A 57,150-nucleotide genomic window follows, 5' to 3' on the forward strand; every position below is an offset into this window, starting at 1 on the left:
CTCAAACGCTACATCGCCCGCGAGATCTTCAAACTCCTCGAACACGGCCCCACACACGCAATCAGCGGCACCCACGACCACCAGCTCCCCGCTGCCGCTTGACAACGAACATAGAAGCGTCGAAACGATCCCCCTGACCAGGGATGACTCGCGAATGCGGTCAGTTCGGGGCGAGCTTGGTGATCTCGGTGCCCTCGACCAGCACCAGGTAGCCGTCCACCACGCTCGCCTGGCCGTTGATGTCGCGCTGCCAGGCGACCCGGCCGGTGGCGGCGTCGTACGCGGTGAGGGCGTCCGGGGCGGCGAACACCGCGGTGGCGCGGTCGGCGCCCACGCACGACAGGTAGTCGAGGTTGCGGGACGGATCCAGGTAGTCCGGCGGCGGCACGACGCCCAGGGCGTCGCCGTCGGCGAGCGTGTAGAAGACCCGCGAGTGATCCTTCTTGCGCATGGCGACCAGCGGTCCGCACGGCTGGGTGGTCTTGGACAACTCCGGGTCGGCGATATGCCAGCCCGTGCCGGTGTGCGGGTCGATCACCTCGTAGTAGCCCGACGAGGCGAGCACCTGGCTCGACCCGGCCCCGGCGAGCACCGGCAGCGTCGACGGTCCGGGCACCACCCGCATGCCTTGCGCCGTGCGCACCGGCTTGCGGGCCGGCCCGTTCTCGTCGCGCGGATACACCGAGACCGATTCGCGGCCGGGAGCGGTGACCTCGGCGAGCACGCCCCGCGGGTAGACGTCGAACGAGCAGTCGGCGCAGTCGAGTTCGACGGCGCCGGTCGTGGCGTCGAGCACGGCCGATCGGCCGTCGGTGGTGTCCACCACCAGCAGGCCGTCGGCCATCCGCGGCTTGGGCGTGCCGCTGAAGTCGCGGCGCCAGCGGAGGGTGCCGTTGGCGGTGCGCAGGCTCGCGCGGTAGCCGAGCTGGTCGACGCGGAGGAAGTCGTCGCCGACGGCGGTGACCGTCGCGGTCCCGTCGAGGGGGCCGGTCCGGCGCGGGTGGCCGTCGTCGTCGACCAGATAGAAGCCGTCGGGAACCCCGCCGAGGCGGACGGCGCAGCCGACCTGCTGCGCGTCGTTGACGGCGCAGTCGCCGAGACCGGCGTTCACCGGGCCGGGCCAGCGCGGCTTCCCGGTGGTGGCGTCGACCAGCAGGAACGACCGGCCGAGATCGGACGGATAGGAGATCAGCCAGTCGTCCCCGGCGGTTCCGGCGACGGCGACCTGGCCGGTGCCGCCGTACCCGGGCATCCCGGAGTCGTCGATGGTCCACGCCGCGGCCGGGGCGTGCGGGTAACCGCGGAGCACGCCGTCGCCACCGGAGTATCCGGGGGCCGGAGAACCGGACATGACCACCCCGGCGGCGGCCACCAGCAGGAACGCGCCGACGACGCCGAGCGTCGCCATCCCGCCGAACCGGCCTCGGTTGAGTTCCGCGCGTGACATGGCGAACAGTCTGTCACGGCGTTCGCTTGTGGCGTACCCGCCCGGGAACATCGCTCCGACACGAGGCGTTGAGTCCAGCAGACACTACAGTGGAAGCAAGGGCTCGCTGCCGTGCTTTCTCATCCGGGGCATGCAACACCGGAGCCAGCAATACATAGGGAGAACAATGTTCGAACGGTTCACCGACCGCGCACGCCGGGTTGTCGTCCTGGCGCAGGAAGAAGCGCGGATGCTCAACCACAACTACATCGGCACCGAGCACATCCTCCTGGGTCTGATCCACGAGGGTGAGGGTGTCGCCGCCAAGGCGCTGGAATCGCTCGGCATCTCGCTGGAGGCCGTCCGCAGCCAGGTCGAGGAGATCATCGGCCAGGGACAGCAAGCGCCGTCCGGGCACATCCCCTTCACCCCGCGCGCCAAGAAGGTGCTCGAGCTGAGCCTCCGCGAGGCGCTGCAGCTCGGCCACAACTACATCGGCACCGAGCACATCCTGCTCGGCCTGATCCGCGAGGGCGAGGGCGTCGCCGCCCAGGTCCTGGTGAAGCTGGGCGCCGACCTCAACAGCGTGCGCCAGCAGGTGATCCAGCTGCTGTCCGGCTACCAGGGCAAGGAGCCGGAGGCCGCGGGCACCGGCGGGCGGTCGTCCGATTCGGGCACCCCGTCGACCTCGCTCGTCCTCGACCAGTTCGGCCGCAACCTGACCGCGGCCGCCGGTGAGGGCAAACTCGACCCGGTCATCGGGCGCGAGAAAGAGATCGAGCGGGTCATGCAGGTGCTGAGCCGCCGCACCAAGAACAACCCCGTGCTGATCGGCGAGCCCGGCGTCGGCAAGACCGCCGTCGTCGAGGGCCTGGCGCAGGCGATCGTCTCCGGCAACGTCCCGGAGACGCTCAAGGACAAGCAGCTGTACACCCTGGACCTCGGTTCGCTGGTGGCCGGCAGCCGCTACCGCGGTGACTTCGAGGAGCGCCTGAAGAAGGTGCTCAAGGAGATCAACACCCGCGGCGACATCATCCTGTTCATCGACGAGCTGCACCAGCTGGTCGGGGCCGGTGCCGCCGAGGGTGCGATCGACGCCGCGTCGATCCTGAAGCCGAAGCTGGCCCGCGGTGAGCTGCAGACCATCGGCGCCACCACGCTCGACGAGTACCGCAAGTACATCGAGAAGGACGCCGCACTGGAGCGTCGTTTCCAGCCGGTCCAGGTGGGCGAGCCCTCGGTGGAGCACACCATCGAGATCCTCAAGGGCCTGCGCGATCGTTACGAGCAGCACCACAAGGTGTCGATCAGCGACGCGGCCCTGGTCGCCGCGGCCACCCTGGCCGACCGCTACATCAACGACCGCTTCCTGCCGGACAAGGCGATCGACCTCATCGACGAGGCGGGCGCGCGCATGCGCATCCGCCGGATGACCGCGCCGCCGGACCTGCGCGAGTTCGACGACCGGATCGCCGACGCCCGCAAGGAGAAGGAGTCCGCGATCGACGCGCAGGACTTCGAGAAGGCCGCCAGCCTCCGTGACAAGGAGAAGCAGCTCATCTCCGAGCGCTCCGAGCGCGAGAAGCAGTGGCGCGCCGGTGACCTCGACGTCGTCGCCGAGGTGGACGACGAGGAGATCGCCGAGGTGCTGGGTAACTGGACCGGCATCCCGGTGTTCAAGCTCACCGAGGAGGAGACCACCCGTCTGCTCCGCATGGAGGACGAGCTGCACAAGCGGATCATCGGCCAGGAGGACGCCGTCAAGGCGGTCTCGCGGGCGATCCGTCGTACCCGCGCCGGTCTGAAGGACCCCAAGCGCCCGTCCGGCTCGTTCATCTTCGCCGGCCCGTCCGGTGTGGGTAAGACCGAGCTGTCCAAGGCCCTGGCGAACTTCCTGTTCGGCGAGGACGACGCGCTCATCCAGATCGACATGGGCGAGTTCCACGACCGCTTCACCGCGTCGCGGCTGTTCGGTGCCCCTCCCGGGTACGTCGGCTACGACGAGGGCGGTCAGCTCACCGAGAAGGTGCGCCGCAAGCCGTTCTCGGTGGTCCTGTTCGACGAGATCGAGAAGGCCCACCCGGAGATCTACAACACCCTGTTGCAGGTGCTCGAGGACGGCCGTCTCACCGACGGCCAGGGTCGCACGGTCGACTTCAAGAACACCGTGCTGATCTTCACCTCGAACCTCGGCACCAGGGACATCTCCAAGGCCGTGGGCATGGGCTTCAGCAAGGACGACGGCAGCGGCTCCAACTACGAGCGGATGAAGCTGAAGGTCAACGACGAGCTGAAGAAGCACTTCCGCCCGGAGTTCCTGAACCGCATCGACGACGTCATCGTCTTCCACCAGCTGACGCAGGACGAGATCATCGCGATGGTCGACCTGATGATCGGCCGCGTGGAGCAGCAGCTGCGGACCAAGGACATGGAGCTGGAGCTGACCGAGAAGGCCAAGAACCTCCTCGCCAAGCGCGGTTTCGATCCGGTGCTCGGTGCGCGCCCGCTGCGTCGCACCATCCAGCGGGAGATCGAGGACCAGCTGTCCGAGAAGATCCTGTTCAACGAGATCGGCGCCGGTCAGATCATCCTGGTCGACGTCGAAGGCTGGGACGGCGAGGACGACGGCGAAGACGCCAAGTTCACCTTCACCGGAACCGAGCGTCCGCGCGAGGTGCCGGACAACCCGGTCGAGCTGGCCAAGGCCGTGGAGGGCGAAGCCGGCTGATCCCGTCCCGACGACGGCTGAGATCGTCCCACGACGGCTGAGCCGTCCTGACGACGGCTGAGCCCGTCGAAGCCCCAGTGCGAGGCCCCGGCAGCATGTCTGTCGGGGCCTCGCTCCTGTTACGCTTGTGATTGTTGTTACTAGTGTGACAGGAGTCTTCTATGCGCGCGGCAACCCGAACGGCGTTGGCGATAGCGGCGGCGGCGATGCTCGCGGCCCCGGGTGTCGCGTCGGCGGATCCGCAGCCCGCGCCGTCCCCGGCCGCCCCGGCTCCGAGCGTCCCGCCGCAGGATTCCGCGGCGTCGTCGCACATCGTCGCGGTGAGCCCGGCCGGCCCGCAGCAGGAGGCGATCGTCGTCTACTCGGCGGCGATGGACCGGAACATCCCGCTGACCGTCCTGCGGCCGCGCGGCGCCGGGAGCGGAGCGAGCGGGCCGGATGTCGCAGACGCGTCGAAGCCGGCGCCGATCCTGTATCTGCTGAACGGTGCCGGCGGCGGCGAGGACGACGCGACCTGGCAGGTCAAGACCGACTACGTCAAGTTCTTCGCCGACAAGCACGTCAACGTGGTGACCCCGATCGGCGGCGCGTTCAGCTACTACACCGACTGGGTCAAGGACGATCCGGTGCTCGGCCGTAACAAGTGGCAGACCTTCCTGACCAAGGAGTTGCCGCCGCTGCTCGACAAGCAGCTGGGCAGCACCGGGACCAACGCGATCGCCGGCATCTCGATGGCGGGCACCTCGGTGCTGAACCTCGCGATCGCCGCGCCGAAGCTGTACCGCGCGGCGGCGTCGTACAGCGGCTGCGGCCGCACCAGCGACGGGCTGGGGCAGGCGTACATCCGGACGGTCGTCGAGGATCGCGGGCGCGGCGATGTCACCAACATGTGGGGTCCGCTCGACGGCCCCGGCTGGAAGGCCAACGACCCGTACCTGAACGCGGCGAAGCTCCGCGGCACCAAGGTGTATCTGACCAGCGGAACCGGTCTGCCCGGCGAGTTCGACACCCTCGGTGCGCGGCTCATCAACGGCGACGCGGCGGTGCTGGCCGATCAGATCGTGACCGGCGGCGCCATCGAGGCGAGCGTGCACAGCTGCACGGTCCAGATGGCGGACGCGCTGGCGCGCGCCAAGGTCGACGACACGGTGATCCTCCGGCCGACGGGCACGCACTCGTGGCAGTACTGGGAGCAGGATCTGTACACCACGTGGCCGTCCATCGAGCGGGACCTGAATCGGCGCTGACGCGCGTTTGTCCTATCCTGTACACCATGTCTGAACGCCGATTCGCTGCCGCCGTGACCGTGCTCGCGGGTGCGGGAATGGTGGTCTTCACCTTCTTGCCGTGGCTGCGGTTCCTGCCGCCGTCGACCTCCCCGGGCCTGGCGCAGGTGGTCGAGAGCGGCTGGGGCCTGCGCGACAGCGGTGTCGATCTCTCGGTGTGGACGATCGTGCTCGGCGGAGTGCTGGTCGTGAGCGGTCTGGCCCTGTTCTTCGGTGTGATGGAGCAGCCGTTCGCCGGGATCAGCGCGGCCGCGGCGGTGATCGCGCTGGCCGGCGTCTGCTTCTTCCTGTCCAACCCGAGGATCGCCTTCGATCCGGCGCCGGACTTCCCGTATCCGCACGCCTTCGAGATGGCGGCCTGGGGGCTCTGGTGCATCTTCGGCTTCGCGCTGCTGGGCGTCATCGCGACGCTGACCGCGGTCGTCGCGTCGCGGCGTGTGGACCTGCCCACAGCGGCGGAGCACGCCAGCGTCTGAAACGGTGATTCTCAGGTTGAGTGTGGAAAACTAGATCCCATGCGTGCAATCCCCTCGGGCCGCCTGGCGGCCGCCCTGATCGCTGCTCTGGCAGTGGTCGCGGTGGTGATCGCCGGGGTGATGCTGGCCGAATCCAATTCCGGGTCCGCCGAGGCCGGTCCGGTGGTGCCGAAGGCCAAGCACGTCAAGGCCAAATACGTGGCGCTCGGCAGTTCGTTCGCCGCCGGCCCCGGTGAAGGGCACCCGGTCGGGCGCTGCGGGCAGACCTCCGACAACTACCCGCGGCAGGTGGCGCGCGCACTGAACATGAAGCTGGTCGACGCGACCTGCTCGGGCGCGGTGACCGAGGACATTCTTCGGCCGTCGCCCAAACATCACGATCGGGCCCCACAGATCGACGCGGTGACCCCGGACACCTCGCTGGTGACGGTCACCGTCGGCGGGAACGACGTCGCCTACATCGGGCGGATCGCGAACATGGTGTGCGCCAACCTCGCGGTCGGCCTGTACCTCCCGCCGCTCGGCAAGTACTGCAACTCGATCAACTGGCCGTCGGCCTTCCCGATGCCCGACCGGTACCAGTCGGTGGAGCGGTCGCTGATCGACGTGGTGCGCGCGGTTCACACCCGCGCCCCCGAGGCCCGCGTGGTGCTGGTCGACTACCTGCCGGTGGTCTCGGTGAACGAGGGCTGGTGCGACCGGCTGCCGATGGAGCCGTGGCAGGTGGCCGAGACCGCTGACGTCGGCACCCGGCTGGCCGACGCGACCGCCCGGGCCGCGCAGGCCTCCGGCGCCCAGGTGGTCCGCACCGAGGCCGACGGGGCCAAGCACACGATCTGCTCCGCGGACCCGTGGGTCCGCGGCTACGGCCAGCCCATGCCGTTCCACCCGAACGCCGCGGGCAAGCGGGCGATGGCCGACGAAGTGATCCGCGCCCTGCGCTGAACGCGCTGGTGTTCTTCCCTCCCGCTGGCGGATCTGGACGCCGCTGGTCAGGTATGGCCAGCTGAGTCCAGATCCGGCGGGGCGATGGAGAACCGCCAGCGATGCGACACGCCCGGCCGGGCGGTGACGGATCCGGGAACCGGTCTCGCGCGTCTAACAATCATGACGATCGCACCGACGTATCCGACCGACCGCTACGGATTGATTCACCGCGAGGCGGCCCTGTCGCTGGGATTCACCGACAACTTTCTCGCCGCCGAGGTGAAGGCGGGGCGCCTGGTGCGCCTGATCCGCGGGGTGTTCACGCTGCCGCGGCCGGCGGGCGAGAAGGCGTGGCTGTCGGAGGAGACGCTGTTCCGGCTGCGGAGCACCGCTGCGGTGGTCGGCAGCCGGCATTCCGGTGCGACGATCCTCAGTCACGAGTCCGCCGCCTCGGTCCATCGTCTCGGGCTGCTGAAACCGCGCCACGACCACGTCCACCTGACCGGGACCGCGGGGGCCGGCGGCCAGATCCGGGGGCCTCGGCACGTCTATCCGGGGCCGGTCGCGGAGGCCGACATCGCGGTGGTCGACGGTCTGCGGATCACCGGCCTGGCGAAGACGGCCGCGGACATCGCGCGCGCTTCCACGTTCGCCCAGGCCCTGACCGTCTTCGATTCGGCGCTCCGGCGAGGTGCGGCGAAGAAGGAGATCGCCGAGCATCTGAAGGGGCGGCGTCCGGGCGGTCCCGCGGCGCGGGCAGCACTCCGCTTCGCCGACAAGGACTCGGAGTCCGTGGGGGAGTCGTGGAGTCGTGCGCAGATGATCGCCGCGCTGTTGCCGGGCGCGCGACTTCAACGCGAGTACCGGGTGTCCGGCAAGACCTACCGGGTCGACTTCGACTGGGCGGGCCGGCTGATCGGTGAATGCGACGGCATGGTCAAGTACGACGAGCTGCTGCGGCCCGGCGAGTCGGCCGAGACGACGATGGCCGCCGAAAAGCGCCGGGAACTGGCGCTGCGGCGCCTGGGCCTCGCGGTGGTGCGCTGGAACTGGGGCATGCTCGAACGGGGCGAAGTGGTGCCGCTGCTGATCGGCTGGCTCGACGCGCTCGGCCTCCGCGGTGCGTCGCCCCTCCCGGTCGCGGCCGGATGACGCGGGCGTTCCTCCATCCGGCTGGCGGACCTGGACCGTGCTGGTCAGGTATCGCCCGCGGCGTCCAGTTCCGGCGTGAGGGTGGAGAGACGCCGGCGTGGTCGGGTCAGGCGGCGTCGACCATGCCCGAGGTGCGCTGCTTGTAGAGCACCGCGGAAGCGCCGATCAGCAGCAGGATGCCGGTCCCGGCGAGGTAGGTGCCGATGCCGTAACCGAGGGTCTGCTGAATCACGACGCCGATGATGATCGACGCGCAGGCCACGACCAGCTGCTTGCCCGGATTCTGCTTGCGCCAGTCGAGCCGGTTGCGGCCGGTGGTGATGAGGCTGATCGGGCTCAGGCGCAGCACCTCGACGAGGAAGAGCGTCAGGGCACAGACCACCAGGTACATCGGCACGATCATCCAGCCGATCCCCACCTTGGCGCTCAGGAACTGCGGGGTGACCGCGAAGATCGCCACCACGTGGGCCAGGTAGATCGCGAACGAACGGTCGGCGGCCTTGGCCATCAGGCTGTCGGCGGTGGAACCGGGACGACGGCGCGTCTGCCAGATCACGCCGCCGGTCCACAGGAGCACGATGATGCCGATGAAGGCGAAGGCGTTGTGCACCATGAACACGTTGGTGGCGCGGAAGACGTCCTCGGCGGTCAGCTTCCCGCCGAGGCCCATCACCTGATCGGCGTAGTAGGCCAGGGTCGCGGCGATGGTGATCAGCGCGATCACCGAGAGCGGCCAGCGCCAGCGCTTCATGAAGGCGCTGAACGCCTCGAAGTGGAAGGCCGCGAGACAGCCGGCCAGGACGAAGAACTGGTACGGCAGCAGGGTGATGCCGAGGTAGCGCCACAGCAGGCCCAGGGGACCGTGGGTGAAGATGTCCAGCGCCGGCCGGACCATGTGGTACAGCAGCCAGAGGTGGAAGGTGCCCGAGACGGCGAGCAGATAGCGGTGGTAGCCGTTGGTGCGGCGGAGCACCCAGAGCACGGCCGGGAAGACCACGTAGATCTGCATGCTCACCGACAGGAAGTACAGGTGGTAGGCGGCGTGCCCGGTGATCAGGTCGTAGGCGATCGACTTGCCCGCGGTGAGCGCCGCGTGCGGGCCGTCGAACGCGGCCCACACGTCGCCCCAGCCGCCGCGGCGCCAGCGGTTGTACACCCAGTAGAAGAGCGACCACGTGACGAAGGGGAGCCCGATCAGCTTGAACCGCCGCCGCCAGAACGTCGGCGCGTGTAGCTCACGGTGCCGGTACTGGTAGGTCAGGACGAAGCCGGTGAGGGCGAAGAAGCAGTAGCGCGTGTAGCGCAGCAGCAGGCCGACGCCCTGGGCGATGAGCTCGGTGTAGGGCGCGATCGCGAGAATGACGTGATCGAGAACGACGCCGGCGAAGGTGACCAGCCGGACGAAGTCGATCTGATAGAGGTGTTTGTCCTTCTTGCGCGGCTTGTCCTGCGGGGTCGCGGCCGGTGCCTCGGGCCGCGTGTCAGCAGACGAATCCATGTGGCAACACGTTACCGGGGGAGGCCCCAGAACCCGTATTCGTGCGTCAGTGATCGAGCAGCAGACGCACCGTCTGTGCCATGCGATTGGTCACATCGGTCGCCGAGGCGCGGCGGGTGAGCCACTGCACGAGGTTCGACATCCACACGTCCGAGATCACCCGGGCGATCGCGAGTTCGTTCTCGGTCGGCTCCACGGTGGGATCGGCGGGGTCGAGCATCGCGCCGGCCAGCAGCCGGTCGATGGTGGTCGCCACCCGGTCCACCTCGCCGGCGGCCGACGCGTCGGCGAACATGAAGGCGCGGGTCATGGCCTCGGTGAGCAGCGGGTCGCGCTGCATGGCGTAGGTGATCATGTCGAGGACGTTGCCGAGTCGCTCGATCGGGGTGTCGCCGGGCAGCTGGGTGCGGTCCACCCGGCCCTCGACGCGTTCCAGTTCGCGCGCCAGTGCGGTGACCAGCAGGTGCACTTTGGACGGGAAGTAGCGGTACAGGGTGCCGACGGCCACCTCGGCCTTGTCGGCGACGGTGCGCATCTGCACGGCGTCGTAGCCGCCCTTGGAGGCCAGCGCGAGTGTCGCGTCCAGGATGCGGCGGCGTCGTTCGCGCTGGGCGGCGGAGCCGACCTCGGCACCCGACGTCGGCGTTCCGGCCGGCGGAGCCGGGGCGGTGGTGTCGGCGTTGCTGGGTCCGGAAGCGGCCATGGGTAGCGTCCTTTGCTTTCCTCGGGTATTCGTTGTAACCCTAACCTGATTAGAACAGGTTCTAATTGCCGGGAACAAGCGTAAACGCGAAGGAGAGCCGTGATGATCGCCACCTCGGCCGAGCAGACGGCCGTGACCCAGGCGTTGGCGGCGTGGGCGCAATCGCGCGGCACCGCCGCGGCGGTGCGGTCCGATCTCGACACCGGCGAGGCATCGTGGCGCGCGTGGTGGACCGAGATCGGCGACCTCGGCGTGTTCGGGGCGGCGGTCCCCGACGAGTGCGGGGGAGCGGGCGGCGGCCTCGGTGACGTCGCGGTGATGCTCGAGGCGTGTGGGGCCGCGCTGGTGCCGGGACCCCTGGCGCCGACCGTCGCCGCGGCCTTCGTCGCCGCCCGGCAGGGCTCCCCGATCGCCGCGGAACTGATCGCCGGGACCCGGCCGGTCGTGGTCCCGGCGACGGCGGTCGCGGCGGGCCTGCCGCTGCGGGTGACGGGTGGCGGCGTTGACCTCGGGCCGGTGCCGGGCTGGACCGGCGACGCGCTGATCGCCGCGCCGCTGGACTTCGGCGACGACCGGCCGCGCTGGTGGCTGATCGACGCGCCGGCGACGTCCGTGGCGGTCACCGAGATGCCGGGGCCGCTCGACGGCACCGCCGTACCACGGCGCATCTGGATCGACGGCGTCGACGACGCGCGGCTGACCGAACTGGCGGACGGTGAACTGTTCTTCGCGGTGCTGACTCTCGGGGTCGTCGCCTATCAGGCGGGCGTCGCGCGACATGTGCTGGATACGGCGGTCGACTACGCCAAGGTCCGCACTCAGTTCGGTGCGCCGATCGGCTCGTTCCAGGCGGTGAAGCACCTCGCGGCCGACATGCTGTGCCGCAGCGAGCAGCTCGGTGCCGCGGCGTGGGATCTCGCGGCCGCACTCGACGACCTGGTGCGCCCGGGCGCCGACGCGGCCCGGCGCCAGCAGGTCCGGTTCAGCCGGCTGGCCGCCGCGGTCCTGACCGCCGACCTGGCCCCGGCGACCGCGAAAGACGCGATCCAGATCCTCGGCGGCATCGGTTTCACCTTCGAGCACGACGCTCACCTGTCGCTGCGCTCGGCCCTGGCCGCGCGGATGCTGCTCGGACAGGGGTCGGTGCAGCGCGCCGAGCTGGCCGCTCTCGCCCGGGACGGCCTCCGCCGGGAGTTCACGCTCGATCTGGCGGCGGCGGAGGCGCGACGGCCGGAGATCGCGGCGACGGCCGAGGCGATCGCCGCCGCGCCCGAGGATCGCCGGCGCGTGGAACTCGCGCGCACCGGGTTCCTGGTGCCGCACTGGCGGCCGCCGTACGGGCTGGGTGCCGATCCCGCGCTGCAACTGCTGATCGACGCCGAACTGGATCGCGTCGGGGTGACCCGGCCCGATCTGGTGATCGCGGGCTGGGCGCTGCCGACGATCCTGGAACACGGCACCGACGAGCAGCGTGAGCGCTTCGTCGGACCGACGCTGGCCGGTGAGATCCGGTGGTGTCAGCTGTTCTCCGAGCCCGAGGCCGGTTCGGACCTGGCGTCGCTGCGCACCCGCGCCGAGCGGGTCGACGGCGGCTGGCTGCTGTCCGGCCAGAAGGTGTGGACCTCGGAAGCGCATTTCTCCCAGTGGGCGGTGTGCCTGGCGCGTACCGATCACGACGTCCCGAAGCACAAGGGCATCAGCTATTTCCTGGTCGATATGAGCAGTCCGGGCATCGAGATCCGGCCGCTGCGCGAATTGACCGGCCGGGCGATGTTCAACGAGGTCTTCCTGGACGGGGTGTTCGTGCCCGACACGCTGGTGGTCGGCGCGCCCGGCGAGGGCTGGCGGCTGGCGCGCACGACGCTCGCCAACGAGCGCGTCGCGATGGGCGGGGCCGGTCTCGGCAAGGAGGTCGACGCGTTGCTGCGGCAGATCGACGGGTGCGAGCTGCCGCCGGACGTGCTGGGCGAGTTGGGGCGGATCGTCGCCGATGCGCATATCGGGCGGGCGCTCGACGCCCGCGCCGTGGTGCAACGACTCTCCGGTACCGATCCGGGGGCGATCTCCAGCGTCCGGAAGCTGATCGGTGTGGTCCATCGCCAGTCGGTGCCGGAATTCGCCACCGACCTGCTCGGGGTCGACGCCCTCGCCGCCACCCGGGCCACCGAGTTGCTGCTCCTCAACCGCTGTCTGTCGATCGCGGGCGGCACCACGCAGATCCTCAAGAACGCCGCGGCCGAGCGGATCCTCGGGTTGCCACGATGAGGGGCCGCCTTGAAGTAGAACGTGTTCTAAGATAGAACGTGTTCTAACTTCTTCGCGGCGAGCACTTGGGAGGATCGGGTGGACTTCACCCTCGATGAGGCGGGAGCGGCGGTCGCCGAGGCGGCCGACGAGGTGGTGAGCAGACTGAGTCCGGACTGGACGGCTGCCTTCGCCGCCGACGGCTTCGACCGGGCCGCCTGGGCGGCGCTGACCGGCGCCGGGCTCACCGTGCTCGGCCTGCCCGCGACCGCCGGTGGTGACGGGCTCGCTCTCGATGCGCTGGCACCGCTCGCGGTGCGGGCCGGCCGCGGGGCCGTCGTCACCCCGTTGATCGCCACGCTCACCGGCACCGCCGCGCTGGTGCACGACGACGAGGCCGCGCGTCGCTGGGCGCCGGTCGTGACCGGCGGCGGCTGGTTCGCGGTGGCACTCGGTGAGCGCAACCCGGCTCCCGGTGCGCCGTCGCGCCTCGCGCTCGACGCCGCCGGACGGCTGTCCGGGACCGCGGTGGGCGTCCAATTCGCCGAGGGCGCCGGTGCGCTGCTGGTCCAGATCGCCGGTGGCGCCGCCGTCGTCGATCCGTCCGCGCCGGGCGTGCTCCTGACGCGCACGCCGTCGTCCACCGGGGCCGCGGAGTTCGCGGTCACCTTCGACGGAGCGCAGCCGGCCGCCGTGCTCGACGGTGCGCCGCTCGGCGACGTGTATCGCGCGCTGTGCGCGGCCTACGCCGACGGACTGCTGGCCGGGGCGATGGAGCGCACCGCCGCGCACGTGAGCGAGCGGCAGCAGTTCGGGAAGCCGATCGCGGCGTTCCAGGCGGTCGGGCAGCAACTCGCCGACGTCTACGTCGTCTCGCGGACGCTGCACCTGATCGCCACCTCGGCGGCCTGGCGGCTGGCCGCCGGGCGCGATGCCGACGAGGATCTGGCCACCGCGTCGTACTGGATGGCCGCCGAACTGCCCGCGGCGCTGCGCACCATGACGCACCTGCACGGCGGGATCGGCGTCGACCGCAGCTACCCGCTGCACCGGTACTTCTCGCTGGCCAAGGACCTGGCACGACTCGCCGGCGGCCCGACGGCCGCGCTCGATGCGCTCGCCGACGTCACCGTGAAGGAGGCGGCATGTTCCCCGAACTGACCCCGGAACAGCGGCACCTGCGCGCCGAGCTGCGGGACTACTTTGCCGGCCTCATCTCGCCGGAGGACGAGGCCGAACTGCGGACGCAGCGGCACGGTGCCGCCTACCGCGGCATCGTCAAGCAACTCGGCGCGGACGGCCGTCTCGGCGTCGGCTGGCCGGAGGCATACGGCGGCAAGGGATTCGGCGAGATCGAGCAGCAGATATTCACCGACGAAGCGGTGCGCGCGGACGTCCCGCTGCCGTCGGTGACCCTGCAGACGGTGGGTCCGACGCTGCAACGGTTCGGGACACCCGAGCAGAAGGAACGTTTTCTGCCCGGCATCCTGGCCGGTGACGTGCACTTCGCGATCGGCTACACCGAGCCGGCGGCCGGCACCGATCTGGCCTCGCTCACCACCCGCGCCGTGCTCGACGCCGACCGCGGCGAGTACGTGGTGAACGGCCAGAAGGTCTTCACCACCGGCGGGCACGACGCGGACTTCATCTGGCTCGCGGTCCGGACCGATCCCGACGCCCCGAAGCACCGGGGTATCTCGATCCTGATCGTCGACACCACCGATCCGGGGTTCTCGTGGACCCCGATCATCACCGCCGACGGCGCCCACCACGTCAACGCCACCTACTACCAGGATGTGCGGGTACCGGTCGCGATGCGGGTCGGCGCGGAGGGCGACGGCTGGAAGCTCATCACCACCCAGCTCAACCACGAGCGCGTGATGCTCGGTCCGGCCGGTCGTATCGGCGGCCTCGCCGACCGCCTGCGGGCCTGGGCCACCGGCGCCACCTACGACGGACGGCCGGTGATCTGCGAGCAGGAGGTGCGCCGGACGGTCGCCCGGATCGGCGCTTACCAGCGGCTCAACGAACTGCTCAACTGGCAGGTCGCGAGCTCGGGGGAGATCTCGATGGCCGACGCCGCGGCCACCAAGGTGTTCGCCACCGAGCGGCTGCAAGCGATCTACCGAATGATCGACGACGTCCTCGCCGGTTACGGCGACCTGACCGATCCGGCCACCGCCGCGTTCGCCGAATGGCTCGACATCCAGGCGAAACGGAACGTGGTGATCACCTTCGGCGGCGGCGTCAACGAGGTGATGCGCGACATGATCGCGACGGCCGGACTCGGGCTGCCGAGGAGCAAGCGATGACCGGCTTCGACGGTGTGGTTCCTGAGCGGAGTCGAAGGGCTCAGCCGGCGGAGATCGAAGCTGCCGCCCGCGAGATCATGGCGGCCGGGCCGAGCGCGCCGATCGGCGGCCGCGATCCGATCAACCGGCCGATGATCCACAACTGGGTCGAAGCGATGGGCGACGCCAATCCGATCTACGTCGACGACGACGCGGCCCGCGCCGCCGGGCACCCCGGCGTCGTCGCCCCGCCCGCCATGGCGCAGGTGTGGACCATGCGCGGTCTGCACGGCGTGCGCGCCGACGACGATCCGCTCGGCCGCGCGACGGAACTGTTCGACGCGGCCGGGTACACGTCGGTGGTCGCCACCAACTGCGACACCGTCTACCACCGCTACACGCGCCCCGGCGAGGAGGTGACGCTCTCCGCGGAGCTCATCGACGTCGCCGGCCCCAAGCAGACCGCGCTCGGCGAGGGCTGGTTCTTCACCACCCGCAACACCTGGCGGGTCGGCGACGAGACGGTGGCCGAGATGAACTTCCGCATCCTCAAATTCCGGCCCGCCGCGCGGCCTACGCCGGTCGAGCCCCTCGACTCCGCTCAGGAACCACCCTTCGACTCCGCTCAGGAACCACCCTTCGACTCCGCTCAGGAACCACCTCGTCGAGACCCTGCGCCGGAACAGCTTCGGGACCGCACCGACCTGGACCCGTCGGCGATGATCCGCCCCACCGTCTCCCGCGACACCGCCTTCTTCTGGGACGGCGTCGCCGCCCACGAGCTGCGCATCCAGCGGCAGGGCGACGGCACCCTCCGCCATCCACCGATTCCGGCCACCTGGAAGCCCCGCGGCGACGACGGCGAGTTCCCGCCCACCGACTACGTGGTGGCCTCCGGGCGGGGGACGGTGTACAGCTTCGTCGTGCATCACGCGCCGAAGGTGCCCGGCAGGTCGCTGCCGTTCGTGGTCGCGCTGGTGGAACTCGAGGAAGGGGTGCGGATGCTCGGCGAACTGCGCGGCGTGGATCCCGCCGATGTCCAGATCGGCATGGACGTCGAGGTGGAATTCCTCGACTTCGACGACGACCATGCTGATCGAGCCCTTCGACTCCGCTCAGGAACCACCCTTCGACTCCGCTCAGGAACCACCTCGTCGAGATCCTGGACCCTCTACGCCTGGCGGGCACGATGATCCGCGTCGGCGACACCCTGCCGCCCCTGACGATCGAGGCGACCCCGACCTTCGTGGTCGCGACGGCGCTGGCCACCCGCGACTTCCAGGACGTCCATCACGACCGGGACCTCGCGCAGGCGAAGGGCTCCAAGGACATCTTCGTCAACATCCTCACCGACACCGGGCTGGTGGAGCGGTTCGTCACCGACTGGGCCGGTCCCCGCGCCCGCATCGCGTCGATCACGCTGAAACTCGGCGTGCCCTGGTACGCGCACGACACGCTCACCTTCACCGGTGAGGTGGTGGCCCTTCGACAAGCTCAGGGGGCGGGTGCGGAGGCGGAGTGCGGAGACACCGTCGAGGTCGCGGTGACCGGCACCAACCCGCTCGGCAAGCACGTGATCTCCACGGTCACCTTCACCCTGGAGGAACAGTGACCCGCACCCTGTCCGGGCAGGCCGCCATCGCCGGGATCGGCGCCACCGACTTCTCCAAGGAGTCCGGGCGCAGTGAACTCCGGCTGGCCGCCGAGGCCGTCGAGGCGGCACTGTCCGACGCCGGCCTGACCGCCGCGGAGGTGGACGGCCTGGTGACCTTCACCATGGACACCAACATGGAAGTGGCCGTCGCGCGGGCCGTCGGCATCGGCGAACTGACCTATTTCTCCCGCATCCACTACGGCGGCGGTGCGGCGTGTTCGACGGTGCAGCAGGCGGCGATGGCCGTCGCGACCGGAGTGTGCGACGTCGTCGTCGCCTACCGGGCCTTCAACGAGCGGTCGGGGAACCGGTTCGGCCAGGTCAACGCGGCCGTCGCGAACCAGGAGAACTCGTCGGGCACCGACAACGCGTTCTCCTATCCGCACGGTCTGTCGACCCCGGCGGCTTTCGTGGCGATGGTCGCGCGGCGCTACATGCACGAGTACGGGGCCACGAGCGAGGACTTCGGGCGCATCGCCGTCGTCGACCGCAAGCACGCCGCGGTGAATCCGAAGGCCTTCTTCTACGGCAAGCCGATCACCTTGGCGGACCATCAGGCGAGTCGGTACATCGCCGAGCCGCTGCACCTGCTGGACTGCTGCCAGGAGTCCGACGGCGGCGTCGCGATCGTCGTCGTCTCGCCGGAACGGGCCGCCGACCTGCGGCAACGTCCGGTCTCGATCGCGGCGGCGGCCTCGGGCAGCGGACGCGATCAGTTCATCATGACCAGCTACTACCGCGACGAACTCGCCGGGCTGGCGGAGATGGGCCTGGTCGGGCGTCAGCTGTGGGCCCAGGCCGGACTCGCACCCGACGACGTCGACGTCGCCATCCTGTACGACCACTTCACCCCGTACACGCTGATGCAGCTCGAGGAACTCGGCTTCTGCGGCCGCGGGGAGGCGAAGGACTTCGTCGCCGAGCCGGGTGCGCTCGAGGTCGGCGGTCGGCTCCCGCTGAACACCCACGGGGGACAACTCGGCGAGGCCTACATCCACGGCATGAACGGCATCGCCGAGGCCGTCCGCCAGCTGCGTGGCGACTCGGTGAACCAGGTCGACGGAGCACGCTCCGCCCTGGTCACCGCCGGCACCGGCGTCCCCACCTCCGGCCTCATCCTGACCACCGACTGACCGATCCAGCCCTCGCAAGGAGAACCACGATGAAGTTCAACCTCGCTTCCGTCTTCGAGACCGTCGCCGATGCGGTGCCGGACCGGGTGATGCTGACCTACGAGGGGACGGGCTACACCTACGCCGAGATGGACCCGCGAATCAACCAGGTCGCGCACCTGCTGGCCGGTAACGGGATCGGCCGCGACGACAAGGTGGCGCTGTACCTGAAGAACAGCGTCGAGCACGTCCTCGCACTGCTCGGCATGCTGAAGATCGGGGCGGTGCCGGTCAACGTCAACTACCGCTACACCGCGCCCGAGCTGGAGTACATCTTCACCAACTCCGACGCGGCCGCCGTCTTCGTCGAGCTGCCCGAGCACCAGGACATGCTGGCCGGACTGCTGCCGAGCCTGCCCGACCTGCGGGTCGTCGTCGTGATCGGGGAGGTGACCGACGCGCTGCGCTCGGCCGTCGACGCCGACGAGTCGGTCACGCTGGTGGACTTCGGCGACGTCGCCGAGCAGTCGACCGAGCGCGACTTCCCGCAGCGCAACGGTGAGGAGCTGTACCTGATCTACACCGGCGGCACCACCGGCTACCCGAAGGGCGTGGTCTGGCAGCACGACGACTTCTTCCGCAAGCCGATCTCCGGCGGCAACCCGTACGGTCCGGCGCGGGAGAGCTACGAGGAACTGGGCCGCGAGGTGGCGAACTTCCCGTCGCTGGCGTTCCTGATCGCGGCGCCGCTGATGCACGGGGCCGCGTCGTACTCGCTGTTCACCTTCCTGAGCCTGGGCGGGCGGCTGATCCTGGAACGCGACTTCGATCCGGAGTCCATCGTGGCGAACATCCCGCGCGACCAGACGCAGATGATCCTGATCGTCGGCGACGCGATGGGTATGCCGCTGGTCGAGGAGATGGAGAAGCGGGCCGGCGACGTCGACTACTCGTCGCTGTTCATGATCGCCTCCGGCGGTGCCATCTGGAGCAAGAGCGTGCGCGACCGGTTCGCCGCGGTGAAGCCGGAACTCGTGCTGCGCGACAACTTCGGCGCGTCCGAGTCCGGGAACGACGGCGAGATCATGATCGACGAGAACGGCAATCTCAAGGTGCCGCCGACGGACCGGATGATGGTGGTCGACGAGCACTTCGAGCGGATCACCACGCCGAACGAGGTCGGCTACATCGCGCGGGTCGGCAACATTCCGCTCGGCTACTACAAGGACCCGGAGAAGACGGCGCGCACGTTCCCGACGATGGCCGACGGCACCCGGATCTCCGTGCTCGGCGACATGGGCTATCTCGACGACGAGGCCAACATCGTGTTCCTCGGCCGCGGCAGCCAGTGCATCAACACCGGCGGCGAGAAGGTCTACGCCGAGGAGGTGGAGGCCGCGCTGCACGGGCATCCGGCGGTGGCCGACGCTCTCGTCGTCCCGGCCCCCGACCCGAAGTACGGGCAGCGCGTCGCGGCCGTCGTGCAGGTGGCCGAGGGTGCAGCCGAACCGACCCTGGCGGAGTTGCAGGAGTTCTGCCGGACGTCGCTGGCCGGATACAAGGTGCCGCGCACGGTCGTGTTCGTGGAGGAGGTGCGCCGCACCCCGGCGGGCAAGGCGGACTACCGGTGGGCCAAGGCCGCCGCCGAGGCGGCGCCGGTATCGGTGTAGCTCCGCGGTTCCGGTACTTCCTCGACGACCTGACCGCTGTCGACGCGGCGGGGCTGCTCAACCGCTCGCCCCGCCGGTCGAGCCGCCAGGCGAGATCGAGTCGAAACGCACCTGGACTGCGGAGAGTCGTTTCGACTCGGTCGGGCCCCCGGGGGCCCCGGCTCAACGGTCTTTTCGAGACGGGGTTCGGCTGTCGGGGCTTGGGGCGGTTCAATGGGCGGCGGGGTTGCCCCCGGCCGCCCGTTGAGCCGGTCGAGCCGCCAGGCAAGACCGTGTCGAAACGCGCCGCTGGACTGCGGAAGGTCGTTTCGACTCGGTCGGGCCCCGGGGGGCCCGACCGGCTCAACGGTCTATTCGAGACGGCGTTCGGCTGTCGGGCTTGGGGCGGCTCAACAGGTGGCGGGGTTGCGGACCGGGTCCGGGGGCGCAGTGCCCTCGGACCCGGTCTCTCTCCGCAGTCTCAGTCGATCACGACCGGCTCACCAGAGGTCGTAGCCGACGTTGGTGTGCGGGTAGCCGCTGCTGAGGTTCGCGTTGATGAAGTAGTGGCCGCCGGTGGTGCCGGTGGCATTGGTGTTGGCGCCGGCCGGGGTGTTGACGAGCTGGTAGATCGCGTGGGGTCCGGCGGCACCGATCCGGTAGTCGACGGTCACGGTCTGGGCGTGCGGGGCGGCGGCGGTGACGATCTCGCTGGCTCCGGGCGCCAGCGTGCGGCGGGGCGCGTTGATCCAGTGGCCGCTGCCCGGGTTGGCGCCGGCGAGGTACTCGGTGCGATCGGTGTGGTTGGTCAGCGTCATCGCGACGGTGGACTGGCCGGCCGGCAGGGTACCGGCGTGGGCGGCTCCGGCCGCAGCACCGGTGGCGACGGCGGCGAGGGCGCCGAATCCGGCGATCACGGCGGTGGTGCGGGTCTTGATGGTGGTGTTCCGGGTGGTCATGGTGTGTCTCCCTGTCTGGTGGCCGGTGCCCTTGTGGGGTGGTGGCCGTCGTTGTTTCTGACACCTATGACTCTGCCGGGCGTAGGGGCTTCGCGGAGTCCCCCGACGGGTGGATCGCCCGGTTGATCGCGCCCTCCCCCGATCGGGGGAGGGCGGGGTGGCCCGGCGAGTAGGGTGACCGGGCATGGCGCCCAGGTCGATCTCCGTCGTCGTGGTCGATGACCACCCGTTCTTCCGGGACGGAGTCTCCCGCGGTCTGGCGAGCAGCGGCCGGATGACGGTGGTCGGGGAGGCCGCCGATGTGCGCACCGGCCTGGGCCTGATCGCCGAACTGCGGCCCGAGGTCGCCGTCGTGGACTATCAGATGCCCGGGATGACCGGCGTCGACCTGGTGCACGCCGTGGTGCGCGACGGGCTGCCCACCAAGGTGCTGCTGTTGTCGGCGGTCACCGATTCGGCGGTGGTCTTCGAGGCACTGCGCGAGGGCGCGTCCGGGTACCTGTCCAAGGAGACCGATCGCGACGCCATAGTCGGTGCCGTCGAACGGGTGGCGCGCGGTGAGACGGTGCTGCCGCCCGAGCTGGCGGACGGGCTCGTCGTGCAGATCCGGCAGCAGGCCGGCCCCGAGGCGCCGGCGCTGAGCGAACGGGAGCGGCAGGTGCTCGACGGCTTCGCCCGGGGACTGTCGATCCCGCAGATCGCCGGCGAACTCTACATCGGCGCGTCGACGGTCAAGACGCACGCCGCGAACCTGTACCAGAAGCTGGGTGTCTCCGATCGGGCGGCGGCCGTCGCCGAGGGCATGCGGCGGCGCCTGATCGAATGAGCGCGTCACCGGAGATCGATCGCATTCACGCCGATCACGCCCTCCTGGGGATGCGCGTGCAGGTGGTCCTGCGGCTGTTCCTCGCGGTGTTCCTGGTGCTCGCCGTCCTCTTCGACCCGCCGGCGAGCTGGGCGGTGCTGATCTGGACCGTCGTCGGCTGCTACCTCGTCTGGGCGGTGGCGACCGTCTTCCCGGCCCGGCATCCGGGGCCGCGGACCCTGCGCTGGGCCTGGTCGGCGCTGTTCGTCGACCTCGCCGCGGTCACCGCGGTCGCGGTGCTGGCCGCCTACTCGGACACCATCAGCTGGACGTCCGACGTGCTGCTGACCGGCTTCGCGCTGATCCCGATGGCAGCGGCCACCCAGCTGCGGCCGGCGATCTGTGCGGCCGTCGCGATCCCGGCGACCGTGGTGTTCTTCGGGGCGAGCGTCGCCGCCCGCCCGGCGAACGGTGAGCCGTGGTCGCTGGTCCTGCTGCACACGCTGGTGATCGGCGGGCTGGCCGTCGGGGCGATCGGCATCTCCCGGTTGCAGCGGTCGCGCGTCGAGACGATCGCCGGGCTGGCCGCCGACCGCGCACGACTGCTCGACGACGTCCTCAGCGTCGACCGGCGCGCCCGCCGCGACCTGGCCGAGGCCCTGCATGACGGCGTGCTGCAGTACGTCCTGGCCGCGCGCGGCGAACTCGGTGCCGTCCGGCGCGGGGACTCCGCGGCGGCCGACCGCGTCGACGAGGCGCTGCGGGAGTCGTCCGGGTTGCTGCGCTCGACGCTGACCTCGCTGCATCCGGCGGTGCTGGAACAGCACGGACTCGCGGTGGCGCTCGGGGATCTGGCGACGTCGACCGCGGCGCCGGGCCTGGTCGTGATCGTCGACACCGCCGCCTGGCCGCCGGGGCCGTCGCCGATCGACGAGGTGCTGTACGCGACCGCCCGGGAACTGCTGACCAACGTCGTCAAGCACGCCCGGGCGCGGCGAGTGGAGATGACTCTCGAAGTCGACGACGACGGCGGTGCACGGCTGGTCGTCGTCGACGACGGTGTCGGGATGCCCGCGGAACAGGTGCGGCCGGAGCGGCTCGCGGCCCGGCTCGCCGAGGGGCATCTGGGGCTGTCGTCGCGCCGGGTACGACTCGCCGCGGTCGGCGGCACGCTGAGTTTCGCCGAGCGCACCGGCGGCGGGACCGTCGCGATCGCCGCGGTGCCGCTGCCGGACTGACCGTCGTGCCCGGCCCGATCGGGCCGCGCCGGTCGCCGGGGTGCGGGATGATCGCTCCATGAATCGCGGGGGAACGCGGAGTGTCCGGTACCTGGCGCGTGGGCTGCCGGCGCTGGCGACCGTCCGGGCCTACCGGCTCGGCTGGCTGCGTGGTGACCTGGTCGCGGGCGTCGCGGTCGCCGCGCTGATGATCCCCGCCGGGCTCGGTTACGCGGAGGTCTCCGGGCTGCCGCCGGTCACCGGTCTGTACGCGACCATCATCCCGATCCTGGTGTACGCGGTGATCGGACCGTCGCGCATCCTGGTCCTCGGCCCCGACTCGGCGCTGGCGCCGATCATCGCGGCCGCGATCGTGCCGCTCGCCGTCGCCGGCTCGCCGCGGCGCGTCGAACTGGCCGGGGTGCTGGCGATCGAGGTCGGCATCATCCTGGTGCTGGCCGGGCTGTTCCGGCTCGGTTTCCTCACCACGCTGCTCGCCAAACCGATCCGCATCGGCTACCTCAACGGGATCGCGCTGGTGGTGGTGCTGGGCCAGGTGCCCAAGCTGCTGGGCTTCTCCGGGGACGGGGCGTCGATCGTCGAGGTGATCGTCGAGGACTGGAAGGGGATCGTGGGCGGCGAGGTGCAGCCGAAGGCGGCGGCGATCGGGGTGGTCGCCCTGACGGTGATCCTGCTGCTCAAATGGTGGCGCCGGGCGATTCCCGGGGTCCTGATCGCGGTGGTCGGCGCCATGATCTTCCTGGCCGCGGCGGCGTGGCAGCACGACGTGCCGGTGGTCGGGGCGATGCCGCCGGGGCTGCCGACACCGGAGTTGCCGTCGCGCATCTGGCACGACTGGGTGGAGCTGATGGTTCCGGCCGCCGGTATCGCGCTGATCGCGTTCGCCGACACCAGCGTGCTGTCGCGGACCTTCGCCGCGCGGGCCGGATACACCGTGAACGGCAATCAGGAGGTCGGGGCCGTCGGTCTCGCGAACGTCGCGGCCGGCTTCTTCGGGGGGTTCCCGGCGATCGGCTCCAGCTCGCGGACCGCGGTCGCCGAATCGTCCGGGGCGCGGAGTCAGCTGTCGTCGGTCACCGGGGCGCTGCTGGTGCTGCTCGCGCTGCTGCTGGTCCCGGGCATCACCCGGTATCTGCCGTCGTCGGCGCTGGCCGCGGTGGTGATCACCGCCGCGCTCGCGCTGGTCGACGTGAGCTCGGTGATCGAGCTGTTCCGGATCGACCGGGTCGAGGGCCTGATCAGTGTCGTCGCGTTCGGTGGTGTCGCGGTGCTCGGCGTGCTGCAGGGCATCCTGGTGGCGATCGGCCTGGCCGTCCTCGCGTTCGTCTACTCGGTGTCGAGACCGTACCGGACCGAGCTGGGCGACGTCCCCGGCCTGCGCGGCTATCACGACCTCGCCAGCTACCCGAACGCGCGCCGCGTCCCGGCGACCCTCATCCTGCGGTTCGACGCCCCGCTGTTCTTCGCGAACGGCGCGATGTTCGACGATTGGGTGCGCGGCGAGGTGAAGGCGGCGCGGTCGGCGGGCCGCGAGATCGCGACCGTCGTGCTGGCCTGCGAGCCGATCACCGACATCGATTCCTCCGCGATCGACGAGCTGGTGGAACTCGACGACTACCTCTCCAAACACGGCATCGACCTGGTCTTCGCCGAGATGAAGGATCCGGTGCGCCGTCAGCTGGAGCGGTATCGGCTCAAGGTGAACGGCGAACCGCGCTTCGGGCCCGGCCACTTCGCTCCGACGGTCGGCTCGATGGTCGACGAGATCCTCGACGAGGACGACTGATCCGCGGGACCGCTCAGCCGGTCCAGGCCGCGTTCCGGGCCTCGTACTCGAAGGCGGCGGTGAGCACCGACGTCGGTTCGGTGTCGGCCCGGACCAGGGCGACCCGGGCGCCGAGCGGTGCGGCGTCGTCCAGGGCGCTCGGCAGGGCGACGGTCCGCAGTCGGGCCGGCGAGGGCAGCGCGCTGAGCCAGGCGTGCGGCACGATCGACGCCCATCGGCCGGTCTCGGTCAGGGCGATCAGGGTCGCCACCGAGTCGGTCTCGACCCGCGGCCGCAGCCGGGTGCCGTGCGCCGCGGCGGCCTCGTCGACCAGATCGCGCCCGCGCATGCCGGGTCGCAGCAGGCACAGCGGCAGTCCGGCGACGCCGGACCACGTCGGGCCGGCCGGGTCGTCGTCGAGTGAGGCGTCCTCGAGCAGGCCGGCGGTGCCGACGAGGACGTGTCGTTCCCGGTAGAGCGTGGTGAGCACCAGCCCGGCGGTGTCGACTCCGTCCGGATAGAGGAGCCCGGCGTCGAGCTCGAAGCGCCGGACCCGTTCGGCGATCTCCCCGGATCGCAGTCCGGCGTCGAGGCGGATCCGGGCGCGCGGATGAGCGGCGCAGAAGGTGTCGACCAATGCGGCCACCGTGGTCGCCGCGCCCGGGATCACGCCGAGCCGGAGGTCGCCGCTCACCCCGGTCCGAAAGGCCGCCGCCTCCAGGTTCATCGCATCGCGGTCGGCCAGGATACGCCGCGCCCAGGTGACGAGCTGTTCGCCCTCGGTGGTGAGGCCCTCGAAGTTCTGGCCGCGGCGCACCAGCGGGACACCGAGTTCGCGTTCCAGTTTGCGGATCGCCTCCGACAGCGCGGGCTGTGACACGTAGCAGGCCGCCGCCGCGCGTGCGAAATGGCGCTCGGCGGCGAGGGCGACGAAGTACTCGAGCTGGCGGAACAGCATTCGACGGTTGTAGCACGGCGCCGAACCGGGCGTCTACCGGCGGCGATAGGCGCCGCCGATCGGCTGCACGGTGCTCGATGTTGGACGTACTGCCGCCGGGTGCCCGACCATGGAGAGCGACGAAAGGACTCCTGCGTGACGACGATGCGCGTGAGCGTGCCCGACGCCTACCGGCCCGGCCGCGAGGATCACACGCATGCCCTGCGGGTGGCCGCGTCGCTGGCGATCCCGGGCGTGGTGCTGCTCGCGATCGGCCGTCCCGAACTGCTCGTGTACGCGGTCTTCGGATCGTTCGCCGGCATGTACGGGCGGACCGATCGCGGGCGGACGCGGACGCTCGCCCAGCTGCGCGGTGGTGCGCTGCTGTGCGCCGGCATGGTCATCGGCGTCACGCTGTCGCAGGCGCACGCCGCCGGATGGATCCTGGTGATCGTCGAGACGACCTTCGCCGGGGCCGCGTCGCTGCTGGCCGACCGGTGGCGCCTGCGGCCGGCCGGGCCGTTCTTCGCGATCTTCGCTCTCGGCGCGACGGCTCTGGTGCCCGCGTCGACCGTGCGGCCGGAGATCGCGATCGCGCTCGGCGCCGGGACCGCGCTGCTGGCCGCGGCGATCGGCCGGATCGGCCGCCGGACGGACACCTCGCCGGTCTCCGTGCACCCGGCGCCCGCCGTCGGCCGGGAACAGGTCCAAGCGGCCCGGGTGCATGCGCTGCGCTATCTACTGGCGGTGGGCGGCGCCGGCTCGATCGGCCTGCTGTTCGGATTCGCGCACGCCAACTGGGCGATGGCCGCCGCCGCGGTGCCGCTGGCGGCCATCGAGAGCGGCAGCGTGTCGTCGACGGAGCTGCGAATGGTGCTGCGCCGGGCCGGGCACCGGATCGCCGGGACGCTGGTCGGCCTCGCCGTCACCGCGGCGCTGGTGCCGCTGCACCTGGGGAGCACCGGGCTCGTCGCGCTGATCCTGCTGCTGATCTTCCCGACGGAACTGTTCATGACCAGGCATTACGCTCTGGCTATCGGCTTCTTCACGCCGCTGATCATGCTGCTGAGCGAACTCGAGACACCGGCCGACCCGGCCCGGATGATCGTCGAACGCACCCTGGACACGCTGCTGGGCGTCGCCGTCGGCGTCACGGTGGCCGTCGTCGTGCGGGGTCCGCGTCGCGCGTCGACCGTGCACGTCGTCGACATCGCCCGCTGACCCGCCGGCGCGGCGCTATCCGTGCCGGGTGACCCAGTCGATCAGCGGGGTCACCTGACGCCAGTCGGCACGGACCCGGGCGACCAGGCCCGGCGTGTGGATCACCTCGTCGAAGCCGTAGTCGCGCATCGCGGTCAGCGAGCGATGGCGCAGCAGCTCGATGCGGGGATGATCCTTGGGCCAGCCGCGCGGGGCGGTCTTGAGGCGATCGCCGTCGATGGTCCAGCCGGCGCGTTCGAGTCTTCCGAGGATCTTCGCCAGTTCGGCGCCGTGGCGGTCGTGATCGATGGCGGCCCGGAGCGCGGCGAGTCGTTCAGCGCTCGCCTCGTAGAAGCCGCCGCCGACGCGGAAGCCGGGCGCCCCGAGGTGTGCGTAGTAGCCGGTCGCCGGAGCGGTCGCGATGAAGGCGCCCTGGTGGGTCTTGTACGGGGTCTTGTCCTTCGAGAAACGCACGTCACGGTGGGGGCGAAAGATCTTCGCGGCGCCGAACTCGTCGGCCAGTTCGGCCATCAGATCCGTCATCGGCGCGCGCACGGCCGTGGCGTACGTGTCCTTGTGCGCCTCCCAGAAGACCTTCGAGTTGTCGATCTCGAGGTCGTCGTAGAAGTCGAGGGCGGCCTCGGGGAAACCGTCGAACGTCATGCGTCGAGCGTACGACGACCACCCGCGCCGCGGTCACACCCGATGCGGTGCGACCCAGTGCAGCGCGACCCAGAGCGCGGCGACCGAGCACACCAGCGCCGGCGGCACGGTGAGCAGACCGAGCGCCGTGTACTGCCGGGCCGACGGCCGCGCGCCGGCCCGGTGCGTCATCTCGCGCCACAACAGGTTCGCCAGCGACCCGAAGTAGGTGAGGTTCGGCCCGATGTTGACCCCGAGCAGCATCGCGAGCGCCATGCCCGGGCGGTCGGCGACCACCGGCAGCAGGAGCAGCACCGCCGGGAGATTGTTGAACAGGTTCGCGGCCACCGCGGCCAGCGCCGCGACGCCCAGCAGGGCGAGGAAACCGCTGCCGGAGGGCACCAGCCCAGCCAGCGCGTGGCCGGCCGGCCCTTCGCGCACCGGCAGCACGACGACGCCGAGCGCCGCCACGAACAGCAGGAACGGGATGTTCGCCGCGCGAACGGTCTCGGTGGCGGTCCGGACCGGCGAGCGCAGCAGCGACGGCAGCACCATCACCAGCGCTCCCGCCCCGGCGACCGCCGCGAGCGGCAGGTGGAGCGGACCGGCCGCCACGAACGCGACGAGAAGCAGACCGAGACCGATCAGCGCGGCCCGCGGCGCGCGGGCTGGCGGATCCCCGGTGTCAGGCGCGACGGCGCCGTCGCCCAGCCGCCCGCGGAAGAACCAGCGGAACGCGGCGTACTCGACGCCGATCGCGACGAGCCACGGCAGCGCCATCAGGCCGGCGAACTCGGCGAAACCGACGCCGATCACGCCGAAGGCGAGCAGGTTGGTCAGATTCGACACCGGCAGGAGGGTCGACGCCGAGTTCGCCAGGTGTGCGGTGGCCGCGCTGGGCGCCGCGATCCGGGCACCGGTGCGATACGCGGCGAGCACGACCACCGGCGTCAACAGCACGATCGTCGTGTCGAGCGAGAGCGTGGCGGTGGTCGCCGCGGCGACCGCGAACACCGCTTGCAGCAGCCGCACCGGGGATCCCCGGCCCAGCCGTGCCATCGCCGCGCCCACCCAGATGAACACCCCGGTCCGCGCGCAGACCTGAGCCACCACCAGCATGGCGGCGAGGAAACCGAGGGTGGGACCGAGAAAGACGAGTTCGTCGGCCGCGGCCCGCCAGGATGCCATCCCGGTGACCACCACCAGCCCGGCGGCGGGCACCGCGATCCACGCGGGCGAGAACCGGCGTGCAGCGACAGCGGCGACGATGACCGCCGCGAGAAGTGGGACGGCCAGCACTCGACGATTCTACGGCGAGTCGCCGACGGGCGATCCCGCGACGAGCTCCGGCCCGGCGGCGAGTTCGGGCTCCGTGGCGATCACCTGCCGCGGAGCGAACCACCCCAGGAAGACCGCGCCCGCCAGCAGAATGCCGCCGAGCACCAGGCAGGCCTGCTGCATCGGCGGCAGGAAGGAGTTCTCGGCGCCGGTGCGGATGAAGTCGGCGAGGGGTGCGGCCTGCGGCGGCAGCTGGTCGCTCACCGCGACGGCCCCGGCCAGCGAGCGGCGGATCCCGTCGGCGGCGCCATCCGCGGACGCCGGATCGAGTGCGGCGATCTGCCGGTGGGCGGCATCGGCGGTCGGCCCGATACGGCTCGCATATCCGGCGGCAACCAGGCTGCCGGCGAGGGCGATACCGATCGCGGCGCCGAGTTCCCGCGCGGTGTCGTTGACGGCCGAGCCGACGCCCTGCTTCTCCAGCGGCGTGTTCGACATGATGGCGGTGGTCGACGGCGCGGTCGCCAGCCCGATCCCGACCGCGCACACGCCGAGCATGATCGCGAGCTTCCAGTAGACGTCCGGGTCGACGATGCCGATCGCCAGCACCCCGGCGCCGGCGATGGCGATTCCGGCCGCCAGCACGAAGCGCAGCGAGTGGAAACGCACCGCCACCCAGTTGCCCAGCAGCGCGAAGACTCCGACGCCCACGACCATCGGAATCAGCGCGAACGCCGACCGCAGCGGGGAGTAGCCGTAGATCAGCTGGAGCAGCAGCAGGATCAGATAGAAGACGCCGAACGACGCGAAGAACTGCAGCGCCACCGACAGCGAACCGGACGCGAAGGCGCGGTTGCGGAACAGTCCGACGTCGAGCAGCGGTGACGTCCGGCGTCGTTCGATCACGATGAACAGCCCGCCGAGCACCACGCCGCCGATCAGGGCGACCAGCACCAGCGGATCGCTCCACCCGCGCGTCGGTGCTTCGAGCAGTCCGAAGACGACGCCCGCCACCGCGAGCACCGAGGTGAGCGAGCCGAGGACGTCGAACGAGCCGGGATCGTCGTCCTTGGAACTGCCGACGGTGAAGGTCAGGGCCAGGGTGCCGGCGGCCGAGATCGCGAAGGCGATGAACACCGAATGCCAGCTGAAGAACATCAGCAGCACGCCGGTGACGAAGAAGCCGAGGATGGCGCCGATACCGGCCACCGCGGCCCAGACCGACACCCCGATCGCCCGCTGCTCGCGTGGCACGCCCGCGGTGATCAGCGACAGCGTGGTCGGCATGATCAGCGCGGCGCCCACCCCGGCCGCGCAGCGGGTGAGGATCAGCGCGGTGGGGGTGTCGACCCAGACCGCGGCCAGCGACGCGAAGCCGAAGATCACCAGGCCGATCATCAGGATGCCGCGGCGGCCGAAACGGTCACCGAGGGCGCCGGCCGGTAGCAGCAGTGCGGCCAGGACCAGCGTGTATCCGTCGATGATCCAGGTCATGTCCGAGCTGGACGCGTGCACGTCACGGGCGATGTCGGGCAGGGCGGTGTTCAGCGCGGCCATCGCCGCCACCACCAGACTGACGGCGAAACAGGCGACCAGAATCAGCCAGATGGTCCGAAGGCTCCACGTCCCGACACGCATAACGCTCCTCACCTGAAACTTTCGTAACTTGTGTCACAGTGGTTGCACGGGCTCACGCCGCGTCCAACCGAAAGTGAACCGTCATGGCTACTCAGCACGTCGCACCCTCCCGAGCATCCGTCACCGACTTGGCTCCGGTCCGGCTCCACGTCTGGCGAGTGGTCGCCCTGTTGACCATGCTCGCCGGTCTCCTGGCCGTCATCCTGATCATCCTCGCCGGCGCCGCCTGACCGATCGGGCCGCTCAGGCCCCGGCGGCGTGACGCTCGATCACGTCGCCCACCGGCACCAGCGCCTGCGCCACGTAGGTCTTGGCCTTGCCGCGCAGGCTCTTGTAGGCCTTCGCGAGGGCCGCCGGAGCGGTCTGCGCCTGGCGGTCGGTCACCGCGAGCAGTGCCTCACTCGCCTCGTCGGAACGGGCCGCGAGATGGGCGCCGAACGACGTTCCGGCCGGCCGGGAATCCCACAGCGGCGACAGCGCATCCAGGAAGTCGGGCAGCATGGCCGACGTCGCCGCGACGACGATCCCCGGCTTGAACTTCCGGGCCGCCGCGTAGGCGCCCTTCACCGCGGTGCCCGACATCCCCGTCTGCGCCTTGACCTGGGCGTCGATCACCTCCGCGAGATCGTTCGAGACGGCGGCGCGGTCGGTGAGCAGGGGAGCGAGCGAAGACATGCGGGCGGCCCTTTCCAGGCGTGGGAACTCTTCTCAGGACGACCGCTGCACCACCACATCGCCCAGCGCGGGCGCGTCGTCGCGTTCGACGATCGACGCGGTCGCCAGCAGTCGGTTGCCATCCTCCCAGGCGCGGATCCGGAGCGTCTCGCCGGGGAACACCACCCCGGCGAAACTCGCCGAGAACGCGCCGACGGAGGCCGGGTCACCGCCGAAGACGTCGTCGATCAGCGCCCGGCACACCGTGCCGTACGTGCAGAGCCCGTGCAGGATCGGCCGCGGAAATCCGGCCGCCGCGGCGAATGACGGATCGCTGTGCAGCGGATTCCGGTCGCCGCACAGGCGGTAGAGCAGGGCCTGCTGCGGCAGCGTCGGAACGAGCAGGTCGTGATCGGGGTCGCGCTCGGGATACGACACCCGACTCGACGTCCCGCGTTCCCCACCGAAGCCGCCCTCACCCTTGGCGAAGATCGAACTGCGCGCCGTCCACAGCGGGACGCCCGCGTCGTCGACGGTCTCCGACTCCTGCACGATCACCGCCGCCGAACCCTTGTCCTGGACCTCCGCGATCCGGGTGCGGGTGGTGGCCGTTCCGCATGCGGGAAGCGGCCGGTGCACCCGAACCTCCTGGCTGCCGTGCACCACCTTGGCGAGGTCGATGTCGACGCCGGGGAAGCGGACCTTCGGCGGCTCGGTGGCGAGGAAGGTCGCCGCCACGGTGGCGAAGGTCGGCAGCACCTTGGGCTCGGTGTCGTCGACGTAGCCCAGGCCGCCGGTGTCCATCGGATCGGCGGCGGCGCCGACGGCCAGGTTGTAGAGCGCCACCTCCCGCGGGGTCCAGGAGAAGGTGGTCGCGCCGAGTTCGGCGCCGACGGCGACGGCGGGATCGATCGGCATGGCGCTACGCCCCCACGGCCGCGTCGGAGGTGTCCGGGGCGGCGGGCTTGCGCCGCGCCCGCGCCGCGACGTCGAGGGCGGCCAGGTAGCCGAACACCATCGCCGGCCCGATGGTCGCGCCGGGCCCGGCATACGTGTGACCCATCACCGGGGCACTGGTGTTTCCCGCGGCGTAGAGACCGTCGATCACGGTGCCGTCGGCGCGCAGGGCACGACCGGCCGCGTCCGTGTCGATCCCACCCTTGGTTCCCAGGTCGCCCGGCACCATCTTGACCGCGTAGAACGGCGCACGGTCGACCGGACCCAGATTCGGGTTCGGCTTGTTGGTGGGGTCGCCGTAGTAGTTGTCGTACCCGCTCTTCCCGCGGCCGAAGTCGTCGTCGACGCCGGTGTGCGCGAACCGGTTGAAGCGTTCGGTGGTGGCGGCGAGCGTGTCGGCCGGAACGCCCATCTTGGCGGCGAGTTCGCTGACGGTGCCCGCCTTGACCACCACGCCCGACTCCAGCCAGCGCTTGGGCAGCGGCTGCCGGGCGGGTATTCCGGCGAACAGGTAGCGGTTGCGGCAACGCTGATCCATCACCAGCCACGCCGGGATGTTCGCGCCGGCGCCGGCGCCCTGCCCGAATTCGCCGCCGTACATCTGGTGCACGGCCTCGACATAGGGAAGCGACTCGTTCATGAATCGTTCGCCCCGCTCGTTCACCATGAACGTGCCGGGCACGCTGCGCTCGGACAGCGCGAACCACGGTCCCTTGGGCAGCGGGATGGTCGGGCCCCACCAGGCGTCGTCCATCAGTGAGAGGCCCGCCCCGGCCGCCTGCGCCGCGCGGATGCCGTCGCCGGTGTTCGACGGCGCCCCGGTGGTCCACTCGGTACCGATCGGTGCGCGCTGGTATTCGGCGCGCATCTCCGCGTTGTGCTCGAAGCCGCCGCTGGTCAGGATCACGCCGAACCGCGCGCGCAGTTCCAGCGGCTCGTCGCCGCGGGTGGTCCGCACTCCCACGACCTTCCCGCCCTCGACGATCAGCCCGGTCATCGGCGTGTTCAGCCGGAGGTCGACCCCGGCCTCACGACAGCCCAGCAGGAGCTCGGCGGCGAGCGCGGCGCCCATCGCGATCATCTTCTTGTGGCGGCTCTTGGACCAGGTGAATCGCCCGGCGACCTTCGCCATCTTGGCCGCGCCGCGCCAGTGCCGCAGGCCGACGTTCATCCACTTGTAGTCGCTCTGCAGCACCACCATGTTGAGCGGTGCCTTGGTGTACTGCGGGTGCAGCGTGTCCAGGTCGGCGCCGAGGCGTCGTGCATCGAACGGCCGCGGCTCCACCGAGCGGCCGCCGACCCGCCCGCCGGGGGCCTCCGGGTAGTAGTCGGAGTAGTCCTTGACCCACTCGAGGTCGAGCGGCGCGTGCGCCATCAGGTAGTCAAGCGCCTCGGGTCCGCGATCGATGTAGGTGTCGATCCGCTCGGCGGGCGCGTGCTCGCCGATGATCGCGTGGACGTACGTGCGGGCGGCCTCGACGGTGTCGGTCACACCGTCGCGGCGCAGCACCGAATTGTTGGGGATCCAGACGCCGCCGCCGGAGCGGGACGTGGAACCGCCCCAGTACGGCGACTTCTCGATCAGGACCGTCCGCAGGCCCTCGGTGGCGGCGGTGAGCGCGGCGGCCAGGCCGGCGCCCCCGGCACCCACCACCACGACGTCCACGGTCTCGGCTGCCTGCGTCATCGGCTTTCCTCCTGTGGGCGGCCGGGCCGCCACAAACTAGAACACGTTCCAGTATGCGAGCATAAACGAGAACGTGTTCCAGGGGTAGCCGAGGCCCGCTACATGCCCTCGGGCGCCTTGCCGAGGCTGATGATCGCGCCGAGCGGGTCGGTGATGGCGGCGAGCGTGCCCCACGGCGTCACGTCCGGGCCCATCACGATGCCGCCGCCGAGATCCACCGCTTTCTGGAGGGTCGCTTCGACGTCGTCGACCGTGATGTAGATGCCCCAGTACGACGGTGTGCCCTCGGGCAGCATGCCGGCTGCGTTCATGGTGGCGCCGTACGACGTGTCGCCCCAGAAGTACTGCGTGTAGTTGCCCGGCGCCCCTTCCACGACCTGCGGCCGCGCCCTGAAGACCTTCTCGTAGAACGGCACGGCCGCGGGCTGATCGGTGGACAGGTTCTCGAACCAGTACGGGGCGCCCGGCACGCCCCACTCGGCGAAGCCGGTGTGCTTGTCCGACTGCCACGCGCCGATCGCCGCGCCCGCCGGGTCGATGAACACGGCCATGGTGCCCTCGTCGCCCACCTTCATCGGCTCGACGATCACGTGCCCGCCGGCCTGCTTCACCGCCTCGGAGGTGGCCGCCGCATCGTCGGTGCGCAGATAGACCGACCAGACGTTCTCCGGACCGCCGCCCTCGGGCATGTACGGCATCATCCCGGCCACGCGCTTCCCGTTCAGGGTGAAGTTCTGGTAGCCGCCGAACTCCTCGGACGCGACCTCCGCATCCCAGCCGAAGATCTCGTTGTAGAACGACGCCGCGGTGAGCGGATCGGTGGTCGACAGGTCGAACCAGATGGGAGCGCCGACGGGTGCGGAGTAAGCAGTCATGGGGTCCATCCTCCACCGGCGCGGGCCGGCGCGAAAGGGCTTGCCGCGATCCGTCGACTGTCGTTCACCTCCGTCGGCGCGACTACGATGGACGGCCTATGCAGTCGCTGACGCAAGAGCAGATCCTCGCCGCGTTCCGGGGCGCCACCAAGAGTGAACTGGACCGGGTGAGCTTCCCGCTCGACTTCGACCGGGTGGACTTCGAGCGCCTGGAGTTCTACGCCTGGCGGGACCGGAAGGCGCCCCGCCGGGCGTACCTCGTGGTGCCGCACGACGACGGTCCCGTTGCGCTCGTCCTCAACCGCTCCATGGCGAAGTCGCCCCGCCGCGTGATGTGCGCCTGGTGCCGGGATGTGGACGTCGACGAGGATGCCGTCCTCTACACCGCGCGCCGGGTGGGTGCGCGCGGCCGCCGTGGTGACAGCGTCGGGGTGCTGGTCTGCGAGTCGTTCGGGTGCAACAGGAACGTCCGCAAGCTCCCGCCCGCGTACCACAAGGGCACCGACCTCGACGCGATCCGGGAGTCGCAGATCGCCGAATTGCGTCGCCGGGTCGGTGCGTTCGTCGCGGAGGTCGTCTCCGAGGCGGGCTAGCGCCGGGCGTGCGGCCGACTCGTGCTCCGGCGTCGATCTGTCGCGGATTCTGTCGGGCGAGGATTTCCGTCGCGGATCTTGCCGGATCTCCCAGCGGATCCGCGACGGATTTCGGCCCCGACACGATCCGCGACAGATCGCTCCGGCGGTGTCACCAGTACCCGTCGGGGTCGGCGGCGGGGGAGCGCGGCGGCACGATGCCCTCGGCGACGCCGTGATCGATCGACGCGGACAGGCGGGGACAGGTCGGCAGCAGGGCGGGATTGCCGCCGCCGGCGCGGATCTCGGCGATCTCCGGGCAGCGGGCCAGGGCGTCGTCGGTCCACTGCACGCTCGTGTGGTGCGGACTGGTCTTCTTCACCAGCACGCAGCCGTGGCACGCGCGGCATTCCAGTTCGGTCAGGCCGCCGCGCAGGTAGTGCCGCTTGTCCCGGGCGGTGGCCGTCGCGATGGCGGCCAGGCGCGCCGGATCCCCGGTGTAGTCCGGCGCCTTGGCCCAGCCTCGCGTGGCGGCCATCAGACCGTGGTGTTCTCGGGGGCGCTCGCCGCTTCGCGCGCGGCCCTCTCCTCGGCCTGGCGCCGCAGATTCTCCTGCACCTCGATGTTCCAGTTCTCCAGTGCCTTCGAGGTGTCGATCTCGTACTCGAAGCGGGCGGTCATCTCGTCGGTCACCTCGTCGACGTCGACGTAGAACTGCTCGTACCAGCGTCGCAGCTGATAGACCGGGCCGTCCTCCTCGACCAGCAGCGGATTGTCGATGCGGGTCTTGTGCTTCCAGATCTCGACGTCCTGCAGGAAGCCGACCTCGATGCCCGCGGTGATCTTCTTCGCCATCTTGTCGGCCTGCTCGGGCGAGAGTCCGTCGGGGATCTTCGCCATCACGCCGAACATCAGGACGAACGAGTTCGCGTCGATCGGGTAGTGGCAGTTGGTCAGGATGGTTTCGACGGCGTACTCGCCGTAGTACTGCACCATCGGGTTGAGCATGTACGACGGCCCGTAATACGCCGCGATCGACTCCAGCCGGGTGTCGCCGTAGGCGGTGGAGATCCCGACGTCCGGACGGCCGTGGCTGTTCATGTACTGGGCCGCGGTCTGGCCCTCGAAGACGTTCTTGAAGTAGTCGGGCAGCGCGTAGTGGACGTAGAAGAAGTGCGCCATGTCGACCACGTTGTCGATGATCTCCCGGCAGTTGGAGCCCTCGATGACCAGCGTGTTCCACGTCCACGACGTCCACTGGTCCGACCCGAACTCGGCCACCTCGGGGATCACGCAGTCCTCCGGCGGCGGGTTGCCCTCGGGGTCGTTGTAGACGAACACCTGGCCGTTGCGGATCATCGTCGGCCAGGGGCGGGTCTTGGCCAGTTTCGGGTTCCGCTTGGCGTACGGCACCTGAGCGCAGCGGCCCTTGCCGTTCCACTGCCAGCCGTGGAACGGGCAGGCGATGTTGTCGCCGCGCACCGTGCCCTGCGCGAGATCGGCGCCCATGTGGCGGCAGTAGGCGTCGAGTGCCTTCACCTCGCCCGCCGAATCGGCCCACACGACGATCTTGGTGCCGAAGATCTCCAGTGAGTGCGGCTTGCCGTCGGTGTACTGGTCCACCAGGCCGATGCAGTGCCAGCCGCGCGCGAAACGGCTCGGCGGGTTGCCGGTATCGATCTCCCGGACGCCACTGGGGGTCGCAGTCATGGTCGGTCGCCTCCTACGAACAGCTCTGTCGACTCCAATAGTAGAACACGTTCCACATCAGAATGAGAACGTGTTCTAATATTGAATCAGCGACCCCGTACGCAACGAGATTGGAGAGGCCATGGGAGCTCAGCGAAGCGAAGCCGGCCGGCAGGTTCTGGACAAGATCAACGCGCTGCTGCCCGAGCTGGAGCAGCGCGCCCAGTCGACCGAGGATGCCCGGCGGGTGCCCGACGAGGTGGCCGAGCTGCTCGCCGAGACCGGCTTCTTCCGGCTCATGCAGCCCGCGCAGTGGGGCGGATACGAGGTGGATCCGGTCACCTTCTACGAGGCCGTCCGCCGGCTCGCCTCGGCGTGCGGGTCCACCGGCTGGGTGGCCGGCATCATCGGTATCCACAACTGGCACCTCGCGCTGTTCGACCAGCAGGCGCAGGAGGACGTCTGGGGTGACGATCCGGCGGTGCGCATCTCGTCGTCGTACGCGCCGATGGGCGCCGGCGAGGTGGTCGAGGGTGGCTACGTGGTCAACGGGTCGTGGGCGTGGTCGTCGGGCTGCGACATCGCCGAATGGGCGGTGCTCGGCGGCCCGGTCTTCAAGGACGGCAAGCCGGTCGACTTCGTCAGCTTCCTGATCCCGCGTGAGGACTACACCATCCGCGACGTGTGGAACGTCGTCGGCCTGCGCGGCACCGGTTCCAACACGATCGACGTCAAGGATGTCTTCGTGCCACGGCACCGCATGCTGAGCTTCCGCACCATGAGCATGGGCGAGGCGCCCGGCCTGGAACGCAACACCGCACCGGTCTACCGGATGCCGTGGGGCACCATCCACCCGAGCACCATCTCGACGCCCATCGTCGGCATGGCCTACGGCGCCTATCAGGCGCATGTGGAGCACCAGGGCAAGCGCGTCCGCGCCGCCTACGCCGGGGAGAAGTCGAAGGACGATCCGTTCGCCAAGGTCCGGATCGCCGAGGCGGCCAGCGACATCGACGCCGCCTGGCGGCAGCTGTCGGGGAACCTGCAGACCGAGTACGACCTGATCCTCGCCGGTGAGGAGATCCCGATGGACCTGCGGCTGGCGGCCCGGCGCGACCAGGTGCGGGCCACCGGCCGGGCCATCTCGGCCATCGACCGGCTCTTCGAGAACTCCGGTGCGCACGCGCTGGAGAACGGCACGCCCATCCAGCGCTTCTGGCGCGACGCGCACGCCGGTCGCGTGCACGCGGCCAACGACCCCGAGCGGGCCTACGTGGCCTACGGCAACGGGGAGTTCGGGCTGCCCATCGGCGACACGATGGTGTGAGGCGGCCGATGAGTGACGATCTGAGCCCGATCCGGTCCCTCGGCTACATGCGGATCGACGCCACCGACGTCGACGCGTGGCGCGAGTACGGCCTGAAGGTGCTGGGCATGGTGGAGGGACGCGGATCGATTCCGGGCGCGCTGTACCTCCGGATGGACGACTTCCCGGCGCGCCTGGTGATCGTGCCGTCCGACCGCGACCATCTCGTGGCGTCGGGCTGGGAGTGCGCAAATGCCGAAGCGCTGCAAGAGGTCCGCGACCGGCTGACGGGCGCGGGCGTGGAATTCCGGGAGGGTACGCCCGAGGAGAAGGCCGATCGCGCGGTCGACGGCCTGGTGGTCTTCGCCGATCCGGACGGCAACGTCCTGGAGGCCTTCCACGGGGTCGCGCTGCAGCATCGGCGCGTGGTCAGCCCGTACGGGCATCGCTTCGTCACCGGCGAGCAGGGACTCGGTCACGTCGTGCTCACCACCAGCGATGACGCCGCCTCGCTGGCCTTCTACCGCGACGTCCTCGGCTTCCGGTTGCGCGACTCGATGCGGCTGCCGCCGCAGGTGGTCGGCCGCGCGGCGGGCGAGGAGCCGGCGTGGCTGCGCTTCTTCGGCTGCAATCCGCGGCACCATTCGCTGGCCTTCCTGCCGATCCCGAACAGCACCGGCATCGTGCACCTGATGGTGGAGGTGGAGACCGCCGACGACGTCGGGCTCTGCCACGACCGTGCGCTGCGCCGCAAGGTGCCCATGTCGGCGACCCTCGGCCGCCATGTCAACGACCTGATGCTCAGCTTCTACATGAAGACCCCGGGCGGCTTCGACATCGAATTCGGCTGCGAGGGCAGGCAAGTGGACGACGATGCGTGGATCGCGCGCGAATCGACCGCGGTCAGCCTGTGGGGGCACGACTTCACCATCGGGCTGCAGGGCTGAGTCGTGGCGCCGCTCTCGCCCTACGGCACCGCCGACTTCGACTCGCGGCAGTTCCGCACCGCGATGGGCCAGTTCTGCACGGGCGTCACCATCATCACGACCATGCGCGACGACGTGCCCGTCGGCTTCGCGTGCCAGTCGTTCGCGGCGCTCTCCCTGGATCCGCCGCTGGTGATCTTCTGCCCGATGAAGACCTCCCGGACGTGGCCGCTGATCGAGGCGCGCGGAGCGTTCTGCGTGAACGTGCTCGCGCACCGGCAGCAGGAGGTGAGCGCGAAGTTCGGCGCTCCCGGCGAGGACAAGTTCGCCGGCGTGCAGTGGGATGCGTCGCCGCTCGGTCTGCCGGTGATCCGGCACTGTCTCACCTGGGTGGAGTGCACCATCGAGAACGTCCTGGACGGTGGGGATCACTGCATCGTCGTCGGCCGTGCCCAGACCCTCGGCGAGGTGTTGCAGGACAAACCGCTGCTGTTCTACCGGGGCGGCTACCTGTCCACCGAACGCCCTCGGGTCACACCGGCCCAGGAACACCTCGACGACTTCCTGACCTGGACCGGCGGCGACGAGTGGCTGTAGCCGCTCGATGACGGCCGGCATGTGAGACCGCCTCTCGATCGGCGATGTGGACCCCTCCCGATCGGCCTGGGGGCTACCGTTCGGGCTATGGCCGACGACTCGGGAGACGTGCAGCGCACCATCGAGGGCTGGCGGCGGCTGGTCGCCTTCAGTGACGCGGTGGTCGCGATCGCTCTCACCCTGCTGGTGCTGCCGCTGACCGACGCGGCCGGCGATACCGAGGCGGCGAGTGCCTGGGACTTCCTCGACGACCACTCGGCGCTGGTGATCAGCGTGCTGATCAGCTTCGCGGTGATCGCCTGGTTCTGGTGGCATCACCATCGGATGGCCGAGTACTTCGAGCGCTACGACGGGGTCACGGTCTTCCTCCATCTGCTCTGGCTGCTGATGATCGTGCTGCTGCCGTTCTCCACCGAACTCGGGAGCGCTCGCCCGGTCGCCGGTTCGAATGTCCTGTACGTGGTGATCTTGACGATCGCGTCGGCGTCGCTGTCGGCGATCTACGCCTGGGGCCGCCATCACCCCGGGCTGCTCGTGGAGGGCGACGCCCGCCGCCGCTTCGTCGCGAACAGGGGTGGCGGGATCACCGTCGCGGTGATGGTGATCGCGCTGGTCGTCACGATCCTGGTGCCCGGGTCCGGAAGCTGGCCGCTGCTCCTGCTGCTCGCGGTCGGCCCGCTGGAGAAAGTGTTGAACCGCACTCGATAGTTCGGTTGGCCGAACTTGAAGAGTCGTCTACCCTGAAATCATGACCAGGGTGACGCCGCCGACCGCTGTGCCACGCTCGATGTCGAGGCTGCTCGGGCCGGCGTTCGTGGCGGCGATCGCCTACGTCGATCCCGGCAACGTCGCGGCCAACCTCACCGCCGGCGCCAAGTACGGCTACCTGCTGGTGTGGGTGCTGGTGGTGGCGAACGTGATCGCGGTGATGATCCAGTACCAGTCGGCCAAGCTCGGCGTGGTGACCGGCCGCACCCTGCCGCAGACGCTCGGCGAGGCGCTGCCCGGTCGCCGCGCGCGACTGGCCTTCTGGGCGCAGGCCGAGGTGGTCGCCGCGGCCACCGACCTGGCCGAGGTGGTCGGCGGCGCGATCGCTCTCAAACTGCTCTTCGGGCTGCCGCTGTGGATCGGCGGGGTGATCGTCGGCGGCGTCTCGATGGCGCTGCTGACGCTGGCCAACCCGGCCCGGCAGCGGAAGTTCGAGGTGGTCATCATGGGCCTGCTCGCGGTGATCGTGCTCGGCTTCCTCAGCGGTCTGCTGGTGAACCCGCCGGAGGTCGGCGGCCTGCTCAACGGCATGATCCCGCGCCTCGACGGCGGCGAGACGGTCCTGCTGGCCGCCTCCATGCTCGGCGCCACCGTGATGCCGCACGCGATCTACCTGCACTCCTCGCTGGTGATCGACCGGCACGGGCACGACGGTGACCCGGCCCGCGTGCGCCGACTGCTCCGCGCCACCCGGTACGACGTGGTGCTGGCCCTGGTCGTCGCGGGCACGGTGAACATCGCGCTGCTGGTGCTGGCCGCGACCAGCCTGTCCGGGCGCGAGGGCACCGACAGCATCGAGGGCGCCCACGCCGCGGTCTCCGACGCACTCGGGCCGGTGGTGGCCGCGCTCTTCGCGATCGGTCTGCTGGCCTCGGGCATCGCGTCGACGTCGGTCGGCTCCTATGCCGGCGGCGCGATCATGGCCGGGCTGCTGCGCCGCAGCATCCCGATGGTGGCGCGGCGCAGCGCCACGCTGGTGCCGGCGATCGCGATCCTGGCGGCCGGCGTGGACCCGACGATGGCGCTGATCGTCTCCCAGGCCGTGCTGAGCTTCGGGATCCCGTTCGCGCTGCTGCCGCTGCGCCGGTTCACCCGCGACCCGCGCCGGATGGGCGGCTTCGCCGACGGGCGCCCGCTGCAACTGGCGTCCGCCGTCGCGGGCGTCGTCATCGTCGTCCTCAACCTGCTGCTGCTCGTCCTGCTGTTCGCCGGCGAGGTGTGAGGGGCTTCGACGAGCTCAGCCGGCGAGGGAACTCAGCCGGCGAGGGAACTCAGCCGGCGAGGGAGGAATACCGAGAGACGGCCTCGGCGAGGTAGCGGGTGAACTCGCCGGGATCGGGGACGGCCGCGGGATCGGTGTTGACCCCGAGCAGCGCCGTGCCGTCGTAGGTGAACAGCGCGACGTTCACCGCGGCGCCCGACTTCGGTGCGAACGGCACCATCATGGTGACCCGGGAACCGCACAGGTAGATCGGGACCGGTGGCCCCGGGACGTTGGTCGCGGCCACGTCGACGCCCTTCATCAGCATTCCGGCCAGGCGTTCGGTGACCGGCGCGGGCAGCAGTGCCAGCGCTTTGTAGATGATCTCGGACAGGCCGAGCGCCGGATCGGTGCGAGCGTCGTCGACCACGCCGTGCAGCCGGCGGAGCCGTTCGGCGGCGCCGGTCTGTCCGCACGGCACGACGAACCGTGCGGGTACCCAGTGGTTGCCGATCGCCTCGTCGCCGGGACGGCGCTGGCTGATCGGCATGTTGACCCGGAATCCGGGTAGTTCGGTGCCGTGGGCGCGGTGATAGGCGCCGACCGCATCGGCGACCGCGGCGATGAAGACGACGTTCAGCGTCACCCCGGCGGCGTCGGCCGCCGCCTTGAGCGGGGCCAGCGGAACGTCGATCACGGTGAACACACAGGCCAGCGACCGCCCGGACATCAGCGGGGACAGCGGCTCGCTCTGCGGAGCCAGCATCGCCGCCGCCGACGACGCGGTGTGCCAGGCCGTCCGCGTCGAGCCGAACGGGTCGCGCACCAGGGCGGCCGCACCCGTCGCGCTGGACCGGGCGGCACCGGTGACCACCTCGGCCAGTGCGTCGATCTCGAACGCGGCGGCCTGCCGGAACCGATCGGTCAGACCGGCCGGTGCCGGCTCCGGCGCGGGTGGCAGCGCGCCCAGATCGCCGGGGTCGGGGGCCACGTCGAACAGCGCCGCGCTGAGCGCCAGCCCGCCCATGCCGTCGGCGACGCTGTGGTGGATCTTGAAGATCACCGCGGCCCGGCCGTCGTCCAGACCGGTGAGGATGGCGATCTCCCAGAGCGGGCGCGACTTGTCGAAGTCCTGTTCGCCCATCCGCGCCGCGAAGGCGAGGGCGCCGGTGAGGTCGTCGTCGCCGTCGGGCAGGCGCCGCCAGCGGATGTGATAGTCGGGGTCGAAGTTGGGGTCGGTCTCCCACCGCGGCGGCGCCGGGGACAGCGGATTCCCGACCGCGCGCTGGCGCAGGCGAGGGAACAGCCGGGTCAGCCGTTCGGTGCGCTCGACGACCCGATCCCGGTCGGGTGGCGATTCGAGCACGATGACGGCGACGATTCCCGACCGGAGCAACGGGTCGCCCTCGATGCCGAACATGACGGCGTCGAACGCCCCCATCCGTTCATCCCTGACCGCCATATCGGTGATTGTACCGGCGCGGTCGCGGCCCCGGTGCGGCTTTGCCGGGATCAGGGTCACAGGCCCCAGGTGGCCGTCGGGCAGCCGACGGTGATCCCGCCGCGGATCGCGGCGAGCAGCCTGGTCAGTTCGTGTTCATCGACCACCCCGCGCTGCGGGGCCGGCCGCGGCACGGTGTGCGCCACCCGCAGTTCGGCGCGGGCGCCGGCCGGATCCGGCGTGATGGCGACGTCGACGACGAAGACCGGGGCGACGCCGCCGGCGCAGTAGCCCAGCCGCACCAGGCCCCGCCGGTTCTCCAGCAGCTGCACCGCGTCGCCGCCGCGCGGTGGTGCCTGGTCGGTGCGCGCGGCGCGCAGGACCAGGTCGTGCAGGTCTTGCGGCCGGAGCGGCGCGACGACACTGGCCTCCCCGGCGAAACGCGTCGCCGGAGCGGCGGATCGCGGTTCGGGGACGGCCGGCGGGGTCTGGATGGGCGGCGGAATCTGCGCCGGTCGCGATGTGTCGGTGCCGATGGTGATCGACGTGGTGGGGTCGGCCGACGGGCGGGGCGCGGACGGCGGCGCGGTGGGGATCGCCGTGGTGTCGGCATCCGGCGGCGAGACCGGGTGCGGCGGCGTGAGTGCGGTCGGCGTCGCCGGGCACCCGGGCGCGGGGACCGGCCGGCCCGGTGGCGGCGGGATCGTGCCCGGCGGGATCGGGGCCGAAGGCTGCGGCATCCCCGGTGCGGGTGCGAATCCGAACGGTGCCGGGCCGGGTTCGGGTGCGCCGGGGACCGGTCGGGGTGCGATGTTCAAGCGGCGCGCGATGATCGCGTAGAGCGCGTCCCAATGCTTCGGGATCGGCTTCTTGAACACCAGGTACGACAGCCCGAACGGTGCCGCACTCACCAGGATCCCGATGACCATCAGCGCGGCGCCGACGCCCGGATAGGCCATGTGGGAGTCGACGGAGCCGTCGGAGTAAAGGTCCATCTCGGTGGTGAATCCCATGCCGCCGACGGCCATGATGAAGAGGCCGGGCAGGGCGACGAACTTGTCGGGACTGACGTCCTTCCGGATGCCCCAGCCGCCCATGATGATGACGAAACCGACGATCCACGAGAACTCCCCGAAGAGCGGGGTGATCGCGACGACGGCGCCGATGACGATCAGCGCCGCGATCACGCCGCGCTGGATGGTCGGGTACCGGGTGGGGCGGCGCCGCTCGGCCTCGTCCGCGGCGGCCCGCCGGTGGCCGTCGGCCATGCTCGCGTAGTACTCGTCCTTGGACTTCCCGCGAAGCTTGTAGATCCCGCGGCCCGCGTATTCGAAGCCCTTGCCGACGCCGAGGACCAGGAGGTACTCGATCGCGAAGCCGATGCCGTAGCCGAGGACGGCCAATCCGATCGCGGCCGCGACACCCCAGCCGACGCTCTCGGTCTTGAGTCCGATGACGAGGCCCCACAGGGCGCCGATGACAGCACCCCAGGCGGGGATGGAAAGCCTGATCATTCGGGGATTCAAACACGCGCGTGACGGCGGGCGAGTGCTCCGAAAGTCAGGTTCATCCGAAGCGCGGAATCCAGATCGGAGTTTCGCCGGGTTTCTCCGGAATCCACGGCCGGTGAGCAGGCGCCGCCGGCGAAGGTGGCCGTCCGCGGACCACCCTGTCCGCCGAACAGCCATGCTCCGGCGTCGGGAACGTTCTCCGATCTGCTTTCGGAACAGGCCCGTGAACTGCGGGTTTCCGGTGTCTCGAGCCCTGCCACCCATGCGTCCGTTCCGATACCACCCTGTCGGGTGGTGGCACCTCGCACCGTCCGCGAAATGCTGTGAAACACGTCACGGAAATCGGTGTGTTGCGACCACCGTCACCGGCTGACCGAACCGACGGAGGAGGACCCGATGGGCCGATTGATCAACATCGACAACGGCGGCACGCTCACTGACATCTGTGTGATCGATGGCGACGACGTCTATCGCACCAAGACACTGACCACCCCGCACGACCTGTCCCGCTGTTTCGTCGAGGGCCTGCGGGAAGCCTCGAAGATGCTCTACGGCGACGTGGATCTGCCGGGACTGCTGCGCTCGACCGACAGTATCCGGTACTCCACTACCCAGGGCACCAACGCGATCGTCGAGAAGAAGGGCCCGCGGATCGGTGTGATCCTGTCCGGCGGCCTGGAGGTCTCCTCGCTCGCCGAGACCGCGGCCGAGCGGGAGTTCTGGGACGCGCTGGTCGGGGAGCGCTCGGCCACCATCGACGCCGGCGCGGACGACCTCGATGCCGCGGTGGTGGCGGCGATCAACTCGCTGACGTCGAGCGGCGCGAACCGGGTGGTGGTGATCCACGGCGGTGACGATCGCGACGACGTCGAGGCGCGAATCCGGTCGATCACGGCCGGCCGGTTCCCGAAGCACCTCCTCGGTGCCGTGCCGGTGCTCTACTCGCACGAGGTGGTCGATGACGCCGACGACAAGCGCCGGGCGTGGACCACGGTCTTCAACGCGTTCCTCCACCCGGCGATGGAGAAGTTCCTGTTCAACGCCGAGCACCATCTGCGCGCGAACAACAACCAGCGTCCGTTGCGGATCTTCCGCAACGACGGCCTCTCCGCGCGGGTGGCCAAGACCACGGCGATCAAGACCTACAGCTCGGGTCCGCGCGGCGGCATCGAGGGTATCCGGGCGGTCGCCGGACACTACGGTTTCGGGCACGTGATCTCGTTCGACGTCGGCGGCACCACCACCGACTTCGCCGAGTTGCGCGACGACACCTCGCGCACCGAGCGCTACGGAACCATCCACGGGATCGCGACGAGTTTCCCGCTCAGCGTCGCCGAGAGCATCGGGGTGGGCGGCAGCTCGATCATCCGGGCGGCCGGCGGCGAGATCGTCGTCGGCCCCGAATCGGTGGGCAGCGCGCCCGGTCCGGCGTGTTTCGGCCTCGGTGGCGACCGCGCGACGATCACCGACGCGGTCCTGGTCAGCGGCCTGCTCGACCCGGCGACCTTCTTCAGCGGCAACCTCGCGCTGGACCGCGACCGCGCGATCGCGGCGATCACCGAGCATGTCGCGAAGCCGCTGGGCCTGTCCGTCGACGACGCCGTCGAGCGGATGCAGCGGGCCTGGGTCGGCCGGATCGCCGACGGGCTCACCGACTTCACCGGTGTCTCGGCGCAGTCGACGCTCGCCGCGTTCGGCGGCGGCGGACCGCTCCTCGCATGCCGGGTGGCCGACGCGGTCGGCGTCTCCCGGGTGTTCATTCCCGGCCTGGCGCCGGTCTTCTCCGCGTTCGGCCTCGGCTTCTCCGACATCGGCCACACCTACGAGGTGGGACTCGCCGGCGCCGACGAGCTTCCCCGGGCGCTCGATCGATTGCTGCACGCCGCCGCCCGCGACATGTTCGCCGAGGGCGCCGACCTCGCCGACTGCGCGGTGACGGCCACCGTCCTGATCGATGACGGTGAGGAGAGCCGGGAGATCGTGATCGCGAATCCGTCGGACCCCGACTTCGCCGTGGTCGACGCGGGAGACGTGGAACCGCTCCGGCTCGCCGTCACGGTCAGCACCCCCGCACCGCATCCGGCGCTCACCGGATCGTTCGACGACGACGGTGCGCCCGCGGTGGCCGCCGGAACACGGACGCTGCTCCGGGACGGCGAACGGCGCGACGTGCCGCTCTACCGGGTCGCCGATCAGCAGGGTGCCGTGACCGGGGTGGGTCCGGCGGTGATCGAAGACGAGTTCTTCACCTGCCAGGTGGACCCGCTGTGGCGGTTCCAGATCAACGCCGGCGGCGACATCCTCCTCTCGCGCGGCTGACCGGCCGACGCTCCATCATTCCTTCGTCACGAGGTATCACCATGAAGAAAGTCCTGGTCACCGAAAGCCTCCGCATCGATCTCGACGCGGAGACCTGGGAGTGCCGAGCCTGCGGGAACACGCTGATCTCCGCGCGCGAGAACTACAAGCGAGGCCTGCTGGTCTACGACCGCGACCCGCGGGAGATCCACAAGCCGTTGCTCGACCCGGAGAAGTACGAGTTCACCTTCGCTCCGGACCCGGCGTGGTGCCGGATCCTCGAGTACTACTGCCCGTCGTGCGGCCAGCTGATGGAGGCCGAGTATCTGCCTCCCGGGCACCCACCCACGCACGACATCGAATTCGACATCGACGGCCTGAAGGAGCGCTGGCGCGACGTCGAGGTGACCGACCATCCGCACGCCCGGCCCGGAGAGGAGATCTGAGATGCGACGAGTATCGGTAGACATCGGGGGCACCTTCACCGACTGCTTCGTGGTCTGGGACGACAAGACGCTGCTGCAGAAGTCGCTGACCACCCACCAGAATCTGGCGATCGGTTTCAACGACGCGCTGGCGAACGCCTGCCGGGAACTGAACCTGAGCACCACCGACCTCCTCTCGGAGGTCGACTCGGTCCGCTACGCCACCACGCTCGGGACCAACGCGCTGATCGAGCGCAAGGGGCCGCGCGTGGGCCTGCTGACCACGGCCGGATTCCGCAGCTCGGTCCCGCTGGCCCGGGCCAAGGGCTACGGCACCGGTCTGGACTGGAAGTCCATGCTCGACATCCCGAACGCACAGCGACCGGATCCGATCGTGCCGATCCCGCTGATCCGGGAGGTCAGTGAGCGCGTCGACTTCGAGGGCGAAGTGCTGTTGCGGTTGAACGAGGACGATGTGCGCTCCTCGCTGCGCGAGCTGATCGACCGCGGCGCCGAGACGATCGTGGTGTGTCTGGCCAACAGCGTCGTCAACCCGGCGCACGAGCTGCGCATCCGGGAGATCTTCCTGGAGGAGTATCCCGGCCATCTGCTCGGCGCGGTGCCGATGCTGCTGTCGCACCAGGTGAGCGGCCGCAAGGGCGAATACACGCGGGCGACGTCGACCATCATCGACGGCTTCCTGCACAGCGTGATGTACCACGGCCTGGGCACGCTGGAACTGCATCTGCGCGACGACGGCTACACCAAGCCGATGCTCGTCATCCACAACTCCGGGGGCATGGCGCAGCTGAACTCGACCGATGCCCTGCAGACCGTCCATTCCGGGCCGGTCGCCGGCATCGGCGCCTCCGAGGCGCTCGCCGCCAAGACCGGACTGGGCAACGTGGTGGCCACCGACATGGGCGGCACCAGTTTCGACATCGGCATCGTGGTCGAGGGCGGCATCAAGCACTACGACTTCGAGCCGGTGATCGAACGCTGGATGGTGTCGATCCCGATGCTGCACCTGGTCACGCTGGGGGCCGGCGGCGGTTCCATCTGCACCTACGACCCGGTCTTCCGGACCGTGGCGGTGGGGCCCGAGAGCGCGGGTTCCGATCCGGGACCGGCCTGCTACGACCGCGGCGGCATGCAGCCGACGGTGACCGACGCGGACGTGATGCTCGGCTACCTGGACCCGGCGAACTACGCGGGCGGGAAGATCGCGCTGACCAAGCGCCGCAGCAAGCGGGCCATCGAGGACGAACTGTGCGACGACCTCGACATGGATGTCGTCGACGCGGCCAAGCTGATCAAGCAGACCGTGGACTCGAACATGGCCAACGGCATCGCGACCGAGCTGCGAGTGCGTGGCTTCGAGCCGAAGGACTTCACGGTGCTCGCCTACGGCGGCAACGGTCCCCTGCACGGCTGCGGCATCGCATCGGCGCTGGGCGCCGAGCGGGTCCTCTGCCCGCCGCACGCCCCGATCTTCTCCGCGGTCGGCGCCGGCGACATGAACCAGATGCACATCCATGAGGCCAACACCTGGCAGGTGCTGTTCGATCCGACCAACAGCTACTTCATGACCGACTACACCGAGTTCAACGCCATCATCGACGAGCTCGAGGAACGCGGCCGGTCCGACCTGCAGCGGCAGGGGATCGACCCGAGCCTGGTGAAGCATCGGCTGGAGCTGGACATGCGCTACGGCAACCAGCGAGTGCAGACCTCGGTGCGGGTGGGCGTCAGCCGGATCACCAGCCAGCGCGACGTGCTGCGGGTGATCGCCGAATTCGACAAGCGCTACGCCGAACGTTTCGGCGAGGGCAGTCAGGCCACCGCGACCGGCGTCCGGGTCAACACCATCCGCGTGCTGTCGTGGGTCGAGAGCCCGGGGCTGGCGTTCGCGGATCTGACCCCGATCGAGCCCGGTCACACGCCCGCGGCGCGAGCCGTGCGCGAGTGCAGCTTCGTCGGCGTCGACGGCCCGGTCGAGACGGCGATCTACGACGACGCCGCGCTGGAACCCGGCACCGACATCCTCGGCCCCGCGGTGGTCGAGACCGACGCCACCAACTACCTGGTCGAACCCGGATGGCGCTATCAGGCGGTCGCCGGCCGGGCCGTGTGGCTGACCCGGGTCAGCGACTGACCGCGCCGCCGATCGAGAACCGAAAGAGGGAATCATGACCGAGAACACCGCTTTGAGCGCCGAAGATCAGGCATTGCGCGACGAATTCCTGGCCGGCAACGTCCTGTTCCACGGACCTGATCCGGCGATCTTCCACGACCACCGCATCGAGGGACGCAGCACGGTCGAGGACCAGATCCTCGGCGACGACGGGCTCGACCCGCACCTGGTGAATCAGGTGCGCGGCCGGCTGATGTCCGCGCTCGACGAGTCGAACACGATGATCGAGCAGATGGGCGCGGCGCCCGGCGCCAAATGGGGCGACCTGGTCGCAGCCATCTTCACCGCCTCCGGGGACCTGTCGATGATCGCGCCGAAGGGCGTGGTCGGCTTCGCCGGCTGCTGCCACTATCCGATCAAGTACATCCTCCGCACCTGGGGCGACGAGCCGACCGTGGGCATCGCCGACGGCGACGGCTTCATCCACAACGACGCCCGCTACGGCGGTATCCACAACACGGACCAGTCGACGATCATGCCGCTCTACCGGGACGGCGAACTGGTCGCCTGGCTGTCGGCGACCATCCACGAGGGCGAGAACGGCTCGTGCGAGCCCGGCGGCATGCCGGCCGCCGCCGAGAGCAAGTTCGACGAGGGCCTCAAGATGCCGCCGTTCAAGATCATCGAGGATTTCGAGATCAAGCGGGACCTGCAGACCTTTCTGCAGAACTCGGTGCGCGACCCGAAGCTGCAGTACGAGGACATGTCGGTGAAACTGCACGCGCTGCTGCGGTTGCGCAAGCGCGTCGACGCGATCCTCGACGAGTTCGGGACCGAAGCGCTGGTCGGCACCATGCGCCAGCACATCGAGGGGGTGGCGGCCGAGGTGCGCCGGCGGATCGGCGAACTGCCCGACGGCACCACCCGGGTGACCGGCTTCTGCGACTCGACCCTCCGCGAGAACGTCCTCATGCGGATCAACTGCGCGATCACGGTCGACGGCGAGCAGATGACGATGGACTTCCGGGGGTCGTCGCCGGAATTCCTGAACAGGTCGATCAACACCAGCCAGGGCTCGATGAAGACCATGCTGATGTCCGGCTTCCTGCAGAACATCTGGCCCGACCTGCCGCAGACCCAGGCGGTGTTCACCCCGATCGACTTCGTCTGGGACACCAACTCGCTGGTCAACGCGTCGTTCGTGACACCGCAGGCGATGAGCCTGATCCCGCTGTTCAAGGCGATGACCTTCCCGGTGATCCCGATGGCCAAGTTCATCTACCAGCTGCCCCGGCAGTACACCTCGATCCTGGCCTCGCAGTACGACCAGCCGGCCACGATGATCTACGGCGGCCTCACCCAGCACGGTCAGGAGGTCGGCAACTTCTGCGCCGACATCAACGGGGCCGGTCAGGGCGGCCGGTACGACCGCGACGGCGAGCACTCGGTGTCCCCGCCGTTCGCCGCGTTCTGCGACATCGGCGAGATGGAGCTGGCCGAAGAGGAGCTGCCGATGGTCCGTCTCGGCGCCTTCACCCTCGCCAAGGACCGGATCGGCTTCGGCAAGTACCGGGGCGGGCTCGGATACGAGCAGATCGCGACCGCGCAGAAGACCGATATGTGGGGCTTCATGTTCGGCTGCACCGGCTCCAAGTTCTCGGCGTTGCAGGGCCTGTTCGGCGGCTACGGCAGCCCGGCGTATCCGCTGTGCCGCGTCGAAGGCATCGACGTCCTCGCCCAGCTGGAGTCGAATCCGGAGGAGGCGAACTTCGACATCGTCGACATCATGAACCGGCAGCCTTTCCCGGGCGGCACGTACTCGACGATGCCGATGGCGCAGACGTTCAAACTCGCCCAGCGCGGTGAGCTGCAGATGATGTGCCAGGGCGGTGGCGCCGGCTACGGCGACGTCCTCGAACGCGATCCGGCGCTCGTGCTGCGCGACATCGAGGAAGACCTCATGTCGATCGAGACCGCCGAGGACATCTACAAGGTGGTGATCGACGCCGACACGAGGACCCTCGACGAGGAGGCCACCTCGGCGGCCCGCCTCGCAGAACGACGTGCCCGGATCGAGCGCGGCACGCCGTACGACGAGTTCGTCGCCGAATGGGTGACCGAGGCGCCGCCGGCGGACCTGCCCTACTACGGCGCCTGGGGCGATCCGTCGGTGGTGTACGGCACCACCATGGGACAGCCCGTCCAGATGACCGGCGGCGAACTGCAGAGCATGTTCATGCTCGATCCGAAGGACGTGGCGATCGCGACCCTGCAGGCCGAGATCGCCGCGCTCCGTGCACAGGCGGAGGACTGATCGCCGATGTCCGCCACGCCCGTTCCCGCACTCTGGATCGACTACCTCGGCTATGCCGGGCACCTGCTGGGCGAGGCCCCGCCGTGGGCGTCGGTGGATGCCCTCGTCGCCTGGCAGCGCACCGCGACCGGCCTGGTCAGCGCCGACCTGATCCCGGTGGACGTCGCCGCGGTGGCCGAGTCGTGGACGGCGGCGCACCCGGATCTCGTCGCCGAGATGGGCGCCAAACGGCGCGCCACCGCACCGCTCCGGACGCTGCTCGGTGATCCCGGTCTGCGCGCTCACCTCGCCGATGTGGTCTCCTCGCTCGGCGCCGCCCTCGGCCAGGAGATCGTCGTACTCGCCCCGGCTCCGGGAGACCTGGCGGCGCTGGCTCACCGGGTGGCGCACGGTGACCCGGTGCCCGAATTCGATGAGGACGACATCGATTCGGCGGCGGTCTACCTGACCGACTTCCTGCGGGTGCTCGCCGATACCCGCGTGGATGCGCTGGCGATTCGCGCACCCGAATCGGGTGCGCCGGTCACCGCCGACCTCATCGACCTCTACGGCCCGCTGATCAAGGTCGCCGCCCATTACCGGTGGCCGATCGGTCTGGAGACCGCGGATCCGCCCGGCGATGTTCCGGAGGCGCTGGCGCCGTCGTTCTGGCTCCGCGCCACCGAGTGGGAATCCGGCGCGCCGGCCGGCGACGACCACGTGCGCCTGGTCGTCATCCCGCCGGGCACCCGGCCCGAACACGCACTCGCCCGGCTCGTCGAGTTGCGCGCGGGCGCCGCCACTTCATGAGAAACCCACGAGGAGAGACAATGACTGACAACCTGACCGCAGACCTCGCCGCGTCGTTCACGGTGACCGGCAAGACCGCGCTGATCTCCGGCGGTGCGCGCGGCCTCGGCGCCGAATTCGCCCGTGTCCTGGCCGCCGCCGGCGCTTCGGTGATGATCACCGACGTGCTCGACGACGCCGGCCGCGCCACCGCCGAGTCGATCGTGGCCGCCGGCGGCCGCGCCGACTACCGCACCCTCGATGTCCGGGAAGAAGACGCCTGGGCGCGCGTGGTGGCCGAGACCGTCGAGACCTTCGGTGGACTGGAGATCCTGGTCAACAACGCGGGCATCGAGTTGATGACGCCGATCGTCGAGGCCGACGCCGCCGACTACAAGCGGCTGATCAGCATCAACGTCGACGGCACTTACTTCGGCTGCAAGCACGCCGTCGCCGCGATGAAACCCGGCGGCCTCGCGGGCAACGGCGGATCGATCATCAACATGTCGTCGGTGGCCGGCCTGATCGGCGTGCCGTGGCTCTCGGCCTACGGTGCGGCGAAGGGCGCGGTGCGCATGCTCACCAAGGACGTCGCCGTCGAGTGCGGCCGGCTCGGCTACGGCGTGCGCTGCAATTCGGTGCACCCGGGGCTGGTGCAGACCGACATGGGTGACTCGTTCCTGCGGCACAACATGGAACTGTCCGGCGCGAGTTCCCTCGAGGAGGTGGCCGCCGGTTTCCTCGCGGCCCATCCGATCGGCCGGACCGGCACCACCCGCGATGTGGCCGCCGCCGTGCTGTTCCTCGCCTCGGACGCGTCGTCGTGGATCACCGGTGTGGAGCTGCCGGTCGACGGCGGCTGGTCGGCCACGTAGTCGGTTAGATTCGTTACAAGGCATGTGTCATCGGTGGGAGAGCGCGGACAGTTGATGGTGGGGCCGGATCGGACAGCGCACCCGGCGCGGCCCGCCGTGGTGACCAAGTTCCGGAGGCAGTCGGGCAAGAGCAGCCTGGTGCCGCGTGAACGGCTGCTTCGTCTCCTGCGGGACGGCCGCGACCGTCGTCTCACGGTGATTCACGGACCGGCCGGCTTCGGCAAGAGCACCCTCGCCGCGCAGTGGCAGGACGAACTGCGGGGCGAGGGCGGCACCGTCGGCTGGCTCACCATCGACGACGATGACAACAACCCGGGATGGCTCGCCGGTCACCTGCTCGCGGCCATCGCCCGCGCCGATCCGGCGATCGAGGTGGACGATCTGATCGGCACGCTGGAACAGCGGCCGGACGACGCACTGCCCGTGCTCGGCGCGCTCATCAACCGGCTCGTCGAGTACGCGCGGCCGCTCACCGTCGTCATCGACGACTGGCACCTCATCGAACAGCCCGCCGCGATCGAAGTCCTGGACTACCTGCTCGACTTCGGTCCGGAGAACCTGCACATCGTCGTCACCAGCCGGATCCGGGTGCACGCGGTGAGCCGGCTGCGGGTGCGCGACGAGGTGGTGGAGGTCGACTCGCAGCAGTTGCGCTTCGACCGCGCGGAGTCGAACACGCTGCTGCGCGAGGTCAACGCGCTGGCGCTGGACAGCGACGACGTCCAGCGCCTGTGGTCGTCGACCGACGGGTGGGTCGCGGCGCTGCAGCTGGCCACCCTGTCGCTCCGGGACAGCAGCGATCCGTCGTCGGCGATCGCCCGGTTCTCCGGCCGGCACCAGTCCATCGGCGACTACCTGGCCGAGTCGGTGCTCGACGCCCTGCCCGCCGACATCCTCGACTTCCTGCTGTCCACGTCGATCTGCGACTTCCTGAGTGCCGACCTGGTCAGTGCGGTGTCCGGCAGGCCGGAGGGCGGGGCGATGCTCGAAGAGCTGCGCCGGCGCAACATGTTTCTCACCGCGCTCGACGACGACGGTGAGTGGTTCCGCTACCACCACCTGTTCTCCGGATACCTGCGCCGCCGGCTGGCCCGCGACCAGCCCGGCCGGGTCACCGAACTGCATCTGGCCGCCGCGCGCTGGTACGCCGCGCACGACCAGCCGTCCGAGGCGGTCGACCACGCCCTCGCCGCGGGCGCCGATGAGCTGGCGGTCGATCTGGTCGACGAACTGGGCCGGTCCTACATCGAAGACAGTCGCATGGCGTCGTTGCTGGCACTGGTCGACAAGCTGCCGAGCGCCGTCGTGGCCGGTCGTGCCCGGCTGCAATTGACCGTCGGCTGGGCGTACTGCCTGCTGCACAGACTCGCTCCGGCGCGCCGTGCGCTGGCGCTGGCCCGGGCGGCCCTCGACCCGGACGACGATGCCGCCTCGGGCGGGCCGCGGCCCGGTGCCGACGGCGAACCGGTGGCGCCGCTGGCCGCGGAGGCGGAGATGCTGGCGACGTGCATCGACGTCTACGACGATCGCTTCGACCGGGTGGTCGAGCGGCTGCAGCCGATTCTCACCGCGCCGCGCGACTACCGCGCGTTCGTCGTCGCCGGCTCGTCGAACATGGCCTCGCTCGACCACTTCCATTCCTACCGCTTCTCGCAGGCCCGGGCGCTGCAGGAGTGGGCCGAGCCCTACCACGAGCGGAGTGCGGGGGTGTTCTCGCCGGTCTACGGCCGCTGCATCGCCGGGCTCGCGGCTTTCGCTCAGCTCGATCTCGCGGCCGCCTGGGCCCGCTACCGCGATGCGCTGGCGATCGCCTCCGGCCGGGGGAGCGCGGAACTCTACGCGCGGTACCTGGCCGCCGGTCCGCTCGGTGCGTTCTACTACGAGCGCGGCGACCTCGATCGTGCCGAGGAACTCCTGGAGGACTGCTACCGGCTCGGGGCGGAGGGCGCCGTCGCGGACTTCATGATCCTCACGTATTCCACACTCGCGCGGATCCGGGCGCTGCGCGGCGACATCGACGGCGCCGTCGGAGTGCTGGCCGAGGAACGCCGGGTCGGCGTCGAACTGGGACTGCCGCGGCAGGTGCTCGACGCCGATCACGGACTCTGCCGGCTGCTGGCGTCGACCGGCGACCTCGCGGGGGCGCGCAGCATCGTCGCGGCGAACGCCCTCGAACTCGAACCGTCGGCCGCCCGCTACAGCGTCGGGATCGCCTTCGACTTCCGGCGCAGCCGGCTGGCGATGCGGGCCATCGTGTCCGCCGCGGAAGGCGACATCGAGGATGCCGTCGCCGCCTGCCGGGAACGACTCGCCGCGGCCGTCGACGCCGACTGGCCGTACGAGGAAGTCGCCGCCCGGGTGGCGCTCGCCGAGGTGCTCTGCGCCGTCGACCGCGACGAGGCGCTGGACGTGCTGCTGCCCGCCCTGGTGGCCGGTGCGCGGGCCGGGCTGGCACGGACCCTCGTCGACGGGGGTCCGTCGGTGCTGCGCCTGCTCGGTGAGCTGCGTGACGGGCAGCGGCGCGGGCACTGGCCGGACGGCTACCCGGAGGTGTCCGCGGACTATCTGCGATCGCTGCTCGCGGCGGAGCGGGAACGGCACGTCGCGGCGCCGCCGCCGGCCGCCGGTTCCGGTCGCCGGGCCCTCCCGGAGGAGGAGCTGACCGCGCGCGAGGTGGACATCCTGCGGTTGCTCGACCGGGGCATGTCGAACAGTGAGATCGCCCGCCGGTTCGGGATCAAGCTGAACACCGTCAAGTGGTACCTGAAGAACATCTACGCCAAGGTCGGTGTCACTCGGCGCGGCGAGGCCGTCGCCGAGGCGCGCCGTCGCGGACTTCTCGACTGAACCTCGGTTCCGCCACCCCGACGGGTGGTGACCGTCCTCACAGATCGCCTGAGACTGAGATCAGTGAGACGGCGCCCCGCGCCCCGAGGGAAGGACGGCACCGATGGTGCACGACGGTGATCTGCTGTGGACCCCCAAGGCCGAGCGGATCGGTGACTCCAACATCGTGGCGCTGCTGGATTGGCTGCGCGAGCACCGGAACGTCGACCTGGCGGACTACCCGGCCCTGCACCGGTGGTCGGTGCAGGACGTGTCCGCGTTCTGGGGAGCGATGTGGGACTACTTCGGGATCGAATCGCCGACCCCGTTCTCGGCGGTCCTCGATGACCCCGCGATGCCCGGTGCCCGGTGGTTCCGCGGGGCCGGCGTCAACTACGCCGAACAGGTGCTGCGGTACGCGCGGCCGGGCGAGGTGGCGGTCACGTACGCCTCCGAATCCGCGCCACCGGCCGACCTGACCTGGGATGAACTCGATCGCCGGGTGCGTTGCCTGGCCGACTGGCTCCGCCGCATCGGTGTCGGCCGGGGCGACCGCGTCGTCGCCTGTCTGCCCAACGGCCCGCACGCCCTGGTGGCCTTGCTGGCGACCGCGGCGGTCGGCGCCGTCTGGTCGAGCTGCTCACCGGAATTCGGCGCCAGCAGTGTGCTCGACCGGTTCTCCCAGATCGAGCCGAAGGTGCTGTTCGCGGTCGACGGATACCGGTTCGCGGGGCGCGATTTCGACCGGCGGGCCGACATCGCGGAGATCACCCGCCGTCTGCCGAGCCTCGAATGGCACGTACACGTGCCCTACCTCGATCCGGATTCGCGCCCGGAATCCGCGGCGGAGCCGGTGCTCTGGGCGGACGCGGTTCCCGACGGCGCCGATCCCGGCGACGTCCGCTTCGAACCCACCGACTTCTCCGACCCGCTGTGGATCGTCTACTCCTCGGGTACCACCGGACTGCCCAAACCGATCGTCCACGGCCACGGCGGCATCGTGCTGGAGATGAGCAAGCTGCTGCACTTCCACTTCGATCTGCGGCCGGGGCGGTCGATGTTCTTCTATTCGACCACCGGCTGGGTGATGTGGAACATCGTGGTGTCGTCCCTGCTCACCGGCGCCACGGCCGTCCTGTACGACGGGAGCCCCATGCACCCGGAACCGGATGCGCTGTGGCGTCTGGCCGAGGCGACCGGCGCCACCTTCTTCGGCACCAGTCCGACCTACGTCGCGTTGATGGGGAAGGCCGGCATCGTGCCCGCCGAACGCTACGACCTCTCCCGGATCTCCGGCATCATGCTCGGCGGGTCACCGGTGACGCCCGAGGCGATGGCCTGGGTCTACGAGAACATCCACGACGACGTCTGGCTCACCTCGCAGAGCGGCGGTACCGACGTCGGCTCGGCCTTCGTCGGTGCGGCGCCGGTGCTTCCCGTCCACGCGGGCTGGATCCAGTGCGCGTGCCTCGGCGTGGACGTCTGCGCGTACGACAACGACGGCCGGCCGGTGATCGGCGAGTCCGGCGAGCTGGTGGTGCGGCAGCCGATGCCGTCGATGCCGCTGTACTTCTGGAACGACGAGGACGATGCGCGCTACCACGCGTCGTACTTCGAGGCCTTCGACGGCGTCTGGACCCACGGCGACGCGATCACCTTCAACGAGCGCGGCGAATGCCAGATCCACGGCCGCTCCGACTCCACCCTGAATCGCTTCG

At 70.2% G+C, this 57,150-nt stretch carries 47 protein-coding genes (1 of these 47 only partly in view); 31 read left to right on the forward strand and 16 right to left on the reverse strand.

Annotation, left to right across the window (positions count from 1 at the left end; translation table 11 throughout):
• Nucleotides 1–160 precede the first annotated feature (160 nt).
• Nucleotides 161–1,447: an outer membrane protein assembly factor BamB family protein gene (locus ACSEEN_RS11820; protein WP_440713265.1), complete on the reverse strand. Its 1,287-nt coding sequence runs from the start codon at nt 1,445–1,447 to the stop codon at nt 161–163.
• A gap of 166 nt (nt 1,448–1,613) precedes the next feature.
• Between ACSEEN_RS11820 and ACSEEN_RS11825 the strand changes: the two genes are divergently transcribed.
• The 5 genes from ACSEEN_RS11825 (at nt 1,614) to ACSEEN_RS11845 (ending at nt 7,995) form a co-directional block, all read left to right on the forward strand.
• Nucleotides 1,614–4,154: an ATP-dependent Clp protease ATP-binding subunit gene (locus tag ACSEEN_RS11825; protein ID WP_247866268.1), complete on the forward strand. Its 2,541-nt coding sequence runs from the start codon at nt 1,614–1,616 to the stop codon at nt 4,152–4,154.
• Nucleotides 4,155–4,315: 161 nt separating this feature from the next.
• A complete protein-coding gene (locus ACSEEN_RS11830; protein WP_440713266.1) occupies nt 4,316–5,401 on the forward strand; it encodes an alpha/beta hydrolase in 1,086 nt (361 codons plus the stop codon).
• A gap of 26 nt (nt 5,402–5,427) precedes the next feature.
• Nucleotides 5,428–5,916 carry a hypothetical protein gene (locus ACSEEN_RS11835; protein ID WP_247866270.1) on the forward strand — a complete coding sequence of 163 codons (489 nt, stop codon included), beginning with the start codon at nt 5,428–5,430 and terminating at the stop codon, nt 5,914–5,916.
• A gap of 39 nt (nt 5,917–5,955) precedes the next feature.
• Nucleotides 5,956–6,861 carry an SGNH/GDSL hydrolase family protein gene (locus tag ACSEEN_RS11840; RefSeq protein ID WP_298445481.1) on the forward strand — a complete coding sequence of 302 codons (906 nt, stop codon included), beginning with the start codon at nt 5,956–5,958 and terminating at the stop codon, nt 6,859–6,861.
• 162 nt (nt 6,862–7,023) lie between these two features.
• Entirely contained in the window at nt 7,024–7,995 is a 972-nt protein-coding gene (locus tag ACSEEN_RS11845; protein WP_440713267.1) for a hypothetical protein, read from the forward strand.
• A gap of 106 nt (nt 7,996–8,101) precedes the next feature.
• On the opposite strand, the gene ACSEEN_RS11850 is transcribed toward ACSEEN_RS11845, so the two are convergent.
• Nucleotides 8,102–9,493 carry an acyltransferase gene (locus ACSEEN_RS11850; RefSeq protein WP_298445476.1) on the reverse strand — a complete coding sequence of 464 codons (1,392 nt, stop codon included), beginning with the start codon at nt 9,491–9,493 and terminating at the stop codon, nt 8,102–8,104.
• 46 nt (nt 9,494–9,539) lie between these two features.
• On the reverse strand, nt 9,540–10,196 hold the full coding sequence (kstR, locus tag ACSEEN_RS11855) for a cholesterol catabolism transcriptional regulator KstR (protein WP_247866274.1): 657 nt from the start codon (nt 10,194–10,196) through the stop codon (nt 9,540–9,542).
• Nucleotides 10,197–10,298: 102 nt separating this feature from the next.
• Between kstR and ACSEEN_RS11860 the strand changes: the two genes are divergently transcribed.
• The 7 genes from ACSEEN_RS11860 (at nt 10,299) to ACSEEN_RS11890 (ending at nt 19,167) form a co-directional block, all read left to right on the forward strand.
• Nucleotides 10,299–12,461, forward strand: coding sequence for an acyl-CoA dehydrogenase family protein (locus ACSEEN_RS11860; protein ID WP_440713268.1), 2,163 nt, complete (start codon nt 10,299–10,301; stop codon nt 12,459–12,461).
• Nucleotides 12,462–12,539: 78 nt separating this feature from the next.
• Entirely contained in the window at nt 12,540–13,601 is a 1,062-nt protein-coding gene (locus ACSEEN_RS11865) for an acyl-CoA dehydrogenase family protein (RefSeq protein ID WP_440713269.1), read from the forward strand.
• Nucleotides 13,586–14,752, forward strand: a complete 1,167-nt coding sequence (locus ACSEEN_RS11870) for an acyl-CoA dehydrogenase family protein (RefSeq protein WP_440713270.1) — start codon at nt 13,586–13,588, stop codon at nt 14,750–14,752. The genes ACSEEN_RS11865 and ACSEEN_RS11870 overlap by 16 nt, the downstream gene beginning before the upstream one ends.
• Complete coding sequence (locus tag ACSEEN_RS11875; protein ID WP_440713271.1) at nt 14,749–15,924, forward strand: bifunctional MaoC family dehydratase N-terminal/OB-fold nucleic acid binding domain-containing protein; 1,176 nt, start codon at nt 14,749–14,751, stop codon at nt 15,922–15,924. The genes ACSEEN_RS11870 and ACSEEN_RS11875 overlap by 4 nt, the downstream gene beginning before the upstream one ends.
• Complete coding sequence (locus ACSEEN_RS11880) at nt 15,921–16,343, forward strand: MaoC family dehydratase (protein ID WP_440713272.1); 423 nt, start codon at nt 15,921–15,923, stop codon at nt 16,341–16,343. Before ACSEEN_RS11875 ends, ACSEEN_RS11880 begins: the two co-directional genes overlap by 4 nt.
• Nucleotides 16,340–17,518: a lipid-transfer protein gene (locus ACSEEN_RS11885; protein WP_440713273.1), complete on the forward strand. Its 1,179-nt coding sequence runs from the start codon at nt 16,340–16,342 to the stop codon at nt 17,516–17,518. Before ACSEEN_RS11880 ends, ACSEEN_RS11885 begins: the two co-directional genes overlap by 4 nt.
• Nucleotides 17,519–17,547: 29 nt before the next feature.
• A complete protein-coding gene (locus tag ACSEEN_RS11890; RefSeq protein WP_440713274.1) occupies nt 17,548–19,167 on the forward strand; it encodes an AMP-binding protein in 1,620 nt (539 codons plus the stop codon).
• 479 nt (nt 19,168–19,646) lie between these two features.
• On the opposite strand, the gene ACSEEN_RS11895 is transcribed toward ACSEEN_RS11890, so the two are convergent.
• Complete coding sequence (locus tag ACSEEN_RS11895; RefSeq protein WP_440713275.1) at nt 19,647–20,105, reverse strand: hypothetical protein; 459 nt, start codon at nt 20,103–20,105, stop codon at nt 19,647–19,649.
• Nucleotides 20,106–20,289: 184 nt separating this feature from the next.
• On the opposite strand from ACSEEN_RS11895, the gene ACSEEN_RS11900 reads away from it, so the two are divergent.
• From ACSEEN_RS11900 to ACSEEN_RS11910, 3 genes are read left to right on the forward strand one after another with little or no spacing between them, the layout of a single operon-like run.
• Nucleotides 20,290–20,931: a response regulator gene (locus ACSEEN_RS11900; RefSeq protein WP_440713276.1), complete on the forward strand. Its 642-nt coding sequence runs from the start codon at nt 20,290–20,292 to the stop codon at nt 20,929–20,931.
• Nucleotides 20,928–22,148: a sensor histidine kinase gene (locus ACSEEN_RS11905; protein ID WP_440713277.1), complete on the forward strand. Its 1,221-nt coding sequence runs from the start codon at nt 20,928–20,930 to the stop codon at nt 22,146–22,148. The genes ACSEEN_RS11900 and ACSEEN_RS11905 overlap by 4 nt, the downstream gene beginning before the upstream one ends.
• A gap of 58 nt (nt 22,149–22,206) precedes the next feature.
• On the forward strand, nt 22,207–23,934 hold the full coding sequence (locus ACSEEN_RS11910) for a SulP family inorganic anion transporter (protein WP_440713278.1): 1,728 nt from the start codon (nt 22,207–22,209) through the stop codon (nt 23,932–23,934).
• Between the two features lie 13 nt (nt 23,935–23,947).
• Here the strand turns inward: ACSEEN_RS11910 and ACSEEN_RS11915 are convergent, their stop codons facing one another.
• Nucleotides 23,948–24,871: a LysR family transcriptional regulator gene (locus tag ACSEEN_RS11915; RefSeq protein WP_440713279.1), complete on the reverse strand. Its 924-nt coding sequence runs from the start codon at nt 24,869–24,871 to the stop codon at nt 23,948–23,950.
• 144 nt (nt 24,872–25,015) lie between these two features.
• On the opposite strand from ACSEEN_RS11915, the gene ACSEEN_RS11920 reads away from it, so the two are divergent.
• On the forward strand, nt 25,016–26,071 hold the full coding sequence (locus tag ACSEEN_RS11920; RefSeq protein WP_440713333.1) for an FUSC family protein: 1,056 nt from the start codon (nt 25,016–25,018) through the stop codon (nt 26,069–26,071).
• A gap of 15 nt (nt 26,072–26,086) precedes the next feature.
• Here ACSEEN_RS11920 and ACSEEN_RS11925 read toward each other — a convergent pair whose 3' ends face one another.
• The 3 genes from ACSEEN_RS11925 to ACSEEN_RS11935 are packed head-to-tail and all read right to left on the reverse strand — an operon-like array spanning nt 26,087 to nt 29,608.
• The gene (locus tag ACSEEN_RS11925) at nt 26,087–26,713 is read right to left on the reverse strand and encodes a DUF2461 domain-containing protein (protein WP_440713280.1); all 627 of its coding nucleotides are present in this window, start codon (nt 26,711–26,713) and stop codon (nt 26,087–26,089) included.
• A 33-nt stretch (nt 26,714–26,746) separates the two neighbouring features.
• Complete coding sequence (locus ACSEEN_RS11930) at nt 26,747–27,991, reverse strand: SLC13 family permease (RefSeq protein ID WP_440713281.1); 1,245 nt, start codon at nt 27,989–27,991, stop codon at nt 26,747–26,749.
• 9 nt (nt 27,992–28,000) lie between these two features.
• Nucleotides 28,001–29,608: an MFS transporter gene (locus tag ACSEEN_RS11935; RefSeq protein WP_440713282.1), complete on the reverse strand. Its 1,608-nt coding sequence runs from the start codon at nt 29,606–29,608 to the stop codon at nt 28,001–28,003.
• Between the two features lie 83 nt (nt 29,609–29,691).
• On the opposite strand from ACSEEN_RS11935, the gene ACSEEN_RS11940 reads away from it, so the two are divergent.
• Nucleotides 29,692–29,838 carry a hypothetical protein gene (locus tag ACSEEN_RS11940; protein WP_247866292.1) on the forward strand — a complete coding sequence of 49 codons (147 nt, stop codon included), beginning with the start codon at nt 29,692–29,694 and terminating at the stop codon, nt 29,836–29,838.
• Nucleotides 29,839–29,851: 13 nt separating this feature from the next.
• Here the strand turns inward: ACSEEN_RS11940 and ACSEEN_RS11945 are convergent, their stop codons facing one another.
• The 4 genes from ACSEEN_RS11945 to ACSEEN_RS11960 all read right to left on the reverse strand — a co-directional run bounded on the left by ACSEEN_RS11945 (nt 29,852) and on the right by ACSEEN_RS11960 (nt 33,781).
• Nucleotides 29,852–30,283: a DUF6918 family protein gene (locus tag ACSEEN_RS11945; RefSeq protein WP_247866293.1), complete on the reverse strand. Its 432-nt coding sequence runs from the start codon at nt 30,281–30,283 to the stop codon at nt 29,852–29,854.
• A 33-nt stretch (nt 30,284–30,316) separates the two neighbouring features.
• Entirely contained in the window at nt 30,317–31,180 is an 864-nt protein-coding gene (chsH3, locus tag ACSEEN_RS11950; protein WP_440713283.1) for an enoyl-CoA hydratase ChsH3, read from the reverse strand.
• Nucleotides 31,181–31,184: 4 nt separating this feature from the next.
• Nucleotides 31,185–32,906: a 3-oxosteroid 1-dehydrogenase gene (gene kstD, locus ACSEEN_RS11955; protein WP_440713284.1), complete on the reverse strand. Its 1,722-nt coding sequence runs from the start codon at nt 32,904–32,906 to the stop codon at nt 31,185–31,187.
• A 98-nt stretch (nt 32,907–33,004) separates the two neighbouring features.
• Nucleotides 33,005–33,781: a VOC family protein gene (locus ACSEEN_RS11960; RefSeq protein ID WP_440713285.1), complete on the reverse strand. Its 777-nt coding sequence runs from the start codon at nt 33,779–33,781 to the stop codon at nt 33,005–33,007.
• Between the two features lie 98 nt (nt 33,782–33,879).
• Here ACSEEN_RS11960 and ACSEEN_RS11965 point away from each other — a divergent pair, with 98 nt between their 5' ends.
• Nucleotides 33,880–34,374 (forward strand): FBP domain-containing protein, encoded by a 495-nt coding sequence (locus tag ACSEEN_RS11965; protein ID WP_440713286.1) that lies wholly within the window; start codon nt 33,880–33,882, stop codon nt 34,372–34,374.
• A 151-nt stretch (nt 34,375–34,525) separates the two neighbouring features.
• Here the strand turns inward: ACSEEN_RS11965 and ACSEEN_RS11970 are convergent, their stop codons facing one another.
• Together ACSEEN_RS11970 and ACSEEN_RS11975 are read right to left on the reverse strand one after the other, a co-directional pair.
• Complete coding sequence (locus ACSEEN_RS11970) at nt 34,526–34,891, reverse strand: hypothetical protein (protein WP_440713287.1); 366 nt, start codon at nt 34,889–34,891, stop codon at nt 34,526–34,528.
• Nucleotides 34,891–36,063, reverse strand: a complete 1,173-nt coding sequence (locus ACSEEN_RS11975; RefSeq protein ID WP_440713288.1) for a 3-ketosteroid-9-alpha-monooxygenase, oxygenase component — start codon at nt 36,061–36,063, stop codon at nt 34,891–34,893. The genes ACSEEN_RS11970 and ACSEEN_RS11975 overlap by 1 nt, the downstream gene beginning before the upstream one ends.
• 121 nt (nt 36,064–36,184) lie before the next feature.
• On the opposite strand from ACSEEN_RS11975, the gene hsaA reads away from it, so the two are divergent.
• The 5 genes from hsaA (at nt 36,185) to ACSEEN_RS12000 (ending at nt 40,861) form a co-directional block, all read left to right on the forward strand.
• Complete coding sequence (gene hsaA / locus ACSEEN_RS11980) at nt 36,185–37,369, forward strand: 3-hydroxy-9,10-secoandrosta-1,3,5(10)-triene-9,17-dione monooxygenase oxygenase subunit (RefSeq protein ID WP_440713289.1); 1,185 nt, start codon at nt 36,185–36,187, stop codon at nt 37,367–37,369.
• Nucleotides 37,370–37,377: 8 nt separating this feature from the next.
• On the forward strand, nt 37,378–38,295 hold the full coding sequence (gene hsaC, locus ACSEEN_RS11985; protein ID WP_440713290.1) for an iron-dependent extradiol dioxygenase HsaC: 918 nt from the start codon (nt 37,378–37,380) through the stop codon (nt 38,293–38,295).
• Nucleotides 38,296–38,298: 3 nt separating this feature from the next.
• A complete protein-coding gene (hsaB, locus tag ACSEEN_RS11990) occupies nt 38,299–38,871 on the forward strand; it encodes a 3-hydroxy-9,10-secoandrosta-1,3,5(10)-triene-9,17-dione monooxygenase reductase subunit (RefSeq protein WP_283255267.1) in 573 nt (190 codons plus the stop codon).
• A gap of 87 nt (nt 38,872–38,958) precedes the next feature.
• A complete protein-coding gene (locus ACSEEN_RS11995) occupies nt 38,959–39,579 on the forward strand; it encodes a TMEM175 family protein (protein WP_440713291.1) in 621 nt (206 codons plus the stop codon).
• Between the two features lie 40 nt (nt 39,580–39,619).
• The gene (locus ACSEEN_RS12000; RefSeq protein ID WP_440713292.1) at nt 39,620–40,861 is read left to right on the forward strand and encodes an Nramp family divalent metal transporter; all 1,242 of its coding nucleotides are present in this window, start codon (nt 39,620–39,622) and stop codon (nt 40,859–40,861) included.
• Nucleotides 40,862–40,910: 49 nt separating this feature from the next.
• Here the strand turns inward: ACSEEN_RS12000 and ACSEEN_RS12005 are convergent, their stop codons facing one another.
• On the reverse strand, nt 40,911–42,302 hold the full coding sequence (locus ACSEEN_RS12005; protein ID WP_440713293.1) for a wax ester/triacylglycerol synthase domain-containing protein: 1,392 nt from the start codon (nt 42,300–42,302) through the stop codon (nt 40,911–40,913).
• A gap of 56 nt (nt 42,303–42,358) precedes the next feature.
• Nucleotides 42,359–43,795, reverse strand: coding sequence for a hypothetical protein (locus tag ACSEEN_RS12010; protein WP_440713294.1), 1,437 nt, complete (start codon nt 43,793–43,795; stop codon nt 42,359–42,361).
• Between the two features lie 393 nt (nt 43,796–44,188).
• Here ACSEEN_RS12010 and ACSEEN_RS12015 point away from each other — a divergent pair, with 393 nt between their 5' ends.
• The 8 genes from ACSEEN_RS12015 to ACSEEN_RS12050 all read left to right on the forward strand — a co-directional run.
• A complete protein-coding gene (locus ACSEEN_RS12015) occupies nt 44,189–46,111 on the forward strand; it encodes a hydantoinase/oxoprolinase family protein (protein ID WP_440713295.1) in 1,923 nt (640 codons plus the stop codon).
• Between the two features lie 41 nt (nt 46,112–46,152).
• Nucleotides 46,153–46,536, forward strand: a complete 384-nt coding sequence (locus ACSEEN_RS12020; RefSeq protein WP_440713296.1) for an acetone carboxylase subunit gamma — start codon at nt 46,153–46,155, stop codon at nt 46,534–46,536.
• Nucleotide 46,537: 1 nt separating this feature from the next.
• On the forward strand, nt 46,538–48,670 hold the full coding sequence (locus ACSEEN_RS12025; protein WP_440713297.1) for a hydantoinase/oxoprolinase family protein: 2,133 nt from the start codon (nt 46,538–46,540) through the stop codon (nt 48,668–48,670).
• A gap of 34 nt (nt 48,671–48,704) precedes the next feature.
• Entirely contained in the window at nt 48,705–50,963 is a 2,259-nt protein-coding gene (locus tag ACSEEN_RS12030) for a hydantoinase B/oxoprolinase family protein (protein WP_440713298.1), read from the forward strand.
• A gap of 6 nt (nt 50,964–50,969) precedes the next feature.
• Nucleotides 50,970–51,752: a hypothetical protein gene (locus ACSEEN_RS12035; protein ID WP_440713299.1), complete on the forward strand. Its 783-nt coding sequence runs from the start codon at nt 50,970–50,972 to the stop codon at nt 51,750–51,752.
• 20 nt (nt 51,753–51,772) lie between these two features.
• Complete coding sequence (locus ACSEEN_RS12040) at nt 51,773–52,606, forward strand: SDR family NAD(P)-dependent oxidoreductase (RefSeq protein ID WP_440713300.1); 834 nt, start codon at nt 51,773–51,775, stop codon at nt 52,604–52,606.
• 33 nt (nt 52,607–52,639) lie between these two features.
• Nucleotides 52,640–55,453, forward strand: coding sequence for a winged helix-turn-helix domain-containing protein (locus ACSEEN_RS12045; protein WP_440713301.1), 2,814 nt, complete (start codon nt 52,640–52,642; stop codon nt 55,451–55,453).
• 103 nt (nt 55,454–55,556) lie between these two features.
• Nucleotides 55,557–57,150: the 5' portion of an acetoacetate--CoA ligase gene (locus ACSEEN_RS12050; RefSeq protein ID WP_440713302.1), read on the forward strand. 389 nt of this gene lie beyond the right edge of the window; 1,594 of the gene's 1,983 nt are visible here — the first part of the coding sequence; it begins with the start codon at nt 55,557–55,559; its stop codon lies beyond the right edge, outside the window.

This window comes from Gordonia marina (assembly GCF_052036135.1).
Classification (GTDB): domain Bacteria; phylum Actinomycetota; class Actinomycetes; order Mycobacteriales; family Mycobacteriaceae; genus Gordonia.

What these genes read in the sequence shown, in the direction of transcription:
- ACSEEN_RS11820 (WP_440713265.1), bottom strand. Translation starts at nt 1,447, where the DNA reads ATGTCACGCGCGGAACTCAACCGAGGCCGGTTCGGCGGGATGGCGACG.
- ACSEEN_RS11825 (WP_247866268.1), top strand. Translation starts at nt 1,614, where the DNA reads ATGTTCGAACGGTTCACCGACCGCGCACGCCGGGTTGTCGTCCTGGCG.
- ACSEEN_RS11830 (WP_440713266.1), top strand. Translation starts at nt 4,316, where the DNA reads ATGCGCGCGGCAACCCGAACGGCGTTGGCGATAGCGGCGGCGGCGATG.
- ACSEEN_RS11835 (WP_247866270.1), top strand. Translation starts at nt 5,428, where the DNA reads ATGTCTGAACGCCGATTCGCTGCCGCCGTGACCGTGCTCGCGGGTGCG.
- ACSEEN_RS11840 (WP_298445481.1), top strand. Translation starts at nt 5,956, where the DNA reads ATGCGTGCAATCCCCTCGGGCCGCCTGGCGGCCGCCCTGATCGCTGCT.
- ACSEEN_RS11845 (WP_440713267.1), top strand. Translation starts at nt 7,024, where the DNA reads ATGACGATCGCACCGACGTATCCGACCGACCGCTACGGATTGATTCAC.
- ACSEEN_RS11850 (WP_298445476.1), bottom strand. Translation starts at nt 9,493, where the DNA reads ATGGATTCGTCTGCTGACACGCGGCCCGAGGCACCGGCCGCGACCCCG.
- kstR (WP_247866274.1), bottom strand. Translation starts at nt 10,196, where the DNA reads ATGGCCGCTTCCGGACCCAGCAACGCCGACACCACCGCCCCGGCTCCG.
- ACSEEN_RS11860 (WP_440713268.1), top strand. Translation starts at nt 10,299, where the DNA reads ATGATCGCCACCTCGGCCGAGCAGACGGCCGTGACCCAGGCGTTGGCG.
- ACSEEN_RS11870 (WP_440713270.1), top strand. Translation starts at nt 13,586, where the DNA reads ATGTTCCCCGAACTGACCCCGGAACAGCGGCACCTGCGCGCCGAGCTG.
- ACSEEN_RS11875 (WP_440713271.1), top strand. Translation starts at nt 14,749, where the DNA reads ATGACCGGCTTCGACGGTGTGGTTCCTGAGCGGAGTCGAAGGGCTCAG.
- ACSEEN_RS11880 (WP_440713272.1), top strand. Translation starts at nt 15,921, where the DNA reads ATGATCCGCGTCGGCGACACCCTGCCGCCCCTGACGATCGAGGCGACC.
- ACSEEN_RS11890 (WP_440713274.1), top strand. Translation starts at nt 17,548, where the DNA reads ATGAAGTTCAACCTCGCTTCCGTCTTCGAGACCGTCGCCGATGCGGTG.
- ACSEEN_RS11895 (WP_440713275.1), bottom strand. Translation starts at nt 20,105, where the DNA reads ATGACCACCCGGAACACCACCATCAAGACCCGCACCACCGCCGTGATC.
- ACSEEN_RS11900 (WP_440713276.1), top strand. Translation starts at nt 20,290, where the DNA reads ATGGCGCCCAGGTCGATCTCCGTCGTCGTGGTCGATGACCACCCGTTC.
- ACSEEN_RS11905 (WP_440713277.1), top strand. Translation starts at nt 20,928, where the DNA reads ATGAGCGCGTCACCGGAGATCGATCGCATTCACGCCGATCACGCCCTC.
- ACSEEN_RS11910 (WP_440713278.1), top strand. Translation starts at nt 22,207, where the DNA reads ATGAATCGCGGGGGAACGCGGAGTGTCCGGTACCTGGCGCGTGGGCTG.
- ACSEEN_RS11915 (WP_440713279.1), bottom strand. Translation starts at nt 24,871, where the DNA reads ATGCTGTTCCGCCAGCTCGAGTACTTCGTCGCCCTCGCCGCCGAGCGC.
- ACSEEN_RS11920 (WP_440713333.1), top strand. Translation starts at nt 25,016, where the DNA reads ATGCGCGTGAGCGTGCCCGACGCCTACCGGCCCGGCCGCGAGGATCAC.
- ACSEEN_RS11925 (WP_440713280.1), bottom strand. Translation starts at nt 26,713, where the DNA reads ATGACGTTCGACGGTTTCCCCGAGGCCGCCCTCGACTTCTACGACGAC.
- ACSEEN_RS11935 (WP_440713282.1), bottom strand. Translation starts at nt 29,608, where the DNA reads ATGCGTGTCGGGACGTGGAGCCTTCGGACCATCTGGCTGATTCTGGTC.
- ACSEEN_RS11940 (WP_247866292.1), top strand. Translation starts at nt 29,692, where the DNA reads ATGGCTACTCAGCACGTCGCACCCTCCCGAGCATCCGTCACCGACTTG.
- ACSEEN_RS11945 (WP_247866293.1), bottom strand. Translation starts at nt 30,283, where the DNA reads ATGTCTTCGCTCGCTCCCCTGCTCACCGACCGCGCCGCCGTCTCGAAC.
- chsH3 (WP_440713283.1), bottom strand. Translation starts at nt 31,180, where the DNA reads ATGCCGATCGATCCCGCCGTCGCCGTCGGCGCCGAACTCGGCGCGACC.
- kstD (WP_440713284.1), bottom strand. Translation starts at nt 32,906, where the DNA reads ATGACGCAGGCAGCCGAGACCGTGGACGTCGTGGTGGTGGGTGCCGGG.
- ACSEEN_RS11960 (WP_440713285.1), bottom strand. Translation starts at nt 33,781, where the DNA reads ATGACTGCTTACTCCGCACCCGTCGGCGCTCCCATCTGGTTCGACCTG.
- ACSEEN_RS11965 (WP_440713286.1), top strand. Translation starts at nt 33,880, where the DNA reads ATGCAGTCGCTGACGCAAGAGCAGATCCTCGCCGCGTTCCGGGGCGCC.
- ACSEEN_RS11970 (WP_440713287.1), bottom strand. Translation starts at nt 34,891, where the DNA reads ATGGCCGCCACGCGAGGCTGGGCCAAGGCGCCGGACTACACCGGGGAT.
- ACSEEN_RS11975 (WP_440713288.1), bottom strand. Translation starts at nt 36,063, where the DNA reads ATGACTGCGACCCCCAGTGGCGTCCGGGAGATCGATACCGGCAACCCG.
- hsaA (WP_440713289.1), top strand. Translation starts at nt 36,185, where the DNA reads ATGGGAGCTCAGCGAAGCGAAGCCGGCCGGCAGGTTCTGGACAAGATC.
- hsaC (WP_440713290.1), top strand. Translation starts at nt 37,378, where the DNA reads ATGAGTGACGATCTGAGCCCGATCCGGTCCCTCGGCTACATGCGGATC.
- ACSEEN_RS11995 (WP_440713291.1), top strand. Translation starts at nt 38,959, where the DNA reads ATGGCCGACGACTCGGGAGACGTGCAGCGCACCATCGAGGGCTGGCGG.
- ACSEEN_RS12000 (WP_440713292.1), top strand. Translation starts at nt 39,620, where the DNA reads ATGACCAGGGTGACGCCGCCGACCGCTGTGCCACGCTCGATGTCGAGG.
- ACSEEN_RS12005 (WP_440713293.1), bottom strand. Translation starts at nt 42,302, where the DNA reads ATGGCGGTCAGGGATGAACGGATGGGGGCGTTCGACGCCGTCATGTTC.
- ACSEEN_RS12010 (WP_440713294.1), bottom strand. Translation starts at nt 43,795, where the DNA reads ATGATCAGGCTTTCCATCCCCGCCTGGGGTGCTGTCATCGGCGCCCTG.
- ACSEEN_RS12015 (WP_440713295.1), top strand. Translation starts at nt 44,189, where the DNA reads ATGGGCCGATTGATCAACATCGACAACGGCGGCACGCTCACTGACATC.
- ACSEEN_RS12020 (WP_440713296.1), top strand. Translation starts at nt 46,153, where the DNA reads ATGAAGAAAGTCCTGGTCACCGAAAGCCTCCGCATCGATCTCGACGCG.
- ACSEEN_RS12025 (WP_440713297.1), top strand. Translation starts at nt 46,538, where the DNA reads ATGCGACGAGTATCGGTAGACATCGGGGGCACCTTCACCGACTGCTTC.
- ACSEEN_RS12030 (WP_440713298.1), top strand. Translation starts at nt 48,705, where the DNA reads ATGACCGAGAACACCGCTTTGAGCGCCGAAGATCAGGCATTGCGCGAC.
- ACSEEN_RS12035 (WP_440713299.1), top strand. Translation starts at nt 50,970, where the DNA reads ATGTCCGCCACGCCCGTTCCCGCACTCTGGATCGACTACCTCGGCTAT.
- ACSEEN_RS12040 (WP_440713300.1), top strand. Translation starts at nt 51,773, where the DNA reads ATGACTGACAACCTGACCGCAGACCTCGCCGCGTCGTTCACGGTGACC.